At 71.5% G+C, this 57,671-nt stretch carries 50 protein-coding genes and 2 pseudogenes (1 of these 52 running past the window's edge); 31 read left to right on the top strand and 21 right to left on the bottom strand.

Going from position 1 to position 57,671, the window contains the following annotated elements:
- A pseudogene (locus LG634_RS00005) lies at nt 1-268 on the bottom strand (hypothetical protein); the annotation flags it as partial.
- A gap of 244 nt (nt 269-512) precedes the next feature.
- Here LG634_RS00005 and LG634_RS00010 point away from each other — a divergent pair.
- The 3 genes and pseudogenes from LG634_RS00010 to LG634_RS00020 all read left to right on the top strand — a co-directional run bounded on the left by LG634_RS00010 (nt 513) and on the right by LG634_RS00020 (nt 3,191).
- Nucleotides 513-1,352 (top strand): glycerophosphodiester phosphodiesterase, encoded by an 840-nt coding sequence (locus LG634_RS00010; protein ID WP_226731430.1) that lies wholly within the window; start codon nt 513-515, stop codon nt 1,350-1,352.
- A gap of 75 nt (nt 1,353-1,427) precedes the next feature.
- Nucleotides 1,428-2,068, top strand: a pseudogene (locus LG634_RS00015) (ATP-binding protein).
- Between the two features lie 133 nt (nt 2,069-2,201).
- Nucleotides 2,202-3,191, top strand: a complete 990-nt coding sequence (locus LG634_RS00020; RefSeq protein ID WP_226731431.1) for a DUF5926 family protein — start codon at nt 2,202-2,204, stop codon at nt 3,189-3,191.
- Between the two features lie 263 nt (nt 3,192-3,454).
- Here the strand turns inward: LG634_RS00020 and LG634_RS00025 are convergent, their stop codons facing one another.
- Nucleotides 3,455-4,099: a hypothetical protein gene (locus tag LG634_RS00025; RefSeq protein WP_226731432.1), complete on the bottom strand. Its 645-nt coding sequence runs from the start codon at nt 4,097-4,099 to the stop codon at nt 3,455-3,457.
- A gap of 133 nt (nt 4,100-4,232) precedes the next feature.
- The gene (locus LG634_RS00030) at nt 4,233-4,991 is read right to left on the bottom strand and encodes a bifunctional DNA primase/polymerase (protein WP_226731433.1); all 759 of its coding nucleotides are present in this window, start codon (nt 4,989-4,991) and stop codon (nt 4,233-4,235) included.
- A 480-nt stretch (nt 4,992-5,471) separates the two neighbouring features.
- On the opposite strand from LG634_RS00030, the gene LG634_RS00035 reads away from it, so the two are divergent.
- Both LG634_RS00035 and LG634_RS00040 read left to right on the top strand, forming a co-directional pair.
- Nucleotides 5,472-7,013: a PP2C family protein-serine/threonine phosphatase gene (locus LG634_RS00035; RefSeq protein ID WP_226731434.1), complete on the top strand. Its 1,542-nt coding sequence runs from the start codon at nt 5,472-5,474 to the stop codon at nt 7,011-7,013.
- Between the two features lie 171 nt (nt 7,014-7,184).
- Complete coding sequence (locus LG634_RS00040; protein WP_226731435.1) at nt 7,185-8,666, top strand: aminopeptidase P family protein; 1,482 nt, start codon at nt 7,185-7,187, stop codon at nt 8,664-8,666.
- Nucleotides 8,667-8,780: 114 nt separating this feature from the next.
- Here the strand turns inward: LG634_RS00040 and LG634_RS00045 are convergent, their stop codons facing one another.
- Nucleotides 8,781-9,245, bottom strand: a complete 465-nt coding sequence (locus LG634_RS00045) for an ATP-binding protein (protein WP_226731436.1) — start codon at nt 9,243-9,245, stop codon at nt 8,781-8,783.
- 221 nt (nt 9,246-9,466) lie between these two features.
- Here LG634_RS00045 and LG634_RS00050 point away from each other — a divergent pair, with 221 nt between their 5' ends.
- The 9 genes from LG634_RS00050 to LG634_RS00090 all read left to right on the top strand — a co-directional run bounded on the left by LG634_RS00050 (nt 9,467) and on the right by LG634_RS00090 (nt 19,297).
- The gene (locus LG634_RS00050; protein ID WP_226731437.1) at nt 9,467-10,219 is read left to right on the top strand and encodes a hypothetical protein; all 753 of its coding nucleotides are present in this window, start codon (nt 9,467-9,469) and stop codon (nt 10,217-10,219) included.
- 184 nt (nt 10,220-10,403) lie between these two features.
- A complete protein-coding gene (locus tag LG634_RS00055; RefSeq protein ID WP_226731438.1) occupies nt 10,404-11,129 on the top strand; it encodes a YcnI family copper-binding membrane protein in 726 nt (241 codons plus the stop codon).
- Nucleotides 11,130-11,164: 35 nt separating this feature from the next.
- Nucleotides 11,165-11,818: an SCO family protein gene (locus LG634_RS00060; RefSeq protein ID WP_226731439.1), complete on the top strand. Its 654-nt coding sequence runs from the start codon at nt 11,165-11,167 to the stop codon at nt 11,816-11,818.
- Nucleotides 11,815-12,279: a copper chaperone PCu(A)C gene (locus LG634_RS00065; protein WP_226731440.1), complete on the top strand. Its 465-nt coding sequence runs from the start codon at nt 11,815-11,817 to the stop codon at nt 12,277-12,279. The genes LG634_RS00060 and LG634_RS00065 overlap by 4 nt, the downstream gene beginning before the upstream one ends.
- An 80-nt stretch (nt 12,280-12,359) precedes the next feature.
- The gene (locus LG634_RS00070) at nt 12,360-14,366 is read left to right on the top strand and encodes a copper resistance protein CopC (RefSeq protein ID WP_226731441.1); all 2,007 of its coding nucleotides are present in this window, start codon (nt 12,360-12,362) and stop codon (nt 14,364-14,366) included.
- A 17-nt stretch (nt 14,367-14,383) separates the two neighbouring features.
- On the top strand, nt 14,384-15,646 hold the full coding sequence (gene efeB, locus LG634_RS00075; protein ID WP_226731690.1) for an iron uptake transporter deferrochelatase/peroxidase subunit: 1,263 nt from the start codon (nt 14,384-14,386) through the stop codon (nt 15,644-15,646).
- Nucleotides 15,647-15,688: 42 nt separating this feature from the next.
- Nucleotides 15,689-16,624: a prephenate dehydratase gene (gene pheA, locus LG634_RS00080; protein WP_226731442.1), complete on the top strand. Its 936-nt coding sequence runs from the start codon at nt 15,689-15,691 to the stop codon at nt 16,622-16,624.
- Between the two features lie 580 nt (nt 16,625-17,204).
- Nucleotides 17,205-18,494 (top strand): serine--tRNA ligase, encoded by a 1,290-nt coding sequence (gene serS / locus LG634_RS00085; RefSeq protein ID WP_226731443.1) that lies wholly within the window; start codon nt 17,205-17,207, stop codon nt 18,492-18,494.
- A complete protein-coding gene (locus tag LG634_RS00090; RefSeq protein WP_226731444.1) occupies nt 18,491-19,297 on the top strand; it encodes an HAD family hydrolase in 807 nt (268 codons plus the stop codon). The genes serS and LG634_RS00090 overlap by 4 nt, the downstream gene beginning before the upstream one ends.
- 219 nt (nt 19,298-19,516) lie before the next feature.
- Here LG634_RS00090 and LG634_RS00095 read toward each other — a convergent pair whose 3' ends face one another.
- The 5 genes from LG634_RS00095 to LG634_RS00115 all read right to left on the bottom strand — a co-directional run bounded on the left by LG634_RS00095 (nt 19,517) and on the right by LG634_RS00115 (nt 23,857).
- Nucleotides 19,517-20,158 carry a rhomboid-like protein gene (locus LG634_RS00095; RefSeq protein WP_226731445.1) on the bottom strand — a complete coding sequence of 214 codons (642 nt, stop codon included), beginning with the start codon at nt 20,156-20,158 and terminating at the stop codon, nt 19,517-19,519.
- 133 nt (nt 20,159-20,291) lie between these two features.
- On the bottom strand, nt 20,292-21,011 hold the full coding sequence (locus tag LG634_RS00100; protein WP_226731446.1) for an ABC transporter permease: 720 nt from the start codon (nt 21,009-21,011) through the stop codon (nt 20,292-20,294).
- Between the two features lie 14 nt (nt 21,012-21,025).
- On the bottom strand, nt 21,026-21,937 hold the full coding sequence (locus LG634_RS00105) for an ABC transporter ATP-binding protein (protein ID WP_226731447.1): 912 nt from the start codon (nt 21,935-21,937) through the stop codon (nt 21,026-21,028).
- Complete coding sequence (locus LG634_RS00110) at nt 21,934-22,818, bottom strand: ABC transporter permease (RefSeq protein WP_226731448.1); 885 nt, start codon at nt 22,816-22,818, stop codon at nt 21,934-21,936. The genes LG634_RS00105 and LG634_RS00110 overlap by 4 nt, the downstream gene beginning before the upstream one ends.
- A complete protein-coding gene (locus tag LG634_RS00115) occupies nt 22,811-23,857 on the bottom strand; it encodes an ABC transporter ATP-binding protein (RefSeq protein ID WP_226731449.1) in 1,047 nt (348 codons plus the stop codon). Before LG634_RS00115 ends, LG634_RS00110 begins: the two co-directional genes overlap by 8 nt.
- Nucleotides 23,858-24,135: 278 nt before the next feature.
- On the opposite strand from LG634_RS00115, the gene LG634_RS00120 reads away from it, so the two are divergent.
- The 3 genes from LG634_RS00120 to LG634_RS00130 all read left to right on the top strand — a co-directional run bounded on the left by LG634_RS00120 (nt 24,136) and on the right by LG634_RS00130 (nt 27,831).
- Complete coding sequence (locus tag LG634_RS00120; protein WP_226731450.1) at nt 24,136-24,993, top strand: M24 family metallopeptidase; 858 nt, start codon at nt 24,136-24,138, stop codon at nt 24,991-24,993.
- Nucleotides 24,994-24,998: 5 nt separating this feature from the next.
- On the top strand, nt 24,999-26,795 hold the full coding sequence (locus LG634_RS00125) for an SDR family oxidoreductase (protein ID WP_226731691.1): 1,797 nt from the start codon (nt 24,999-25,001) through the stop codon (nt 26,793-26,795).
- A 94-nt stretch (nt 26,796-26,889) separates the two neighbouring features.
- Nucleotides 26,890-27,831, top strand: coding sequence for a MerR family transcriptional regulator (locus LG634_RS00130; RefSeq protein WP_226731451.1), 942 nt, complete (start codon nt 26,890-26,892; stop codon nt 27,829-27,831).
- A 94-nt stretch (nt 27,832-27,925) separates the two neighbouring features.
- Here the strand turns inward: LG634_RS00130 and LG634_RS00135 are convergent, their stop codons facing one another.
- Nucleotides 27,926-28,663 carry an aquaporin gene (locus LG634_RS00135; RefSeq protein ID WP_226731452.1) on the bottom strand — a complete coding sequence of 246 codons (738 nt, stop codon included), beginning with the start codon at nt 28,661-28,663 and terminating at the stop codon, nt 27,926-27,928.
- 227 nt (nt 28,664-28,890) lie between these two features.
- Between LG634_RS00135 and LG634_RS00140 the strand changes: the two genes are divergently transcribed.
- The 8 genes from LG634_RS00140 (at nt 28,891) to LG634_RS00175 (ending at nt 36,521) form a co-directional block, all read left to right on the top strand.
- Nucleotides 28,891-29,430, top strand: coding sequence for an RNA 2'-phosphotransferase (locus LG634_RS00140; RefSeq protein ID WP_226731453.1), 540 nt, complete (start codon nt 28,891-28,893; stop codon nt 29,428-29,430).
- Nucleotides 29,431-29,604: 174 nt separating this feature from the next.
- Nucleotides 29,605-30,846, top strand: a complete 1,242-nt coding sequence (locus LG634_RS00145; protein ID WP_226731454.1) for an SH3 domain-containing protein — start codon at nt 29,605-29,607, stop codon at nt 30,844-30,846.
- Nucleotides 30,840-31,787, top strand: coding sequence for a hypothetical protein (locus LG634_RS00150; protein WP_226731455.1), 948 nt, complete (start codon nt 30,840-30,842; stop codon nt 31,785-31,787). Before LG634_RS00145 ends, LG634_RS00150 begins: the two co-directional genes overlap by 7 nt.
- Before the next feature lie 31 nt (nt 31,788-31,818).
- Nucleotides 31,819-32,304: a hypothetical protein gene (locus LG634_RS00155; protein ID WP_226731456.1), complete on the top strand. Its 486-nt coding sequence runs from the start codon at nt 31,819-31,821 to the stop codon at nt 32,302-32,304.
- A gap of 152 nt (nt 32,305-32,456) precedes the next feature.
- Nucleotides 32,457-33,215, top strand: coding sequence for an FHA domain-containing protein (locus tag LG634_RS00160; protein WP_226731457.1), 759 nt, complete (start codon nt 32,457-32,459; stop codon nt 33,213-33,215).
- Nucleotides 33,212-34,579: a serine/threonine-protein kinase gene (locus LG634_RS00165; RefSeq protein ID WP_226731458.1), complete on the top strand. Its 1,368-nt coding sequence runs from the start codon at nt 33,212-33,214 to the stop codon at nt 34,577-34,579. Before LG634_RS00160 ends, LG634_RS00165 begins: the two co-directional genes overlap by 4 nt.
- A 92-nt stretch (nt 34,580-34,671) precedes the next feature.
- Nucleotides 34,672-35,577, top strand: coding sequence for an LLM class flavin-dependent oxidoreductase (locus tag LG634_RS00170; protein ID WP_226731459.1), 906 nt, complete (start codon nt 34,672-34,674; stop codon nt 35,575-35,577).
- A gap of 89 nt (nt 35,578-35,666) precedes the next feature.
- Complete coding sequence (locus LG634_RS00175) at nt 35,667-36,521, top strand: Cof-type HAD-IIB family hydrolase (protein WP_226731460.1); 855 nt, start codon at nt 35,667-35,669, stop codon at nt 36,519-36,521.
- A gap of 69 nt (nt 36,522-36,590) precedes the next feature.
- Here LG634_RS00175 and LG634_RS00180 read toward each other — a convergent pair whose 3' ends face one another.
- From LG634_RS00180 to LG634_RS00195, 4 genes are all read right to left on the bottom strand, one after another.
- Nucleotides 36,591-38,342, bottom strand: a complete 1,752-nt coding sequence (locus LG634_RS00180) for a sensor histidine kinase (RefSeq protein ID WP_226731461.1) — start codon at nt 38,340-38,342, stop codon at nt 36,591-36,593.
- 48 nt (nt 38,343-38,390) lie between these two features.
- The gene (gene cydD, locus LG634_RS00185; RefSeq protein WP_226731462.1) at nt 38,391-41,939 is read right to left on the bottom strand and encodes a thiol reductant ABC exporter subunit CydD; all 3,549 of its coding nucleotides are present in this window, start codon (nt 41,937-41,939) and stop codon (nt 38,391-38,393) included.
- Nucleotides 41,940-42,020: 81 nt separating this feature from the next.
- Nucleotides 42,021-43,025, bottom strand: coding sequence for a cytochrome d ubiquinol oxidase subunit II (cydB, locus tag LG634_RS00190; protein WP_226731463.1), 1,005 nt, complete (start codon nt 43,023-43,025; stop codon nt 42,021-42,023).
- Between the two features lie 18 nt (nt 43,026-43,043).
- Nucleotides 43,044-44,549, bottom strand: a complete 1,506-nt coding sequence (locus LG634_RS00195; protein ID WP_226731464.1) for a cytochrome ubiquinol oxidase subunit I — start codon at nt 44,547-44,549, stop codon at nt 43,044-43,046.
- A 207-nt stretch (nt 44,550-44,756) separates the two neighbouring features.
- Between LG634_RS00195 and LG634_RS00200 the strand changes: the two genes are divergently transcribed.
- On the top strand, nt 44,757-45,125 hold the full coding sequence (locus LG634_RS00200) for a cyclophilin-like fold protein (protein WP_226731465.1): 369 nt from the start codon (nt 44,757-44,759) through the stop codon (nt 45,123-45,125).
- 28 nt (nt 45,126-45,153) lie between these two features.
- Here the strand turns inward: LG634_RS00200 and hisC are convergent, their stop codons facing one another.
- The gene (gene hisC / locus LG634_RS00205; protein ID WP_226731466.1) at nt 45,154-46,233 is read right to left on the bottom strand and encodes a histidinol-phosphate transaminase; all 1,080 of its coding nucleotides are present in this window, start codon (nt 46,231-46,233) and stop codon (nt 45,154-45,156) included.
- 351 nt (nt 46,234-46,584) lie between these two features.
- Between hisC and LG634_RS00210 the strand changes: the two genes are divergently transcribed.
- From LG634_RS00210 to LG634_RS00220, 3 genes are all read left to right on the top strand, one after another.
- Nucleotides 46,585-47,697, top strand: coding sequence for a LacI family DNA-binding transcriptional regulator (locus tag LG634_RS00210; RefSeq protein ID WP_226731467.1), 1,113 nt, complete (start codon nt 46,585-46,587; stop codon nt 47,695-47,697).
- A 169-nt stretch (nt 47,698-47,866) separates the two neighbouring features.
- On the top strand, nt 47,867-49,018 hold the full coding sequence (locus LG634_RS00215) for a metallophosphoesterase (protein ID WP_372482350.1): 1,152 nt from the start codon (nt 47,867-47,869) through the stop codon (nt 49,016-49,018).
- Between the two features lie 148 nt (nt 49,019-49,166).
- On the top strand, nt 49,167-50,009 hold the full coding sequence (locus tag LG634_RS00220; protein ID WP_226731469.1) for a hypothetical protein: 843 nt from the start codon (nt 49,167-49,169) through the stop codon (nt 50,007-50,009).
- A 73-nt stretch (nt 50,010-50,082) separates the two neighbouring features.
- Here LG634_RS00220 and LG634_RS00225 read toward each other — a convergent pair whose 3' ends face one another.
- Together LG634_RS00225 and thiC are read right to left on the bottom strand one after the other, a co-directional pair.
- Nucleotides 50,083-51,480: a VWA domain-containing protein gene (locus LG634_RS00225; protein ID WP_226731692.1), complete on the bottom strand. Its 1,398-nt coding sequence runs from the start codon at nt 51,478-51,480 to the stop codon at nt 50,083-50,085.
- A gap of 165 nt (nt 51,481-51,645) precedes the next feature.
- A complete protein-coding gene (gene thiC, locus LG634_RS00230; protein WP_226731470.1) occupies nt 51,646-53,433 on the bottom strand; it encodes a phosphomethylpyrimidine synthase ThiC in 1,788 nt (595 codons plus the stop codon).
- A 212-nt stretch (nt 53,434-53,645) separates the two neighbouring features.
- Between thiC and LG634_RS00235 the strand changes: the two genes are divergently transcribed.
- A complete protein-coding gene (locus LG634_RS00235; RefSeq protein WP_372482343.1) occupies nt 53,646-55,112 on the top strand; it encodes a YibE/F family protein in 1,467 nt (488 codons plus the stop codon).
- 83 nt (nt 55,113-55,195) lie between these two features.
- On the opposite strand, the gene LG634_RS00240 is transcribed toward LG634_RS00235, so the two are convergent.
- The 4 genes from LG634_RS00240 to LG634_RS00255 form a co-directional block, all read right to left on the bottom strand.
- Nucleotides 55,196-55,645 carry an SsgA family sporulation/cell division regulator gene (locus LG634_RS00240; RefSeq protein WP_226731472.1) on the bottom strand — a complete coding sequence of 150 codons (450 nt, stop codon included), beginning with the start codon at nt 55,643-55,645 and terminating at the stop codon, nt 55,196-55,198.
- A gap of 99 nt (nt 55,646-55,744) precedes the next feature.
- Entirely contained in the window at nt 55,745-56,515 is a 771-nt protein-coding gene (locus tag LG634_RS00245) for an IclR family transcriptional regulator (protein ID WP_226731473.1), read from the bottom strand.
- A gap of 276 nt (nt 56,516-56,791) precedes the next feature.
- The gene (locus tag LG634_RS00250; RefSeq protein ID WP_226731474.1) at nt 56,792-57,019 is read right to left on the bottom strand and encodes a DUF5326 family protein; all 228 of its coding nucleotides are present in this window, start codon (nt 57,017-57,019) and stop codon (nt 56,792-56,794) included.
- Between the two features lie 172 nt (nt 57,020-57,191).
- Nucleotides 57,192-57,512 carry a cupin domain-containing protein gene (locus tag LG634_RS00255; protein ID WP_226731693.1) on the bottom strand — a complete coding sequence of 107 codons (321 nt, stop codon included), beginning with the start codon at nt 57,510-57,512 and terminating at the stop codon, nt 57,192-57,194.
- A gap of 89 nt (nt 57,513-57,601) precedes the next feature.
- Between LG634_RS00255 and LG634_RS00260 the strand changes: the two genes are divergently transcribed.
- On the top strand, nt 57,602-57,671 hold the beginning of the coding sequence (locus LG634_RS00260) for a phage holin family protein (protein WP_226731475.1). The gene runs 311 nt beyond the window's last position; the window shows 70 of its 381 coding nt (coding positions 1-70); its start codon is at nt 57,602-57,604; its stop codon lies off the right edge, out of view.

Below are 57,671 nucleotides of genomic sequence, written 5' to 3' on the forward strand. Positions count from 1 at the left end.
GCGGGCGCTGCTGCTGGTGCGGGGGCGGCGGTGCGGGCTGCTCGAAACCGGGCCCGGTGGGCGGCAGCTGCTGGGTCGGGGCCTCGGCGGGCGCCGGCAGGGGCTGCGTACGCGGGTCCGCCGGGGCGGCCGCCGGAGCCTCCGGGGCCGGCGCGTCCGCCGGGGCGGCGGCAGCGGGCTCGGGGCTGGGAGCGGCCGGCTGCGCCGGGGGGGCGGACGGGGCCTGCGGGGGCGTCGGGGCCGCGGTGCCCTCGTTCTCGGTGCTCACAGCTCTCTCTCCTCGTCACGCACGGCTGCCTGGGTACCGGTCGGCCTGAACGTCCGGCCGGTCGTACAAGTTCCTGGGTCCAAGCGTTTCCCAGGATCCGTCAGAGCACTGTAAGCCGGAGCTGTGCATCCATGCGCCCATCCTTTATCCCAGGCATTTCGGGCGCATCTCCGGGCACCCGGATCCGGCCCGCCGCTTCCGGCCGACGGCCCGCGGCACCCGCCGCGGATGACACCATTGCGGCGTGACCCACGCACGTGAGCAGACCGGCCTCCACCGCCCGCAGACCATCCAGGTCGTCGCCCACCGGGGCGCCTCGGAGGACGCCCCCGAGCACACCCTGGCCGCGTACCGGAAAGCCATCGAAGACGGTGCCGACGCCCTCGAATGCGACGTCCGGCTGACGGCCGACGGGCATCTCGTCCTGGTCCACGACCGTCGCGTCAACCGGACCTCGAACGGCCGCGGCGCCGTCTCCGCCCTGGAGCTGTCCGAGCTCGCCGCCCTCGATTTCGGCTCGTGGAAGGACCGCGAGGAGTCCCCGGACTGGGACGCCGGGGAGGCCGGCGAACCCGATCCCGAGCGGACCTCCGTCCTCACCCTGGAGCGGCTCCTCGAACTCGTCGCCGACGCCGGCCGCCCGGTCGACCTCGCGATCGAGACCAAGCACCCGACCCGCTGGGCCGGGCAGGTCGAGGAGCGGCTCCTCTTCCTCCTCAAGCGCTTCGGCCTGGACGCACCGCCCGCCGACGGCCCCTCGCCAGTGCGGATCATGAGCTTCTCGGCGCGTTCCCTGCACCGGGTGCGGGCCGCGGCGCCGGCCATCCCCACCGTGTACCTGATGCAGTTCGTCTCCCCTCGGATGCGCGACGGGCGGCTGCCGGCCGGCGTGCGGATCGCGGGCCCGGGCATGCGGATCGTGCGGAACCACCCCGGTTTCATCCGGAAGCTCCAGAAAGCCGGCCACTCCGTGCACGTATGGACAGTGAACGATCCCGAAGACGTTCAGCTCTGCGCGGATCTGGGTGTGGAAGCGATCATTACCAATCGGCCACGCCAAGTTCTGTCCCAACTGGGCCGCTGATCACACCAGTTGCACCTCTCCCGGCAGTTCCGGGGCGCGCCCCGGCGCATCCGGTGCGTGTACCGGTGGTCATGAATGCGTCATCGGGGCCCGCTCCGGCGGTTTCCGGTCCAGGCCATTGGGGCATCCAGACCATGCGTGGGGCTAAGGAGGTTCCGGGGGTGGCGTTGGTGATGGCACAGAAGGTGCCCACGTCGTCGTGCATGGCCGTACCCCATGGTCCTGCGGGCGTGGGGCAGGCGAGACACCGGATGCGCGAGCAGTTGCGCACCAGCGGGGTGTCCGAAACGGTCGTGGACGATGCCGTTCTGATCCTTTCCGAACTGCTCAGCAATGCCTGCCGGCACGGCCGGCCGCTGGGCAGCCGGGAGGTGGGCGAGGGCGACATCCAGTGCGCGTGGCAGGTCGACAAGGCCGGCCGGCTGACCGTGGAAGTGACGGACGGCGGCGGTCCCACCCGCCCGGTTCCGGCCACTCCGTCCGTGACCGCGCACGGCGGCCGCGGGCTGAACATCATCAGCGCGCTCGCCCAGGAGTGGGGCGTACGGGACGGCGCGGCGGGCGAGGTCACGGTGTGGGTCCTCGTGGCCTCCGGACACCGGCTCGACGATTTCGCTACGCGCGTTGCGCCACCGCTCCTCGACTTCATGACGGCCTTCGACGATCTCGAATCCTGCCCTCTGGGCGGGCCTGACGACGGTCTCGGCGGGCTCTGACCCACCGGCGGCCCCCACCCGGGGCGGGCGGGGGCCGGGCCGGACGACGCCCGCGGGCGGGAAGCCGGGCCGGACGGGGTACAGCGGATAGGCTCGCGCCGTCAGCACGAGCTTCAACCGGGAGACACCCACCATGGCCAAGAAGCGCCCCCAGCCCAAGGGACAGCAGCCCAAGGGCGCCCAGCCGCAGGTCAGCGACGGCGAGATCCCGGTGGTGGGAGCGCGCGAGCCGTGCCCGTGCGGCTCCGGCCGCCGCTACAAGGCCTGCCACGGCCGGACTGCGGCGCACGCCGTGACCGAGCTGGTGCAGCGCCCGTTCGCCGGTCTGCCCGGCGAGTGCGACTGGGTGGCGCTGCGCGAGCTGGTGCCCGCCGCGACCGTGCCGCTCACCCTCAAGGACGGCCTGCCCGAGGGCGTGCCCTCCGTGACGCTGGCGACCGTTCTGCCGATGGCGTGGCCGGCGCTGCGACGCGAGGACGGATCGATCCTGCTCGGCCTGCAGAACGAGACGTCGACCGGCGACATCAGCCGCGACCTCGGCGACACCCTGCTGCGCGCCCTGGAGGCCGAGCCCGGCACCCCGGTCCCGCCGCGCCGCGTCGAGGCCGACGGCCCGCGGCTCCAGGACCTGCTGGACGCGAACGGCGTTTTCGAGCCGGTTGTGCACAGCGGATTCGAATTCTGGATTCCGGAAAGCGACAACACCTCGGCCGCCGCGCCCGAGATCGCGGCCTCTCTGGAACGCGCCAACGCCGCCGCCATCCCGACCGTGAAACTCGCCGGAGTCGACGCCGCGTACTGGTGCGAGACCCCCGAGAAGAACCACCTCCGCTGGGTCATGCCGCACCCCGAGGAGAAGCTGCTCGACGCCCTCGCCCGGCTGCACGCCAGCGGCGAGTCCTCGCTCGGCGAAGGCACCCGTCTGGTCGGCTCCTTCCGCGCCCACGGCCTGATGGTCCCGGTGTGGGACCTGCCCACCGGGGTCTCCGCGGACGACGTCGAGAAGCCCGCCGCGCAGCTGGCCGAGCGCCTCGCCACCGCCCTGGCCTCGGACGCTCCGCTCACCGCCGAAGAGCGCCGCGCCCGCGGCGGCCTCACCAACCGTCAGATCACGCTGAGCTGACACCGCACACACCGGTGCTCCGGACCCCCGGCCGCGACCCGGCACGGGGGCCGGAGCACCTGCGCGTTCCGGCCGACGATCCGGAATGAGCCATTCAATACAACGGGCAGGCCGGGTGACCGGAGTCACAACTCCCGCTAATCATCGGCAAATCGGTGTCCGAATATCCGAGATCGAATTTGCGAACACGCGATCTCTTGTTACCGTTCTTGTAGCCCGGTCGCTGGTGCATCCCCCGTCGCCAGCGACCGGGCCCTTCCATTTCAACCGTCAACCGGTTCCCCGGAGTTGCTCCCGGCACGCAGCAGGAGCGGTCCCTCGCCGTCCGGCGCCCCGTATTCCGCGACCGCCGTCCATCCGCCCGGCGCTCCGCCCCACGGCTCCTTCGGCGTCTCGCACACGTCCGGCTCGTCGCCCGCCGCCACCGAGCAGTGGATCTGCACGGTCCGCCCGGCCGGGCCCATCAGTGACAGCACCGCCCCGAGCGGCCGTCCGCTGGTGTTCCGGTAGTAGCTCCGCGCCCAGGTCCGGCCCTCGCCGGTGAGCACACAGGTCTGCGCCTCGACCCCATCGGGCGAGGAGAGTTCGGGGCCGCAGCGGGCGTCCGTACGCGGCTCCGGAGCCGGCTGCGGCTCCCCGCCCGGCTCTGCACCGCCGGGTCCGGCCGGGGGCTGCACACCGTCCGCGGGCCCACGGCCTCCGGGGGCACCGGGGTTCTTCGCGCCGTCGGGAGCGCCCGGATCCGGTCGTGCGTCCGGAGACGCCGCCGGACCGGACTCCGGGCCGGCGAGGCCCAGCGACGACATCAGGCCCCCCGCCTCGGACCGCAGCCCGCCCGCCGGGCCGGCGAGCGCGCCCGCGAGCGGGACCGACAGGATGATCAGCACACCGGCACCGATACCGGCCATCCGGAGATTCATTCGCCGAAGATAGCGACGCGGGAAAGGGCCGCGACGGGCCGCGCGCCCAATTCCCGTGCAACTCGGCCCCGGTCACACCCGTTCGAGTGAAGGACCGGGACCGCACACCCCTGCGCGCCCGTCAGTAGGCGAGCCGGCTGCTGCCGCCGGACGCTCCCGTGCTCGCCTCGACGAGCGCGTCCACGACCGCCTCGACGTCGGGCAGCCAGGGCCGCTCCGGACCGGCCTGCGGGGCCCGTTCCCAGCGCACCCGGCCGCCGCCGATCCGCGAGGGCGGCAGCACCAGGTAGCCGCCCTCGCCGTGGAAGCGCAGCGACGAGGGCACGCAGTCCTTCGCGTAGAGCAGCTCGCCGAGCCGCTCCAGCGAGTACGGCGACACGAGGATCGCCATCCGGGTCGGGGTGGCCAGCACCGGGCCGAGCCGTACGCCCATGGCGTCGAGCCGCTGCAGCGCCCGCGCCCCGGCCGCCGCGGGCAGGCTGACCGCGCAGGGCGCGCGGCCGCCGGTCGCCAGGATCACCGGCGCGTCCGGACGGCCGGTCCACCACCAGCGGACCATCCGTGCGTCGGTGGTTGCTGCGAGCAGTCCGGGGTCGAACGGGTGGGCGCCGGGGACCACGCAGCCGGGGTCCGGGCAGGCGCAGCGGCCCGGCCCGCCGGCCGTCGGCGCGGTCCCGTCGCCGGGACGGCCGGAGCGCCGCCCGGCCGGCTCCGCCGCCAGTCCGACGCCGGGGAGTACGGGCCACTGCCAGGCGGTGGCGCAGGTCAGGGCCGCGTCGAGGAGGGCGGACGGGCGGCCGTCGCGCCGGGAATTCCCTTTTGCTCCGTCCGGGGACACCCCCAGGAGCCGCCGGAGACGCCTTCCGAGGATCTCGCGCATGAGCGCTCGTTCCTTTCCGTTGAACGCCGAGGGCCACATCACACCATGTATGAGGTGTTTCACCACACGTACACGTTTCGCGTCGACTTATCCGCTTGCTGAGGTTTCGCGCGGTTCGTGCAGTTCTTACCGGTTCATGAAACGCCTGGCGGGGCCGGCGCGCGACTGGCGCCGGCGGGGTCACGGTGGAACGAATCCGTGGGCCCCGGTGAACACGGTCCCGCCGATCGGGGATGAGGCGCGGCCTCCGGCGACAAGGACGTACGAGCCTCGCCGGGCGGTTCCCGCCAGGATGCCGGGGCACTGTCAACCGACCCCGGCCATCACCGATTACGTACCCATCACGCACGATATGACGCTCTGCTGGGCACGTTCAGTCGACCGCAAAAGAGGTCCGCTCCCAGCATTTTTCGGCCAAGTTTGAGCCTTGGCCATACGGGGAGTTGTCGTCCCCTGGACACCAGGATTCCCACCTGGGCAATGCTGGACATCGCTCCACCTGTGCGTGTAGATGTGGACCCCTTGCAGGCGGTGCAGATTGGTCTGGGGGTTTGCGATGTTTTATGGCGAATCACACCAGGTGGAAAGGCGGAAGCCATGAGCGCCCCGCATCTGCCGAAAGTGGCTGGAATCGATCCGGCAGTTCCGACACCCCCGCACACTGCCGCGCCCACCCGCACGGCTCCCGCGGCACCGGCCGGCGCCCACCCCCCGCCTCCTCCCCCGGGAACGGTCCTCCAGGACCGCCTCGCCGGCTGGGTCTCCGACCTCACCACCCTGCACGAACTCACCGAGCGCCTCGCCCGTACGACCGGCCTCGACGAGTCCCTCCAGGAACTCCTGAAAGCCGGCGCCGCCCTGGTCGGCGCCCGCCGCGGCCTCGCCGTCCTCGAACCCGCCGACGGCCTCGGCCCCGCCAGCACCGTCGGTCTCGGCCTCGGCCACGCCGAACTCGGCACCATCGAGACCGTCCCCCGCAGCGCCACCTCCTACGGCCGCATCCTCGACGGACTGCCCGACGCCGCGGGCGGAAGCGAACAGCTCCCCGAGCCCGAGGCAGCCGCCGGCAGCGGCGGACACACCGCCCCCGTCGACCCCCGCTACCGCGAGGTCGCCGCCCGCCTCGGCTACGCCGCCAGCTACGCCCTGCCCCTCGCCACCGAGACCGCCGGCCGCCTCGGCGCCGCCGTCTGGCTCTACGACGAGCACGCCGAACCCACCGAACGCCAGCGCCACCTCGCCGGCCTCTACTGCCGCTACGCCACCGAGCACCTGGCCCGCGTCCTCGAAGCCGAGCGGGCCCGCACCCGGCTCGCCACCCTCGCCGAAGAGCTCCTCCCCAGCCGGCTCCCCCGGGTCTCCGGCGTCCGGCTGGCCGCCCGCCACCGCACCGGGCCGCTCGGCGGCGGCGACTGGTACGACGCCCTCCCGCTCCCCGAAGGCGCCCTCGGCCTCGCCGTCGGCTCCGTCACCGGCTCCGGCCCCAGTGCCGTCGCCGCCATGGGGCGGCTCCGCGCCTCCCTGCGCGCGTACGCCGTGATGGAGGGCGAGGACCCCGTCGCCGTCCTCTCCGACCTCGAACTGCTGCTCCGGCTCACCGAACCGGCCCGCTCCGCCACCGCCCTGTTCGCCTACTGCGAGCCCGCCCGCCGCAAGATCCTCCTCGCCGGCGCCGGACACACCCCGCCGCTCCTCATCGGCGAGCGCCGCACCGAATACGTGGAGACCTCGCTCTCCGCCCCGCTCGGCATGCTCTCCTGCTGGGAAGCGCCCAGCGTCGAGGTCGAACCCGCACCCGGAGAAACGGTGCTGCTGTACACCGACGGGCTCCTCCAGCGCACCGGCGACCCCATGGACCGCGCCTTCGCCCGGCTGCACGCCGCCGCCGCGAGCGTCCCGAAGGCCGCCCGCCAAGACCCCGCCGCGCTCTGCGACCACGTACTGCGCACCGTGCTGCCGGGCGGCAAGGACGCCGTGGCCTCCGATGAGGACATCGTGCTGCTCGCCGCCCGCTTCGACTAGGAGGTGTCCGGGATCCGGGCGTAGCCAGGCCCTGGGTCCCGTGCCGTCCCTGCTCCGGCGACCGGCGTCCCGGACCGCAGATGTCGGTAATGGGTCTTCCGGCCCTGGGCCCCCTTCCGCACGACCGTACGATGGAAGCGGTTCAGTGTCGTACCAGGAGGAGACGGACCCGTGGCCGAAGAGCTCAACCCGGAGACGCCGGAGAACCCGGAAACCCCGGACGAGGCGCAGCCCAAGAAGAAGATCAAGCAGCGGAAGAACGGCCTGTACCCCGCCGTCAGCGACGAGCTCGCCGAGAGCATGCGCTCCGGCTGGGCCGACACCGAGCTGCACGGGCTGGAGCCGATCGCCCAGGCCGCGCACACCGCCGCCCGCCGCGCCGCGCTGTCCGCCCGGTTCCCCGGCGAGCGCCTGGTCATCCCCGCTGGCCGGCTGAAGACCCGCTCCAACGACACCGAGTACCCGTTCCGCGCCTCGACGGAGTACGCGTACCTCACCGGCGACCAGACCGAGAACGGCGTCCTGGTCCTGGAGCCCGGCACCGAGGGCCACACCGCCACGATCTACCTGCTGCCGCGCTCCAACCGCGAGAACGGCGAGTTCTGGCTCTCCGGCAGCGGCGAGCTGTGGGTCGGCCGCCGCCACTCCCTCGCCGAGGCCGCCCAGCTGCTGGGCCTGCCCGCCGAGGACGTCCGCGAGCTGCCGGAGACCCTCAAGGAGGCCACCGGCCCGGTCCGCGTGGTCCGCGGCCACGACTCCGTCATCGAGGCGGCCCTGGCCGACAAGGTCACCGCCGAGACCGACGCAGAGCTGCGCGTCTACCTGTCCGAGGCCCGCCTGGTCAAGGACGACTTCGAGATCGGCGAGCTGCAGAAGGCCGTCGACTCCACCGTCCGCGGCTTCGAGGACGTCGTGAAGGTCCTCGACAAGGCCGAGGCGACGAGCGAGCGCTACATCGAGGGCACCTTCTTCCTCCGTGCCCGCGTCGAGGGCAACGACATCGGCTACGGCTCGATCTGCGCCGCAGGCGCCCACGCCTGCACCCTGCACTGGGTCCGCAACGACGGCGACGTCCGCTCCGGCGACCTGCTGCTCCTCGACGCCGGCGTCGAGACCCACTCGCTCTACACCGCAGATGTCACCCGCACGCTGCCGATCAACGGCACGTACACCGACATCCAGCGGAAGATCTACGACGCGGTCTACGAGTCCCAGGAAGCCGGCATCGCAGCCGTCAAGCCCGGCGGCAAGTTCCGCGACTTCCACGACGCCTCGCAGCACGTCCTGGCCGAGAAGCTCGTCGAGTGGGGCCTTCTGGAGGGCCCGGTCGAGCGCGTCCTGGAGCTCGGGCTCCAGCGCCGCTGGACCCTCCACGGCACCGGCCACATGCTCGGCATGGACGTCCACGACTGCGCCGCCGCGCGCACCGAGGCGTACGTCGACGGCACGCTGGAGCCGGGCATGTGCCTTACGGTCGAGCCCGGTCTGTACTTCCAGGCCGACGACCTGACCGTGCCGGAGGAGTACCGCGGCATCGGCGTCCGCATCGAGGACGACATCCTCGTGACCGAGGACGGCAACCGGAACCTCTCCGAGGGCCTGCCGCGCCGCTCCGACGAGGTCGAGGCCTGGATGGCCCGCCTCAAGGGCTGACGTTCCGTACGGCACACCGCCGGGCGGGGACCCTTCACGGGGTTCCCGCCCGGCGGTGTTTCACGTGAAACGGCCGGTGTTTCACGTGAAACACCGGCCTGCGGACTTCCCGGGTCAGGACACCTTGAGCAGCGCGCCCTCTCGCCATTTGAGGATCTTGTCGAAGCTGACCACCGCACCCTGGCCGGGCCGGTTGCGGAACCGGACGTGATCGGCCAGCTCCTCGATCAGACAGAGCCCGCGCCCGTGCTCGCGCATGCCCTCCGAAGGCCCGGACCGGGCACCCACATGGGCCGGGAAACCCGGTCCTGAATCCGCCACCTCGATCCGGCAGCAGTCCCCGTCCAGATAGGCGGTGACGTGGTACCCCTCCGTGCCGTCCGGCACCCTGCCCGTCGCCGGTCCGTCCGCACCACCGTGCTCCACGGCATTGGCACAGGCCTCGGTGAGCGCCACCGACAGCTCGTAGGAGATGTCCGGGTCCACCCCCGCGGTCTCCATCGCCCCCAGCAGCAGCCGCCTCGCGAGCGGAACGCTCGCCGCCTCACGCCGCAAGTGGAGAGACCACCAGATGCTCATACCGCTACCTATTGCCGCCCGCAGCGGCCGGTAAGCCCCACCAGGGCGGCGCAGCCCTCGAATGGCCGATGCGCACCGCTCGGCCACCGGTGTATGCACCCCGGATACACCCCTGCGGCCCCGGCCGATCGGCCGCGTGGGGGAAGTGCCGAACGGGACGCATGGGATCTTACGGACCTGCCGTAAGGACACCATGAGCGCAGTGCGATGATGACCCGGCCATGCCTTATGCCCGCCTGATGCGCGCCGGAGCCGGACCACGGCTCCTGAGGGCCGCGGTGTTCACCGCGGTCTGCGTCGCGCTGTCCGGAGTGGGCCACGCGGTGGCCTCGTGCGCAACCGTCCCGCCGTGGGCGCTCCTTGCCGGCTTCCTCGGCGTCTTCGCCTGCGCAGCACCCCTTGCAGGCCGTCGGCACTCGCTGCCCCGCATCACCGCAGCCCTCGTCGGCGGGCAACTGGCACTCCACTCGCTCTTCGGACTCGGCCAGCACACGGCCCGGCCGGCCGGCACCGACGGCAGCATCACCGACCTGGCCGCGCGGCTCCTGTGCAACGGCTCCGCTCCGCTGAGTCCCGCCCGGGCCCGGGAAGTCCTGGCCGCCGCCGGCATCGACCCCGCCACGGCACTCGCCCAGGCACACGCCCACCAGGCCGCCGAACCAGCCACCGGGCTGTTCTCCCTGCCCATGCTGCTCGGCCACCTGCTGGCCGCACTGGCCGCGGGCTGGCTCCTCGGCCGCGGTGACCTCGCCCTCGAGCGGCTCCTGCAGCTGTCCGCGGGCACCCGGGTCCGGCCGTTGCGCGCCGCCCTGGCCCTCGCCCGCGCCCTGCGCGCAGGCCTCACCGGCCCGCAGGCCTCCGCCCCGCGCCGGCCCCGCCGCGAGCGGTCGCCCGCCGGCACCCCCGGCCGGGAATCCCTCCAGCACACGGTGATCCGGCGCGGCCCGCCCGCGGCCCTCGTCCTCGCAGCCTGACACGGCACCGACTTCCCGGGAACCAGCCGCTGATCCCATCCGACGGATCAACCGGCACCACCAGACCGACCGGACGACCGGATCCTCCGGACGCCTGGAACGGCCCGCGAGGGAGCGGCGGTGCCGTGAGCCCGCGTGCAACCGCACGCGGTCCACCGTTCCTGCTTCCCGTGGAGTTTTCGCCATGAAGATCTCTCGCGTACCTGCCGCCGCGGCCCTCGCCACCGGCTCCGTCATCCTGCTCGCCGGCCCCGCCTTCGCGCACGTCAGCGTGCAGCCGGGCCAGGCCGAAAAGGGCGGCTACGCCACCATCAGCTTCAAGGTCCCCAACGAGAGCGACAAGGCCTCGACCACCAAACTGGAAGTCAGCTTCCCCACCGACCAGCCGCTCGCCTCGGTCATGGCCCAGGACGTCCCCGGCTGGAAGGTCGAGATCACCAAGGCCAAGCTGGCCAAGCCCCTCACTCTCCACGGCAAGCAGATCACCGAGGCCGTCAGCAAGGTGACCTGGACCGGCGGCAAGATCGAGCCGGGCAAGTTCCAGCAGTTCCCGCTGTCCGTGGGCCGGCTCCCCGAGGACGCCGACCGGATGGTCTTCAAGGCGGTCCAGACGTACGACGACAACCAGGTCGTCCGCTGGATCGAGGAGCCCAAGGACGGCGCCGCCGAACCCCAGAACCCGGCGCCCGTCCTCAAGCTGACCGCGGCCACCGGCGGCGACCACCACGGTGGCAGCCCGGCCGAGGACCCCGCGAAGAACGAGGCCGCGAAGGACGACCACCACGAGGACGAGCAGGCTTCGGCCTCCTCCGGCTCCGACACGACCGCCCGCACGCTCGGCATCGCCGGCATCGTCATCGGTGCCGCCGGCGTCGCCTTCGGCGCGTCCGCCCGCCGCCGCTCCTCCTGACCCCCGCACACCCCTCTCCCCAGGGACGAATCACCATGCGCACCACACGTGCGACAGCCGCCGCCCTCGCGGTGGCGGCTGCGCTCACCCTGTCCGCCTGCGGCGGCAGCGAACCCGCCAAGAGCCCAGCGGTCACCGACGTGAGCAGCTCGGCGAAGAAGCAGGCGGGCACCGTCATCGACCGGCCCTTCCAGAAGCCGGACCTGGTCCTGACGGACACCCAGGGCAAGAAGTACGACCTGCGCGCGCAGACCAAGGGCAAGCCGACGCTCATCTACTTCGGCTACACCCACTGCCCCGACGTCTGCCCGCTGACGATGAGCAACATCGCCCAGGCGAAGAAGGCACTCCCGAAGGCCGACCAGGACAACCTCCGGGTCGTGTTCGTCACCACCGACCCGGAACGGGACACCCCCGCCTCCCTCGGTGAGTGGCTCACGTCCCAGGACCCGTCGTTCATCGGCCTCACCGGCGACTTCAAGGCGATCCAGGCCGGCGCCCGCACCATGGGCATCGGCATCGACCCGCCGAAGAAGGAAGCCGACGGAACCGTCGTCTCCATGCACGGAGCCCAGGTCATCGCGTTCTCGCCGAAGACCGACGACGGATACGTCCTCTACGGCGACGACACCACCGCCGAGGACTACACCAAGGACCTGCCGAAGATCGTCAAGGGAGAGAACCCGTGAACCGCCGCACCACCACCGTCCTCGCCGCCGCTCTCTCGCTGACCGCCGCGCTGGCCATATCCGGCTGCTCCTCGGATTCCGGCAAGGACTCCGCGCCGAAGCTCTCCGTCAGCGGCGCCTTCATGCCCGAACCCGTCAACGGCGACATGGCCGGCGGTTTCCTCACCGTCAAGAACGAGGGCGGCGCGGACAAGTTGACCTCGGTGACCAGCGCCCTCTCCGGCGACGTGCAGATCCACGAGACCAAGAACCAGAAGATGCAGCAGGTCACGTCCATGGACGTACCGGCCGACGGCGAACTGAAGCTCAAGCGCGGCGGCAACCACATCATGTTCATGGGTCTCAAGAACACGCCGAAGATCGGCGACAAGGTCGCGATCGAGCTCCACTTCGAGAAGGCCGGCACCGTCAAGGCCGAACTGGACGTGCGGGAGCGGACGTACAACCCCAAGAGCGACTGACGTACGACCCGGACGGCACCCAGACCGTCCGCACCACCCCTGACGGTACGACCACCGACGGAACGAGGGACTGACTCGCCATGACGGCCACCGCCCCCGCGCCTGCGGCACCGCTCCTGCGGCTGCTGCTGGTCCTTGCCGCTCTGCTCGGCACGCTGCTCGCCACGGCCACCCCGGCCTCGGCACACGCCGCGCTGACCGCGAGCGACCCCAAGGACGGGGCGGTGGTCGCCACGGCCCCCGCCCAGGTCACCCTCACCTTCTCGGAACAGGTCGCCATCGGGGACGACTCGATCCGGGTCCTGGACCCCGCCGGCAAGCGCGTCGACACCGGCGAACAGCGCAACCTGTGCGACGGATCGATCATCAAGCACGGGGTGGTGCTCCACTCCGGCCTGCCCAACGGCACCTACACGGTGGCCTGGCAGGCCGTCTCGGCCGACAGCCACCCCATCTCCGGCGCCTTCACCTTCTCCGTCGGCGCCCCCTCGAAGACCTCGGTCACCCTGCCCGACCAGGCCGCCGGCAGCGGGCCCGTCGGTACTGCCTACGGCATCGCCCGCTACCTCTCGTACGCCGGCTTCATCCTGCTCGTCGGCGGCGCCGCCTTCGTGCTCGTTTGCTGGCGACGCGGCGCCGGAATCCGCGCGGTGCAGCGGGTGGTGGTCTACGGGTGGGCCACGATCACCGCCGCCACCCTCACCATGCTGGTCCTGCGCAACCCCTACACCGGCTCCGGGAAGTTCGCTGACGCCTTCGACCTCGCCGGCCTCAAGGCCGTCCTGGAGACCAAGACCGGCGCCTCCCTCGTCTCCCGGCTCCTGCTCCTCGGCGCGGCCGCCCTCTTCGTCGCCGTGCTCTTCGGCATGTACGCCAAGCGGCAGCCGACGGACGGCACCGAGCAGGAGGCCGGCACCGACCCGGCGAAGGACAAGGACACCAGCGACCTCACCTTCGGCCTGGCCATCGGCGGAACAGTGGTCGCCGGCGGCATCGCCGCGACCTGGGCGCTCTCCGAACACGCCTCGACCGGCGTCCAGACCGCCATCGCCATGCCCGTCGACATCCTCCACCTGCTCGCCGTGGCCGCCTGGCTGGGCGGACTGGCCACCCTGCTCGTGGCCCTGTACCGGGTGCCGGACCTGGAGCGGACGGCGGTCCTGCGGTTCTCCAAGGTCGCCTTCGCCAGCGTGCTCGTCCTCGTCGCCACCGGCATCTACCAGTCCTGGCGCCAGCTCGGCAGTTGGAGTGCCCTGACCGGCACCGACTACGGCAAGCTCCTCATCATCAAGATCGGTGTGGTCGCCGTCCTCATCGGCCTCGCCTATGTCTCCCGGACGTGGACCGCCCGGCTGGGCACCGCCGCACCCGGCACCCCCGAGATCGTCACGCAGCGTGTTTCACGTGAAACAACGGCCGACGCGGAGACCGAGGCAGCGACCGGATCCGCCCGGGACCCGGAGCCGGAGCCCGAGCCCGAGCCCGTCACTGTGCCCGAGACCCCGGCGGACCCTGCCCGCGCCGCGCAGCTGGCCCGGCAGCAGGCCGCCCGCACGACCGCGCAGAAGAAGAAGGTCCGCGACGCCGACCCCGACCGTGCCGGACTGCGCCGGTCCGTGCTCGCCGAAGCCTGCGTTGCCGTCGTCCTGCTCGCCGTCGCCAGCAGCCTCACCAGCACCGAGCCCGGCCGCGCCGCCGAGCAGGAGACCGGCCGGGCCGGCACCGCCGCACCCGCCGTACCCAACCGGCCCGTGAAGATCACGCTGCCCTTCGACACCGGCGGCGAGGACGGCAAGGGCACCGTCCGCCTGGAGCTGGACCCCGGCCGGACCGGCGCCAACACCCTCCACCTCTTCCTCGACCGGCCCAACGGCCGGCCGCTGGACGCCCCCGAAGTGAAGGTCTCCTTCACCCTGCCCGCCAAGGACATCGGCCCGCTGCCGCTCGTCCCCGACCACGCGGGCACCGGACACTGGACGGCCTCAGGAGTGCAGTTGCCGCTCGCCGGCACCTGGCGCATCGACGTGACCGTCCGGACCTCCGACATCGACCAGACCACCGTGAACAAGAACGTGAAGATCGGCTGACACGCGTGACCGAGCAAGTGACCGACATCGAGATCTCCCGGCGACGGCTGCTCGGCACCGTCGGCGCGGCCGGCGCCACCGGGCTGGCCCTCGGCGCCGCCGGCGGGGCCCTGGTGCACGCCGCCGTGACCGACACCGCCGACGGTGCATCCGGAGCCGGCGGCCCCGGCAGCGCGCTCGGCACCGCCGAAATCGCCTTCCACGGCGACCACCAGGCCGGCATCACCGACCCGCTCCAGCTCAAGGGCCACGTCCTTGCCTTCGACCTGGCACCCGGCGCCGGCCGCAAGGAAGCCGCCGCCCTCATGCGCCGCTGGTCCGAGACCGCCCGACGGCTCATGGCCGGCGAACCCGCAGGCACCCCGGACACCGGCATCGCCCTCGACGCCGGCCCCTGCTCGCTGACCGTCACCTTCGGCTTCGGCCGCACCTTCTTCGACCGCACCGGACTCACATCCCGACGCCCGGCAGCACTCGATCCGCTCCCGGACTTCTCCGCCGACCGGCTCGATCCCCAGCGCAGCAACGGCGACCTCTGGGTGCAGATCGGCGCCAACGACTCCCTCGTCGCCTTCCACGCGCTCCGCGCCCTGCAGAAGGACGCCGGGGACGCCGCACGGGTCCGCTGGCAGATGAACGGATTCAACCGCTCGCCCGGCGCCACCCGCACCCCGATGACCGCCCGCAACCTGATGGGCCAGATCGACGGCACCGGAAACCCCAAGCCGGAAGAGCCCGACTTCGACCGGCGGATCTTCGTCCCCGCAGCCGGCCCCGGCCCCGCCGGACACGCCTGGATGGCCGGCGGCTCGTACGCCGTCGTACGCCGGATCCGGATGCTGCTCGACGACTGGGAGCGCCTCCCGCTCGGCAGGCAGGAGCAGGTCATCGGCCGCAGGAAGGCCGACGGCGCGCCGCTCACCGGAGGCACCGAGACCACCGAGATGGACCTCGACAAGTTCGGTCCCGACGGCAAGCCCGTCATCCCCTCCAACGCACACGCCCGGATCTCCGCCCCCGAACAGAACGGCGGAGCGGCCATGCTGCGCCGCCCCTTCTCGTACCACGACGGGATCGCACCGGACGGCACCCCCGACGCCGGACTGCTGTTCATCTGCTGGCAGGCCGACCCGCAGCGCGGCTTCGTGCCCGTCCAGCGCAAGCTCGACCGCGGGGACGCCCTGTCACCGTTCCTCCGGCACGAGGCCAGCGGCCTGTACGCGGTCCCCGGCGGCCCCCGCGCCGGCGAGTACGTGGGCCAGCGGCTTCTCGAAGCGTGAACGGCCCCCGGGTCCGGCCCCGGAGCGCACTAGGCTGATCACATGTCCGCGACTCGTTTCACGTATCTCGGCCCTGAGGGCACCTTCACCGAGGCCGCGCTGCGCACGCTGCCCGAGGCGGCCACCCGCGAGCTGGTCCCGATGGTGTCGGTGCCGGCCGCACTGGACGCGGTGCGCAACGGCGAGGCGGCCGCGGCGCTCGTGCCCATCGAGAACTCGGTGGAGGGCGGGGTCACCGCGACCCTCGACGAACTCGCCTCCGGCGAGCCGCTGATGATCTACCGCGAGGTGCGGCTGCGGATCGCGTTCGCACTGCTGGTGCGGCCGGGCACCAAGCTCACCGACATCAAGACCGTCACCGGGCACCCGGTGGCCCAGCCGCAGGTGCGCAACTGGCTGCGGGCCAACCTGCCGGACGCCCTGTGGGAGTCGGCCGCGTCCAACGCCGACGGGGCCCGGTTGGTGCAGGAGGGCCGGTTCGACGCGGCGTTCGCCGGCGAGTTCGCCGCGGCCACCTACGGCCTCGAAGCACTGGTCACCGAGATCCACGACGCGGAGAACGCGGAGACCCGGTTCGTGCTGGTGGGCCGGCCGGCCCGGCCGGCGGCCCCGACCGGCGCCGACAAGACCTCCGTGGTGATCTGGATGGGCGAGGACCACCCGGGCGCCCTGCTGGAACTGCTCCAGGAGTTCGCCGTCCGCGGGGTCAACCTGATGCTGATCCAGTCCCGGCCGACCGGCGCGGGCATCGGCAACTACTGCTTCGCCGTCGACGCCGAGGGCCACATCTCCGACCGTCGGGTCAGTGAGGCGCTGATGGGCCTCAAGCGGACCTGCCCCAACGTGCGCTTCCTCGGGTCGTACCCGCGGGCCGGGGTCGGTCTCGCCGAGGTGCGCGCTCCTCGGCCTGGCACGTCGGACAGCGACTTCACGGCCGCGTCCGACTGGCTGACCCGCTGCCTCGACGGGCGCGCCTGAGCGAGTTCCGGCCGAGGTCCGGCTCTGTGAACAACTCCACAAGTTATCCACAGGGCAGGTTCTCGACCTGGGGACAAGTCGACACGGGATTCCGGCATGGTCGACATATCGGTGGACGGGGTCGGTGAACGCTCGGGTCACTCCGGACGAACGGCGTCACCCGTCTGACGTTGATCAACTCGATGGGGCGAGGCATTCCCACCCGAATGAGTGTCTGAGCCAGGTTTGAACGAGGAATCCCCCTCGCCCCCACAGCGCCGGACTGATCAATTCCGATGTCCACAGCCAGCCCCCACAGCCTGTGGACAAGTCGCCGCCGTCCCACAATTCCTGTGGACAACTCGGTGGACCAACCCCCGGCATCCCCAAGGCGTCCACATGTCGGACGGTCCACTCCGCGGCTCGATTCTGCCCCCATTCGGGGAATGTCCGTGCTTTATTGCCATTCCTGCGACGGAACCGCGGCGGGCCGCATCCGGCCACGGAAGACCCAGTTTTCCATTTACGGCAATCAGGACATAGCGACACGCAGCGTGATATCGATGTGAGGCTGTGAAGCCCCGGCCGGTAGCCTGGAGGGGTGATTGACCTCCGGCTGCTCCGTGAAGACCCCGACCGTGTCCGCGCCTCCCAGCGTGCTCGTGGAGAGGACGTCGAGCTCGTCGACGCACTCCTCTCCGCCGACGAGCGTCGCAGGTCTTCCGGCGTGCGCTTCGACGAACTGCGCAACGAGCAGAAGTCGCTCGGCAAGCTCATCCCCAAGGCCTCTCCGGAGGAGCGGGCCGAGCTGCTCAAGCGCGCCGAGCAGCTGAAGACGGACGTGAAGGCCGCCGAGGCCGAGCAGAACGAGGCCGACGAGGCCGCCAAGTCGCTGCTGCTGAAGCTCGGCAACCTGGTCCACCCGGACGTGCCGGTCGGCGGCGAAGAGGACTTCACCGTCCTGGAGACCCACGGCACCATCCGCGACTTCGCGGCCGAGGGCTTCGAGCCCAAGGACCACCTGGAGCTCGGCGAGGCCCTCGGCGCGATCGACGTCGAGCGCGGCGCCAAGGTCTCCGGCTCGCGCTTCTACTACCTCACCGGCGTCGGCGCGCTCCTGGAGCTCGCCCTCGTCAACGCGGCGATCGCCCAGGCCACCGAGGCCGGCTTCATCCCGATGCTGACTCCGGCCCTGGTCCGCCCGCGCGCCATGGAGGGCACCGGCTTCCTCGGCCAGGCCGCGGAGAACGTGTACCACCTGGAGAAGGACGACTACTACCTGGTCGGCACCTCCGAGGTCCCGCTCGCCGCGTACCACATGGACGAGATCGTCGAGGCCGACAAGCTGCCCCTGCGGTACGCCGGCTTCTCCCCCTGCTTCCGCCGCGAGGCGGGCACGTACGGCAAGGACACCCGCGGCATCTTCCGCGTCCACCAGTTCGACAAGGTGGAGATGTTCTCGTACGTGGCTCCCGAGGACGCCGAGGCCGAGCATCAGCGCCTGCTCGCCTGGGAGAAGCAGTGGCTGAACTCCCTGGAGCTGCCGTTCCAGGTGATCGACGTCGCCACCGGCGACCTCGGCGCCTCCGCCTCCCGCAAGTTCGACTGCGAGGCGTGGATCCCCACCCAGGGCAAGTACCGCGAGCTGACCTCCGCGTCGAACTGCGACAGCTTCCAGGCCCGCCGCCTGTCGGTGCGCATGCGCGAGAACGCCAACGGCAAGAGCACCGTCCAGCCCCTGGCCACCCTCAACGGCACCCTCTGCGCCGTGCCCCGCACCATCGTGGCCATCCTGGAGAACCACCAGCAGGCCGACGGCTCGGTCCGGGTGCCCGCGGCACTCCGCCCCTACCTGGGCGGCCGCGAGCTGCTGGAGCCGATCTCCAAGTGACCTTCCCGTACCGCCTCGTCGCCACGGACCTCGACGGCACGCTGCTGCGTGGCGACGACACGGTCTCGGAACGCACCCGTGAGGCGCTCGCCGCGGCCACCGCGGCGGGTGCCGCACACATCGTCGTCACCGGCCGCGCCGTGCCCTGGACCCGCCACATCCTCGACGACCTCGGCTACCGGGGACTCGCGGTGTGCGGGCAGGGCGCCCAGCTCTACGACGCGGGTGCGCACAGGCTGCTCACGTCGGTGACGCTGGACCGGCAACTGGCCGGTCTGGCACTGGCCAAGATCGAGAGCGAGCTCGGGCCGGTGGCGATGGCCGCCAGCCGCGACGGACTGGACGGCGGGGTCCTGGTGGGTCCCGGCTACCAGGTGCAGGAGGGCCCGCTTCCATACGTGTTCCTCAAGGACACCACGGAGATGTGGTCGGCCCCGCTCAACAAGCTCTACATCCAGCACCCGGAGCTGGACGACGACGCGCTCGCGGACGCCGCCCGGCAGGTCGTCGGCAGTCTCGTCGACATCGTCATGGCCGGGCCGGGTGTGGTGGAGATCCTGCCCCTGGGCCTCACCAAGGCCACCGGGCTCTCGCTGGCCGCGCGGCGGCTGAAGGTGAAGGCGGCGGAGACGATCGCCTTCGGCGACATGCCCAACGACATCCCCATGTTCGCGTGGGCCGCGCACGGCGTGGCCATGGCCAACGCCCACCGCGGACTCAAGGCCGTCGCCGACGAGGTCACCATGTCGAACGAGGAGGACGGCATCGCCGTGGTCCTCGAACGGCTCCTCGGCTCGGCCTGACGGTTCGCGCCCCGGCACAGTCCGACGAGGGAGGTCCGGAACCGCCCGTGCCGTACGGCACGCTCGAAGCGGCGGTCCCGGACCTTTGTCGCTCCCCGCACCACCCACTCTGCCCGGGTCACACGGGGCCCACCAGCGAATTTCCCGGCCGCAGGGCAGCCTGCCCCGGCGGCTGCACGCGGTTGTGTTTCACGTGAAACACAACCGCGTGAGAGAGCGTCATGTTTCACGTGAAACAGGCTGCGGGTGCCAGGTGAGCGGCCACGCCAGCAGCCCGATGGCCAGCGCGATCGCATGGCCCAAGTCCGTGAACGTGCCGCCGGTCAGCAGCGGTACGCCGAAGAAGGCGACGGCGCCCGCGAGGTAGAGCCAGCGCCAAGGCCCGGGAAGCCGGTAGGTGAGCACCCCCACGGCTGCGGCGAGCCCGTAGCTCACGCCGATGTCGACGACGTGCGCCATGCTCCGGGGCGCCCGGTGATCCCGGATGGCCATCAGGACCACGTTCTGGCTGATGAGGGTGGCCACGACATGGGCACTGCCCACGATGGCCAGCCAGCGCACGGTGCCGAGCCAGCGTTCCACCGGGGCGTGGAACAGCTCGAACAGGACGGCGTACAGGGCCAGTGATGCCGGGTTCTCGATCCAGAACGCGCTGGCCACCAAGGCCCGGACGGGGTGGTTGACCAGCTCGTGGATGTTGCTGCTGTTGCGGTGCAGCAGGACGTGGTCGAGGTGGTCCGGGGACAGCGCCACGACGACACTGGTGAGCGCGATGACCAGCAGCCACACATGCGTACCGGGCGAGGAACGCACCCACGAGCGCAGCGGCCGGGACGGCTCGGGCTCGGCGTGCAGACTCATGCACCGATCATGACCCGCCCTGCGGCCCCCCGCACAACGATCCCGGTACGGCGATGCCCCGCCCGATGGGACCGGGCGGGGCATGCAGTGGAGCGCCGTGCGAGCGGACTGCGCAGGCAGCGGGGCGGGAGGACTACTCCTCGCCCGCCAGGGTCAGGCGCCGCAGCTTCTGGCCCGCGTATGCGGTGGCCGCGACCGTGACCACGGCCAGGAGGATGCCCGCCGTGGGCAGCGAGACCGCCGAGCTGACCGTGTCCTCGCCGCTGATCTTCTCGGCCAGGGCCAGCGCCCACTGCTGGACGCTCAGCGTCTTGGCGCCCTCGACCAGGCTGCCGAACAGGGACTCCCACACCAGGGCGTAGACCAGGCCGAAGACCACGGCGTGCCGGCTGACGGTGCCGAGCAGCAGGAACAGCGCGCTGTAGGCGATCGAGGCGACGAGCGCCGCGACCGTGTACGCGATGGCGATCTGCTGTCCGTTGCCGTTGAGGATGAAGCCCGCGATGAGGGTCGGGACGGCGGAGAAGACCATCGTCACGGCGATCGCGACGATCAGCTTGGTCATGATGATCGTCGGCCGCTTCACCGGCTTGGACAGGAGGTAGACGATCGAGCCGTCGTCGATTTCCGGACCGATCGCGCCGGTGCCGGCGATGACGCCGATGAGCGGCACCATCGTGGCGAGCGCGAAGCCGCCGAGCAGGTCGGCCGCGACCTTGTCGTCGACGCCGGTGAGGGCGCGGACCGCGACGGCGATGAGGACGAGCAGGGCCGGGAGTGCGAACAGGATGAGCGCGCGGCGCCGGCCGAGCAGGGCCCGGTAGGTGAGCCGGGCGACGGTGGGGTTGTACATCGGTGCCAGCTCCTTCAGGCCGCTACGAGGTAGGAGAAGACCGACTCCAGGGACTCGTCCGAAGGCGAGACCGTGAGGAGCCGGATGCCGTGCGACCGGGCCACCTGCGGCAGCAGCTCGGTGAACCGGCCGAAGTCGACGGCCTGGATGCGCAGCGCGCCTTCGGCCCGGTCGACCTCGATGCCCGCGGTCGACGGGTCCGCGATGAGGGCAGCCGCGAGGGCTCGGTCGTCGGAGGAGCGGACCAGGTAGCGGTGCGGGCGGTCCGTCATCAGGCGTCGGATCTTGCGGTAGTCGCCGGAGGCGGCGTGCCGGCCGGCGACGATCACCTCGATGTGGGAGGCGAGCTGCTCGACCTCTTCCAGGATGTGCGAGGAGAACAGGACGGTGCGGCCTTCGTCGCCCATCCGCCGCAGCAGGTCCATCAGCTGCATCCGCTGGCGCGGGTCCATACCGTTGAACGGCTCGTCGAGGAGCAGCACGGACGGGTCGTGCACCAGGGCGGAGGCCATCTTGACGCGCTGCCGCATGCCCTTGGAGTAGGTGGCGATCTTGCGGTCCTGGGCGTACTCCATCTCGACGGTGGCCAGGGCGCGCTGGGCGGCCCGCTCGTCGAGCCCGTGGAGTTCGGCGTTGGCGACGACGAACTCGCGGCCGGTGAGGAAGTCGTACATCGACTCGCGCTCGGGCACGACGCCGATCTTCGTGTAGACCTGCTCGTTGCGCCAGATCGGGGCGCCGTCGAGGGTGACGCTTCCGGTGGAGGGGGCGAGGAAGCCGCCCATCATGTTGATCAGGGTGGACTTGCCGGCGCCGTTCGGGCCGAGCAGGCCGGTGACGCCGGGGCCGATCCGCATGGTCACGTCGTTGACGGCGACGACGTTCCCGAACCAGCGGGAGGTGTGGTCGATGTCGATGATGCTCACAGTCCGGCCTTCCGGTAACGGCTCATCAGGGCGGCGTACGAGCCGGCGATGAGGGCGAACACGACCAGCAGGTAGACCACTCCGGTGCCGGCCGAGGGCCCGTACCCGCCGGGGAAGGCGGAGGTGGCACCGAGGAAGGCGGTCTGCACCCCGTCGATCAGGGTGATCGGGGAGAAGAGGCCCATCCACTCGATGGCGCCCGTGTTGTCCGTCCCGTACGCGACGCCCTGGACGGCTGTGACGGCGCCGTACGGGATCACGAGGAGGGCGATGACGGCGGCGACGCCGAAGCCGCGCCGGGGCGTGAGGGCGGCCATGACCAGGCCGATCCCACCGAAGAGGAGCGAGAGCAGGAGCACCGAGACCATTCCCTGGGCGAACCCCTTGGTCTGGTCCGCGAAGTCGAACTTGGCCAGCAGCGCGCCGATGTACATCACGAGCAGGGGCGCCGCGGTGAGGATGAAGAGGGCGGAGACCATGGCCGCGTACTTGGCGACGACGTAGTCCACGCGCTCGATCGGCCGCGAGAAGTACAGCGGCACGGTCTTGAAGCGCAGGTCGCGGGAGACCGACTGGGGGGCCTGCGAGGCCAGGTAGAGGCCGATCACCATCTGCAGGTAGAGGGCGTACGACGTGTACTTGAGCGGCAGGTCCTTCGAGCCGGGCACCGCGATGGCGACAGCCACGATGATCGCCGCGGGCAGGCACATGACCGCGAAGAGCAGCATGGGCAGGACCTTGGACTTGGCCGAGCGGCCCAGTCCGTAGGCGCCGCGCAGGGACTGCGAGTACAGGGAGCGGCGGGCGTAGGCGCGGCCGAGGCGGCTGCCCTCGTACGACCGGTAGCCGATGTTGTGGATCCGGGTGGAGGTCTCAGCCATCGGTGCCGGCTCCCTTCTGTGCTGCGTGTGCGGTGGCCGCGGTGTTCGCCGCCCAGGCGGCGGCGCGCCGGGCTGCCTCCGGGTCCTGGTGACCCTGCTGCTGGTCGTCGCGGAAGACCTCCGCGATGTGGTGGCGGCGCTGCTCCATGCGGACCAGGCCGAGGCCGAGGCCGGCGACGGTGTCGCGGACGATGTCGTACGTCTCCTCGCCCGTGGCCTCGACGAGGAGGATGTGGCCGGCGCCGGGCAGGCCCTGTTCCTCGCCGGGGTGCAGGGCGACGCCGGCGGTGACGAGCGCCTCGCGCAGCGCGCGGGTGCCGTCGGGGTGGGTGTCGGAGTCGGTGACCTCGACGGCCAGGGTGGCCGTGATCTGGGTGAAGTCACTGGTGGAGCTGGACCGCAGCAGTTTGCCGCCGTCGACGACCACGACGTGGTCGCAGGTGCGTTCCAGTTCGCCGAGCAGGTGCGAGGTGACCAGGACGGAGATGCCGAAGTCGGTGTAGACGCGGCGGATCAGGCCGAGCATCTCGTCGCGGCCGACCGGGTCGAGGCCGTTGGTCGGCTCGTCGAGCAGCACCAGCTGCGGGTCGTGGACGAGTGCCTGGGCCAGCTTGACGCGCTGCTTCATGCCGGTGGAGTAGCCGCCGATGGGGCGGTACCGCTCCTCGTAGAGGCCGACGTGGCGCAGGGTGTCCGCCGTGCGTTCCCGGGCGGCGGTCGGGGGAAGGCCCGACATCCTCGCCATGTGCACGACGAACTCGGTGGCCGAGACGTCGGGCGGCAGGCAGTCGTGTTCGGGCATGTAGCCGACCCGTTCGCGGATGGCGCTGCCATGCGTGGCGACGTCCAGTCCGAGCACGGCGGCACGGCCCTCGGTGGCGGGGGACAGTCCCAGCAGGATCTTGATCAGCGTGGACTTGCCGGCTCCGTTGGCGCCCACCAGGCCGGTCACGCCGGGCCCGATGTCGAGGGAGAGCCGGTCGAGGGCGGTCACCTTGGTGTACCGCTTGCTCAGGCTTTCGGTCGCGATGACAGTCACGTTTCGAAGGTAGTGGCGCGGTCCGTGCCGGTCGTCAGACCTGGAGTCCGGAACGTGTCAGCCTTCAGGCGTACACGACCCTGAGCGGGCGGTACGGGAGACGGAGGGCGGACGGCGGGCGGACGGCGGGCGGACGGGGGGACGCGGGCAGTCCGGAAACCCGCGGGAAAAAAGTTATCCACAGGTGTGTGCAGGGGCCTTGACGCGATCTCCAGGCATTGTCACATTCATCAGTGTCAAGTTACGGGTGCGTACGGCGACACGGACGGACGGGTGGCATGGCCGGTAGGACGTCGGCGGTCGGGGAGCGGCTCTCCCCGGACCTGCAGGGATTCAAGGAAGTGCAGCGGCTCGCGTACGAGTGCGCGGAAGTGGTCGCGGCCCGGCTGAAGCCGGGGGTCACCGAGCGCGAGGCCGCCCGGATGCAGCGCGACTGGCTGACCGAGCGCGGCGTGCGGGACTGGTTCCACCTGCCGTTCGCCTGGTTCGGCGACCGGACGGCCTTCGCCGGCTTCCGGATACCGCTGCAGTTCTTCCCCACCAACCGGCGGCTGGAGCCGGGGATGCCCTTCATCCTCGACATGGCCCCCATCCACCGCGGCTTCGCCGCCGACATCGGCTACTCGGGCAGTCTGGGCCTCAACCCCGTGCAGGACCGGCTCATGGACGACCTGCAGGAGCACCGGGCGCTGATCCTCGCCGGGGTCCGCGAGCGCCGGCCGCTGCGGACCGTCTACGAGGACGTCGAGCGGCTCATGGTCCGCCAGGGGTACACCAACCGGCACCGCGCCTACCCGTTCGGCGTGATCGCGCACAAGGTGGGCAGGGTCCGGGAGCGCCGCTGGTCGCCTACGGTGTTCGGATTCGGAACCCAGTCCCTCAAGGGGCTGGCGAGCGACGCGCTGCACGGGCACCGCGAGGGCTGGTCCCCGCTGTGGAGTCCGTACACGTTCTCCGACCACCCGCCGCAGCCCGGCTTGTGGGCGGTCGAACCGCACCTCGGGTTCCGGGGCACCGGCGCCAAGTTCGAGGAACTCCTCGTGGTCACCGACTCCCGGGACCCGCAGGAGAGCGCATTCTGGCTGGACGACGACCTGCCGCACGTGCGGCGCTGGGCAGAGGGGAAGGCGGCGTGAGCACGATGGGTCTGAAGGATGCACGGCTGCGCAGGGTTGCCACGGGCGGGGTGGAGCTGTGCATCGCAGAGCTCGGCGACGCGGCACGGCCGACGGTCCTGCTGGTGCACGGCTACCCCGACAGCAAGGAGGTCTGGTCGGGCGTCGCCGAGCGCCTCGCCGACCGGTTCCACGTCGTGCTCTACGACGTCCGCGGCCACGGCGCGTCCAGCGCCCCGCAGCCACTGCGGGGCGGCTTCACCCTGGAGAAGCTGACCGACGACTTCCTCGCCGTCGCGGACGCCGTCAGCCCGGACCGGCCGGTGCACCTGGTCGGGCACGACTGGGGCTCCGTACAAGGCTGGGAGTTCGCGACCGTACGGCGCACCGAGGGCCGGATCGCCTCCTTCACCTCGATGTCCGGGCCGTCGCTCGACCACTTCGGCCACTGGATCAAGAAGCGGATGACGCGGCCCACCCCGCGCCGGGCCGCCCAGCTCCTCGGGCAGGGCGCCAAGTCCTGGTACGTCTACATGCTGCACACGCCGGTCCTGCCGGAGCTGGCCTGGCGCGGCCCGCTCGGCAAGCAGTGGCCCGGCATGCTGCAGCGCCTCGAAAGGCTGCCCGCGGACGGATACCCGACGGCCTCGCTGCCCTCGGACGCGGCCCACGGCGCCTGGCTCTACCGGGACAACGTACGGATCCGGCTGCGCAGGCCGCGGCCGGACGCGTACGCCCACGCGCCGGTGCAGCTGATCACGCCGACCGGTGACTCCTTCCTGTCAGAGCGCCTCTACGACGACCTCGAACAGTGGGCGCCGCAGCTGCGCCGCCGGACCCTGGACGCCAAGCACTGGATCCCCCGCACCCGGCCCGACCAGCTGGCCTCGTGGATCGGCGAGTTCGTCGACGCCCACGAGGACCGCGCCGGCAGGGCGCCCGGTGCGGTCGCACCGGCCCGAGCGGCCGCCCGCCCGGACAGCGTCGCCGGCCGCCACGCGGAGCGGTTCGGCGGCCGACTGGTCCTGGTGACCGGCGCGGCGAGCGGCATCGGGCGGGCCACCGCGTTCGCGTTCGCCGAGGCGGGCGCCCGGGTGGTCGCCGTCGACCGCGATGCCGAAGGGGCCGCCCGCACGGCGGAGATGGCGCGGCTGCTCGGTGCCCCGGAGGCGTGGGGGGAGACCGCCGACGTCGGCGACGAGCAGGCCATGGAGAAGCTCGCCGCGAAGGTGGCCGCCGAGTACGGCGTCGTGGACGTCCTGGTCAACAACGCCGGGATCGGGCTGTCCGGGTCGTTCTTCGACACGACGACCGAGGACTGGAAGAAGGTCCTCGACGTCAACCTGTGGGGCGTCATCCACGGCTGCCGGACCTTCGGCCGTCAGATGGCCGAGCGCGGGCAGGGCGGGCACATCGTGAACACGGCGTCCGCGGCGGCCTGGCTGCCGTCCCGGTCGCTGCCCGCGTACAGCACCTCCAAGGCCGCGGTGCTGATGCTCAGCGAGTGCCTGCGCGCCGAGCTCGCCGACAAGTCGATCGGGGTCTCGGCGATATGCCCGGGCATCGTGAACACCAACATCACGGCCACCACCCGGTTCGCGGGCAGTGATGCGGCCGAGGAGCGTCGCAAGCAGGAGCGTTCCTCGCGGCTCTACGGGATGCGCAACTTCCCTCCGGAGAAGGTCGCCGAGGCGGTCCTGGAGGCGGTCGTCCACAACACGGCGGTGGTCCCGGTGACGCCGGAGGCGCACGCCACCCGCTGGATGGCCCGGTTCACACCGCGCGCGCTGCGTGCGGTGGCCCGCCGGGAGCCGCGGTTGTGACCAGGGCCGGCACGGCCATACCCCGCTCCTGCCCGCGGCCGTACCATCCCTCGCAGGAGGGCTCGCAGGGCAGGGCCGTCGGTAGGGAGCGGGTGTGGCCGATCAGGCGGTAGCGGAGTACCGGATCGAGGATCTGGCGCATCACAGCGGTGCGACGGTGCGGACGATCCGGGCGTACCAGGACCGTGGCCTGCTGCCGCGGCCCGAGCGCCGGGGACGTTCCAACGTGTACGGCGACACCCATCTGGCGCGGCTGCGGCAGATCGCCGATCTGCTGGACCGGGGCTACACGCTGGCGTCCATCAAGGAGCTGCTGGAGGCCTGGGACGCCGGCCGCGGGCTGGGCGGGGTCCTCGGACTGGTGGCCGAGGTGCACGGGCCGTGGACCGACGAGGAGGCGGCCCGGCTCAGCAGGGACGAGCTGGACGACCTCTTCGGCGGCACCCCCGACGACCGGGCCGTCGAGGAGGCGGTGGAGCTGGGGGTGCTGGAGCGCATGCCCGGACGGGTGGACGAGTTCCTCGTCCCCAGTCCGACGGAGCTGGCCGTGGCCGCGGAGCTGCACGCGGCCGGGGTCCCGCTGGACGCCATCACGGGGCACCTCCGGGAGCTGCGCGGTCAGGTCGAGAACATCGCCTCCCGGTTCCTGGAGTTCACCACCGAGCACGTCTTCGCCCGCTATCTCGGTCCCGTCGAGGAGGGCTGTGCGGAGGAGACCCCGCTGACGGAGGCGGCGGCGACCGAGGCGGCCGCGATGGTGCGGCGGCTGCGGCCCTTGGCCCAGCAGACGGTGGACGCCGAGCTGGCGCGGGCCATGCGGCTGTTCGCGACCCGGCACCTCCAGCAGCACCTGGGGGCGCCGGGCCGGCCACCGGCGCCCGCGGGCCCGGCCCCGGTGGCACTGCCTGCGGAAACGGTCCGCGCGGTGCAGGAGCTGGTCGGCCCCGACCACGTCGCGGCCTTTGTCCGGGCGGCGACGGAGCGGGAGCTGCAGGCCCGCACGATGAACGAGCTGGCCCGGCGCCGGCACCCCTGACGACTTACCCACAGCCCTCCCCCGAAGCGGTCGCACATTCGCCGACAATCCCCGGCAAATCGGCTGTGGACAAGGTGCTACGGCTGTGGATGAATCAACTGACGGCCTTGTATGTGCTGTTGAGCGGTGCCACTTCCACGGCCGGCGTCCGCTCCCGTCCGTACAGCACGGCGGAGAGGGCGAGGCCGAGGACTCCGCCGGCGAGCTGCGCGAGTACGAAGCCGGGCAGGGAGCCGGGAGCGATGCCGGTGAAGGAGTCGCTGAAGGCCCGGCCGACGGTGCCTGCCGGGTTGGCGAAGGAGCCGGACGAGGTGAACCAGATCGCGGCGGCGATGTAGCCGGCGACGGCCGCCGGGACCAGGCGCGGGCGGCCGACCCGGCCGAGGCCCTGGATGACGAGCACGAGTCCGGCGGTGGCGACGACTTCACCGATCAGCAGGTGGCCGCCGTCGCGGGCCTGGGTGGCGAGGGCGCCGGGGCTGCGGTCGAACATGGCCTCGGCGAGCAGTGCTCCGGCGATGGCGCCGGCCGTCTGGGCAGCGGCGTACGCGACGGCTTCGCGGCCGGTCAGCCGCCCGGCGGCGGTGCGGCGCGGCCACCACGCGGTGAGGGTGACGACCGGGTTGAGGTGCGCGCCGGACAGCGGACCGAACAGGGTGATGATCAGGCCGAGGCCGATGGCGGAGGCGGCCGAATTGGCGAGCAGGGCCACCGCGGGGTCGCGCGTGAGCGCGGCCGCCTGGATTCCGGATCCGACCACGATCACGAGGAGGGCCGCGGTGCCGATGAATTCGGCGGCGGCCCGGCGCTTGAGCGAGGCGCGTGCAGGCATGGGTGTCCCCCTTCGAGGTGTTCGGTGCAGGCGGTGCGGTGCAGGTGGTGCGGTGCAGGTGGTGCGGTGCCGGCAGTACGGGACCGGCAGCGCGGACCGACGCTCCGGGGCCGCACGCATCAATGGAAAATATATTCCGCATCTTGGAAGCGTGGTAGAGGGGTGTCCCGCCCCGAACCGCCGAAAAACCGTGGTGGAGAGAACCACCAGCCGGGCACGCTGGCCCCATGGACGAAAGACGCACCGTCAAGGTGTCGAAATATGTCTCGAAGCACCTGCGCCACCAGCCGGAACGCATCGGACTGGCGCTCGATTCACAGGGCTGGGTGGAGATCGACGCACTGATCGCCGCGGCGGCGGCCCACGGCTTCGCCTTCAGCCGGGCCGAACTCGACCACGTCGTCGCCACCAACGACAAGAAGCGGTTCGCCGTCGAGGGCACCAGGATCCGGGCCAGCCAGGGCCACACCGTCGCCGTCGACCTCGGCCTGCCCCAGGCCGAACCGCCCGCGTACCTCTACCACGGCACCGTCGCGAGCGCCCTCGCCCCGATCCGCACCGAGGGCCTGCTCCCGATGCGGCGCCACCACGTCCACCTGTCGCCCGACCGGGAGACCGCCACCCGCGTCGGCGCCCGGCGCGGCCGCCCGGTCGTGCTGAGCGTCGACGCCGGGGCCATGCACCGGGACGGCCACGTGTTCCGCCTCAGCGCGAACGGCGTGTGGCTGGTGGACGCCGTCCCGCCGGAGTACCTGCGCCTGCCCTGACGGGAGGCGCAGGGCCGTCGGCCCGCGCGCAGGAACGCGCTGGTCGAGACCCGCCCGACCATCTTCGGCGCCGCCCCCTGCCGGGGCTACCTACCGGCTCACAGGTTCTGGTTCGGTGAGCGGCACGCTTTCCTCACTCCTGTCGGTTTGACGCCTTCGGGAAGGGGGCCTCCCATGCGGAGGAGATGGCCGCTGGCCGTGATGCTCGCCTGCGCGGGACTGTTGGGGAACAGCACCGTGGCCGCACACGCGAACGAGAGGGCTCAGGACGGACGCACGGTTCAGTGGCGGGTGGATCTGGACGCGCCCGCCGCCGAGCAGAGCAACGTGGCCCACACCGGCAGCGGGCTGACCCTGGCAAGCGGTGTCCCGGTGACGCGGCGGCTCACCCGGCCGGCTGCCCCTCGCGGGACCTACACCGCGCCGGAGACAAAGGTCGACCGGTGGGTGTCGGCGGTACGGATCGAAGCCCGCACCCGGGCACCGCGCGGCACCACCGCCCTGGTGGAGGTACGCGGCCGGGACGCGGCGGGGGCGTGGACGCAGTGGCGGGAGGCCGGCTCGGACGGGCGGACCCGGCTGCCGCGGCCGGTGGCGTCCCTGCAGACGCGCGTGAGCCTGGAGGGCCGGGCTGACGGCACGGCGCCCAGCGTCTCGGGAGTGACCTTGGCCCCCTGGGACAGTCCTGCCGAGGTGGCGACGGCATCCCCGGCCACCGCGTCCGCGACGTACCGACTGTTCGCCACCCGTGAGGGGCTGGTGGGAGGAACCACCGCCAACGGGCATGTGATCAAACCCCGCGACCACTTCGTCGCGTTGCCGTCACGGCGGATGCTCGCCTCCGACGGCGGCCGCGAATACACCGTCCGCGTCTGTAACGGCACCCGGTGCGAGACGGCGCCCGTCTGGGACGTGGGTCCCTGGAACACCAGGGACGATTACTGGAGTCCGCCGTCGGTCCGGCAGTCGTGGAACGACCTGCCGCAGGGGAAGCCGGAAGCACAGGCCGCGTACGAGAACGGCTACAACGGGGGCCGTGACGAGTTCGGCCGGCAGGTGGCCAACCCGGCAGGCATCGACCTGGCCGACGGCACCTTCTGGGACGGCCTCGGCATGACAGACAACGGCTGGGTGAACGTCACCTTCCAGCCGAGCGGTGACACCGGAACCACCGTCACCGCCTGGGCAGACGCCAACGTCCGCTCGTGCGCCTGGCGCTCCTGCGGCATCGTCAGCAAGGTCTACGCCAACTCTTCCTATCCCGCTGAGTGCTGGATCAAGGGTGAGCAGGTCACGGCGGAGGGTGTCACCAACGACAAGTGGGTACGCCTCCCGCTCGCCACCGGCGGGACCGGGTACGTCAGCGGGATCTACCTCAAGGGTGACGCGACGGGTGGAGTGACCACCCCATGCTGATCGGCACCCGACGGACCCGGGTGATCGCGGGCTCCTTCGCGGCTTCCACCGTCCTGCTCGTCTCGGCGGCGTGGGCGGAGCTCGCAGGAGGAGACGCCCGGATGGAGCATCCGGTGCGCGAGATCACCACCGCCGAGCGGGAACTGCTGCAGACCGCTGAACAAATGCTGGTGCAGTCCTGCATGCAGCAGCAGGGATTCCGTTATTGGCCCGTCGACCGTCATCCAATCCCCGAGTACCGGGAATTCCCCTACGTCGTCGACGACGTGAACTGGGCGCGGACATACGGCTACGGTGCGGAACTGGAGCGCCGCATGAAGGAAATGGATGCGTCGAGTCCCAACAAGAAGTACGTCGCCGCACTCACCCCTGACCGCCGACGGCAATGGCTGCAGACCTACCACGGCAGCGGTTCCGGGTGGCTGAAGGCGAAACTGCCCCGGGGAGGGGTCCTGAGCCACAGTGACGCCGGCTGTGCCTCGAAGGCCCAACGCCTTCTGTACCAAGATCTGCAGGGCTGGTACCAAGCAAGAGAATCAGCCATCGATCGCAAGGGCCTGAAGCAGGACCGGGTCGTTGCCGACGACCGGTTCGCGGCATCCACCGAGCAGTGGGCCCGGTGCATGCGGCGCTCAGGCCATGCCTACACGTCTCCGGCCGACATACGTGAGGCGCTGGAGAAGACGAGCCTGCGGACAGAGCCGAAGCAGCAGGTCACGCTCGCCGTCGCCGAGGCCGTCTGCGCCGAGGAAAGCGGACTGGCCCGGACCAGCCGGAAATTGGACCGCCACTATGCCGAGGTGCTTGCCGGCCAGTACCGGGCTGACACCGACCTCAAGCTGAGGCTTGAGCGCGAAGCGCTTCCTCGGGCCCAGGAAATGGTGCGTCAGGCCACAGATTCCGGCCTGTCACCAGAAAGATCGCCCTCGTCATCTCCGTGACTTGGGCATCACTTCACAGAAGGAGTTCAGCATGGGCAAATTCCGAATCGTCCTGACCGGCGCCGTCGCCGCGGGAATGATCAGTGTGACCCCTGTGGTCGCCCAGGCGGATACAGCCACTCGGCCTTCCGCCGTGGAAGCTCCGCAGCCCTTCAGCGCCCTCGCCGACGGCTTCCTCTATGCCTCCGCCGAGCCTTACGGGCAGGGGGCGTACTGCAGGTGGCTGAACAATTCCGAGGACTGGGGCGTGTGCACGGACGCAGCAGGCAACTCGCGCAACATGAAGAACGAAGCCTCCCAGATGTGGAACAACGGCGTCCCCGGCCCGTACGACGACGTAAAGGTGTTCTGGGATACCTCACACGCGGGAGCCTGGCGGTGCCTGACGAACGGTTCCCACTGGGACAACCTCCCGCTGGGACGTGAGACATTCAACGGCGGCGGTTCATCCGCCCGGGGCTACGGCCAGTCACTCAACAACAACGTCGCATCCCACATGTGGGTCGACAACTGCTGAGAGCCCTCTCGCACTCAGCCGTGATCCCTTCGGCACATTGACCGCAGTGGCGCACCGGCACAAACCGGTGCGCCACTGGCGAGTTTCCCCATCCTGCTCGCGTGCCAACACGTGTTAGCGTGCGCCCGTTAGTCGGGGGCATGGGGGATGACGTGACGATCGTTGTGCATGTGCCGGCAGGCAGTGGAGCCGCGCAGATCACCACCGAGATCGGGCCGGGGGACGCGCTGCGTTTTGGCCGGGGGGCGCCGGACACCCCCGTGGACCTCGTCCTCGACGATCCGGCCGTTCCGCGACTGGCCGGAGAGATCCGGGCGACCGAGGACCACTGGAAGCTGAGCAACTTCAGCGCAACGCAGAGCTACCTGGTCGAGAACCCGGAGGGCGCGGGCGAGTACGTACGCGTCGCCCCCCGTCGGCTCGGCGCACCCGTGCCGTTCGAGTTCTCCCGGATCGTGCTGCCGACGCGCACCGGGCCGCCTGTGTCCGTCCAGGTCTTCGCCCCCTCGCACAGCTACGGCGAGGCAGCCGACTTCGCCCGGCTCGGCGGAGCGGCCACCCTGGTGGCCTTCTCCCTGGACGAGTCCGCCACCTACTTCCTGGTGCTGGTCGCCCTGTGCGAACCCCGCCTGCGCGATCTGTCGACAGCTGCCGTCCCCACCACACCCCAGATCACCGCGAGACTGCGCCGGCATCCCGCGTGCCGGGACCTGACCGAACAGGCCGTCAGTTTCCATGTCGACTACCTGGCGCGGAACAAGCTGCGCGTCAAGAACAACGACGACGCCCCCGGGCGACGCATGGACGGGCGCCGCGAGGCGCTGGTCTCGCTCGCGCTCCGCTTCGGACTGGTGCGCGAAGAGCACCTGGCCCTCCTCCCGGCCCGTACGGCCGGCGCGGGTGTGTCATGAGCCTTGCCCATGCGATGGAGGTGCCCGTCGGCTACCTGGTGGGCGACTGGGAGGTGACGGAACCGATAGCGGCGGGCAGTTGGGGCAGCGTGTACGCGGCCCGCCACCGCGGACCGGCCGGCGGGGGAAGCCCTGCCGAGGCGGCTCTGAAGTTCCTCTCCACGGCGGGGCTCGCGCCGCGCCAGGCCCGGCAACTGGCCGAGAGCGCACAGCGCGAGGTCGCCTTCAGCCAGGAGGCCTCCCACCCCCATCTGATCCGCGTGTACGAGACGATCGAGGTCCGCGACAGCGACCGTGAGGAGCTCGACGGCGCCGTCGTCCTGGTCATGGAGCGGGCCGAGCGCAGCCTGCTCGACCTCCTCCACGACGCCGGCGGACCGACGGCCGGCCCCGTACCGGACGCCGGTCCGCTGCTGACGCAGATCTGCGAGGCCCTCGTCCATCTGCACGACTCCGGATGGGTGCACGGTGATCTCAAGCCGGGCAACGTCCTCCTGATGCCGGATGGTTCGGTACGTCTCGCGGACTTCGGGCTCGCCACCCGGATCGAAGGCACCCACGGCTACGGTCCGCCGATGGGCTCGCCCGACTATCTCCCGCCCGAGCGCAATACGGAGCCGCTCAGCGAGCGAGGTGTCGCCGTCCGGCCGAGCCTCGATGTCTGGGCCCTGGGTGTGACCGCCCATCAGCTTCTCTCCGGCGGTCGACTGCCCTTCCCCGGCGCCACGGCCGCTGCCCGAGCCGCCGCGCTCCACGAGTACAGCACCGGCCGCGCGGAACTACGGCTCAGCCCCGAGCTCCCGGACTGCTGGCGCGCGATCATCGAGGACTGCCTCGCTGCGGAAACGGAGCGCAAGCCCCGCCCCACCGTCCAGGACCTGCTGCCGCGTTTCAAGGCGGCCGTCGCCGCCCACCCGCGGGCCAGGGCGCGGCGGCACAGACGACGGATGCTCGTCACCCTGGTGGGTACGGGCACGGCGACCGCCGCGGTGTGCGGCTACGTGTTCGCCCTGCCGCACTTCTCCGGCACCGCCGGCGCCTCGGGCGTCGACATCCGCGTGTACAACGTGGAGAAGGGATGCCTCGGCAACACCGAACGGCTCACCAACTGCCGCCTGGGGCTCGCTCGGGATCCCGGCAAGCCCTACGAGGTGAGCAACGTGCTTGACCAGCGCGTCTGGCACGGGGACACCCTCGTCGCGGACTGCGTCGTCTACGGCGCCACACGCATCGCGGACGAGTACGGCGTGGGTTCCACGAACTGGTACCGCGTGAAGGTCCCCGGCGGCGAGGGCTACGGCTGGCTGTCGGCCGTACGCACCCGCGACGTGCCTGCCGTCCCGGAGTGCGAGCGCCCTGCCTGAGAGGTCCAGCGGCCGATCGGGTACGAGGCCGCAGTGACGCCGGGTGCGCCTGACTCGGCGGAGTCCCTCGGGCCTCGTTCTAAGCTCGGGGCATGAGCCTGCGCCTGAGCACCGTGATCCTTCCCGTCGACCGCTGGCATGAGGGAGGCCGGGCAACGTGGCGGCGCGCCGAGGATCTCGGCTTCCACGCCGCGTACACCTACGACCACCTGTCCTGGCGCACCTTCCGGGACGGCCCGTGGTTCGGCGCCCTGCCGACGCTCGCCGCCGCCGCGACCGCCACGGACCGGCTGCGCCTGGGCACCCTGGTCACCTCTCCGAACTTCCGGCACCCGGTGACCCTCGCCAAGGAGCTGATCTCCCTCGACGACATCTCGGACGGCCGCATCACCCTCGGCATCGGGGCCGGCGGCAACGGGTTCGACGCCACCGCCCTGGGCCAGGAGGCCTGGACCCCGCGCGAGCGCGCCGACCGGTTCGCCGAGTTCGTGCCGCTGCTGGACCGGCTGCTGACCGAGGGCGCGGTCAGCCACCGCGGCACGTTCTACTCGGCCGACGAGGCCCGGAACGTACCCGGTTGCGTGCAGCGCCCCCGGCTGCCCTTCGCAGTGGCCGCCACCGGCCCGCGCGGGCTGAAGCTCGCCGCCGCCCACGGCCAGGCCTGGGTCACCACCGGTGACCCCAAGCTGTACGAGGAGGGCACGCCGGAGCAGTCCGTGGCGGCGCTCCGCGGACAGGTGGAGAAGCTGGAGAAGGCCTGCTCCGACCTCGGCCGCGACGCCGCCGAGCTGGGCAAGGTCCTGCTGACCGGCTTCACCCCGGACCGCAGCCGCCCGCTGGAGTCCGTCGACGCCTTCGTGGACTTCGCCGGCCGCCACGCCGAGCTGGGCTTCACGGAACTGGTCCTCCACTGGCCGATCCCGGACTCCGACTTCGCCGCCGACCAGCAGGTCTTCGAGCGGATCGCGACCGAAGGCCTGGCACAGCTCGGCCAGTGAGCAACGCGGTTTCCGCCGGAACCGGCCCCGACGCCCCTGAACAGGGGTCTTGGGGTCCGGTCCGGCGTCCGCATGGGTGAAGATGGGGTGTGACCGCAGCTCCCCAGCACCGCCCCGCCCCCCGCCTGATCGCCACGGACCTCGACGGCACTCTGCTGCGCGACGACAAATCGGTGTCGGACCGTACCGTGGCCGCGCTCGCCGCCGCCGAGCAGGCCGGCATCGAGGTCTTCTTCGTGACGGGGCGGCCGGCCCGCTGGATGGACGTGGTCAGCGACCACGTCCACGGCCACGGCCTGGCGATCTGCGCCAACGGCGCCGCCGTCGTCGACCTGCACGACGGCCGGAAGTTCATCGAGGTCCACGCCCTGCCGCGGCCCGTCGCCCTGGACGTCGTCCGCGCCCTGCGGGCCGCCGCCCCCGGCACCTCCTTCGCCGTCGAGCTGACCAGCGGGATCACCTACGAGCCGGCCTACCCGCCGTTCTACCTCGACCCCGGCGCCGTGGTGGCCGTCGCCGAGGAACTGCTGGCCGAGGAGACGCCCGGCACTGCCGCGCCGGTGCTCAAGCTGCTCGCCCACCACCCGGAGCTGTCGCCCGACGCGTTCCTCGACCTGGCTCGCTCTGCAGCCGGCGAGCACGCCTCGATCACCCGCTCCAGCCCCACCTCCCTGCTGGAGATCAGCGGGCTCGGCGTCTCCAAGGCGAGCACCCTCGCCCTGTGCTGCGCCGAGCGGGGCATCTCCGCCGCCGAGGTCGTCGCCTTCGGCGACATGCCCAACGACGTCGAGATGCTCACCTGGGCCGGCACCTCGTACGCCATGGGCAACGCACACCCCGACGTGATCGCCGCAGCCTCGGGCCGCACGGTCGCCAACAACGAGGACGGCGTCGCGGTGGTCATCGAGCAGATCCTCGCCGAACGGGCCGCCGCACAGGCCTGACCGGCCCGCGAACCGGAACGCCCTCGCCGCAACCCGCGCGCAGGAACACACGCACCGGACCGCAAGGCCCTACAGCGGCGCCTCCCACACCAGGGTCGTGCCGCCGCCGTCGTCGCCGAGCCCCGGGCCGTACCAGCTGGCGCCGCCCAGGGACTCGGCCCGCCGCCGCAGGTTGCGCAGCCCGCTGCGCCGTCCGCCCTCCGGGATGCCGACCCCGTCGTCCGCGACCTCCAGCCGGACCGCGGGCCGGCCGTCCGTCAGCTTCGCCGTGGCATCGACCACCACCTCGATGCGCGAGGCCTCGGCATGCCGGAACGCGTTGGACAGGGCCTCCCGCAGCGCCGCGATGAGGTTCTTCCCGACGAGCTCGCCCACCACGGAATCCACCGCGCCCAGGAACCGGTGCGCCGGCTTGAACCCCAGCGGCACCGCCGCCATGTTGATCTCCCGCAGCACCCGGGTCCGCAGCCCCGACGGGGCCTCCGCCGGGCCCTGCTGCAACGCGAAGATCGCCGTGCGGATCTCCTGGATCGTCACGTCCAGCTCGTCCACGGCCTTCCCGACGCCCTCCCTGACCTCCGGCACGATGGAGCGGCGCTGCGCACCCTCCAGCATCATCCCGGTGGCGAACAGCCGCTGGATGACCAGGTCGTGCAGGTCCCGCGCGATCCGGTCGCGGTCCTCGAACACCGCGAGCCGCTCCCGGTCCCGCTGCGCCTCGGCCATCATCAGAGCGAGCGCCGCCTGCGAGGCGAACTGGGTGGCCAGGGTCCGCTCGGCCTCGCTGAACGGGCGCTGCCCGCGCGCCCGCGGGGTCACCAGCGCACCCAGCACCCGGCCCCCGCTCTGCAGCGGCAGCATCATGCACGGTCCGTACTGGCTGGTCAGCCGGCTGATCATGCGCGGATCACCGGCTGCGTCGTCCACGAACACCGGCTCGCCGCCCATCAGGCGCACCACGATCGGGCTCTCCGCCGGGATCAGCACCCCCAGCGAGGTCGCCGGATTGTCGGAGGACACGGCCACGATCTCCATCGCGCCCTCCTCCGTCGGCAGCATCACGATCCCGGCAGCCGAATCCGCCAGATGGCGGGCCTGTTCGGCGACCACCGCCAGCGCGTCGTCGGCGTCCCCGCCCGACAACAGCGCCGTGGTCACGGCCACCGACCCGTCGATCCACCGCTCGCGCTGCGTCGCCGCCTCGTACAGCCGGGCGTTGCCGATGGCGATGCCCGCCTCGGTCGCCAGCACCCGGACCATGTGCAGGTCGTAGTCGTTGAACTCGCCGCCGCCGCGCTTCTCCGCCAGGTAGAGGTTGCCGAAGATCTCGCCCTGGACCCGGATCGGAACGCCCAGGAACGTCTTCATCGGCGGATGGTGCGGCGGGAACCCGGCCGACCGGGGATCGGTCGTCAGATCCGCAAGGCACACCGGCTCCGGATCGCGGATCAGTGCCCCGAGCAGCCCCCGGTGGCCGTCCGGCCGGTGCCCGATCAGCCTCGCCTGCTCCTGCCCGATGCCGTACGTGACGAAGTCGGACAGGCCGCGGCCCTCCGTGTCGACCACCCCGATCGCCGCGTACCGGGCGTCGGCCAGCTCGGCGGCCGTCTCGCAGATCCGGTCCAGCGTGGAGTGCAGCTCCAGCCCGGTGCCCACCGACCGCATCGCCTCCAGCAGCTGCGGCACCCGGGCCGTCAGCTCGGTGGACAGGCCCTGCAGACTCCGCGTCGCCTGGGTGGCGGCTTCCAGCGGATCCGGTTCCGACGAACCGGGTTCCGGCGGATCCGACGACTCGTGTGCGTGCGACTCCTGCAACGACATGCCCTTGAGCCTAGTTAGTCCCTTTTACTCGGGAAAGTCGGCCGCCGGTCACCGGACCGGCCCGCCCGCCACGGCGAGCCCCGCGGACACCGGGACCCCGCTCTCCCGCTCCCGCGCCAGCATCCGCCGCAGCGGCCCCTCCGCCGCGGCCAGCTCCCCGTACGGGCCGCGCTGGACGACCCGGCCGGCCTCCAGCACCACCACCTCGTCGACTCCCTCCAGCCCCGCCAGCCGGTGCGTGATCAGCACGGTGGCCCGGCCCTCGGTCGCCGCGAGCAGGTCCGCAGTCAGCGCGTCCGCCGTCGCCGCGTCCAGGTGCTCGGCCGGCTCGTCGAGCACGAGCACGGGGAAGCCCGCCAGCAGCGCCCGGGCCAGCGCCAGCCGCTGCCGCTGCCCGCCCGAGATCCGCTCGCCGTGCTCCCCGACCAGCGTGTCCAGCCCGTCGGGCAGCCCGTCCGCCCACTCCAGCAGCCGCGCCGCGGCCAGCGCCTCGCGCAGCTCGGCCTCGGTCGCGTCCGGCCGGGCCAGCCGCAGGTTCTCCCGCACCGAGCTGTCGAACAGGTGCGCGTCCTGGGCGCACAGCCCGACCATGCGGCGTACGTCGTCCCCGTCCAGCGCGTCCGCGGCCACACCGGCCGGTCCCAGCCGGTACGTGCCGGCCGACGGGTCGAGGAAGCGCAGCAGCACCTGGGCGAGGGTGGTCTTCCCGGAGCCGGACGGGCCGACGACGGCGATCCGGCGGCCGGCGTCGAGCGTGAGGTCCAGCCCCTCCAGGGCCGCCCGTTCCTGGCCCGGATGCCGGGCTGCGATTCCGCTCAGCCGCAGCGGGAACGGGCCCGCCGGCGGCGCGGCCGGCGCCGGCGGCTCGGCCACCGGCAGCGGCGCGTCGAGCACCTCGTACACCCGCTCGGCGCTGCGCAGCACCCGCTGGCGGTACTGGACGGCGAGAGGCAGCCCGGCCACGGCCTCGAACGCCGCCAGCGGCGTGAGGACCACGACGGCCAGGGTCACCCCGCCGAGCCGGCCGTCGGCCACCGCGGCCACTCCGACCAGTGCGGCCAGCACCACGGTCAGCCCGCACACCAGCGCCGACAGGCCGCTGCCGAGTCCGGCCGCCGCCGCCCCGCGGGATGCGATCCGGGTCAGCTCCCGGTCCGCGTCCGCGGCCCGGCGCTGCCTGTCCCCGAGCGCCCCGGCGACCGTCAGCTCCGCAGTGCCGGCCAGCAGGTCGGCCGCCCGGACCGCCAGCTCGCCCCGCGCGGGGGCCAGCCGCCGCTCCGCCTGCCGGGCCACCGCCGCGATCAGCGCGGGCACCCCGACCCCGGCGAGCAGCAGCCCGGCCGCGAGGACCGCGCCCGCCTCCGGCAGCAGCCAGGCGGTGAAGCCGACGGCCCCCGCGGACACCAGCACTCCGGTACCCACCGGCAGCAGCCACCGCAGCCAGTAGTCCTGGAGGGCGTCCACATCGGCGACGAGCCGCGATAGCAGGTCCCCGCGCCGGGTGTGCCGCAGCCCGGCCGGGGCGATCCGCTCCAGCCGCCGGTAGACCGAGACCCTCAGGTCGGCGAGCATCCGCAGTACGGCGTCGTGGGACACGAGCCGCTCCGCGTACCGGAACACCGCCCGTCCCAGCCCGAAGGCCCGGGTGGCCGTGACCGCCATCATCAGGTAGAGCACCGGAGGCTGCTGGGAGGCCCGCGAGATCAGCCAGCCGGAGACCGCCATAAGCCCCACGCTGCTGCCGACCGCCAGGGCGCCGAGCAGCAGCGCCAGCCCGAACCGGCCGCGCCGCGCACCGGCCGCGGCCCGCACCCGCGCCGCCAGGGACCGGCCCCGGGCCGGCTCGACCGCGGGGGAGTCCGCCGCGGGCTCGGCCCCCCCGTCGAAATCGCCCCCGCGCACCCCGCCGCCAAAGGCGGCAGCAAGGCCCGGAACACCGGCCGCTGCCACCCGGGCAGGCCCCTCCTCCAGCGCCACGATCCGGTCCGCGACCGCCAGCAGCGCCGGCCGGTGCACGACAAGCAGGACGGTCCGGCCGGCCGACAGCCGCCGGACCGCCTCGACGATCCCCGCCTCGGTCTCGCCGTCCAGCGCGGCCGTCGGCTCGTCCAGCAGCAGCACCGGCCGGTCCGCCAGGAAGGCCCGGGCCAGCGCGAGCCGCTGCCGCTGCCCCGCCGACAGCCCCGCGCCGCCCTCACCGAGCAGGGTCTGCGCGCCCCGCGGCAGCCCGGCCACGAACTCCTCGGCGCCCGCGTCCCGCAGGGCGGCGGCCACCTCGGCCTCCGACGCGCCGGGCCGGGCCAGCCGTACGTTCTCGTCGATCGTCCCCGCGAACAGGTACGGCCGCTGCGGGACCCAGGCGATCTGCTCGCGCCAGGCCTCCGGAGCCAGTCCCGCCAGGTCGGCCCCGCCGACCGTCACCCGCCCGGCGGTCGGCGGGGTGAAGCCCAGCAGCACCTGGAGCAGGGTCGACTTGCCCGCCCCGCTCGGCCCGGTGAGGGCCACGCACTCGCCGGGTTCGAGCACCAGGGAGACCGGGGCGAGCGCATCTGCCGTCCGGCCCGGATAGCGGACCGCGACCCCGTCGACGGCGATCCGCAGCGGGCCGTCCGGCAGCCGCTCGGTGCCCGCGGCCGCCGTGCCGGGGGTCTCCAGCACCTCGAAGATCTCCTCCGCGGCCGCCAGTCCCTCCGCAGCCGCGTGGTACTGCGCCCCGACCTGCCGCAGCGGCAGGTACGCCTCGGGAGCGAGGATCAGGATGACCAGGCCCGTATAGAGGTCGAGGTCTCCGTGGACCAGCCGCATGCCGATCGTCACGGCCACCAGCGCCACCGAGAGGGTCGCCAGCAGCTCCAGGGCGAACGAGGACAGGAAGGCGATCCGCAGCGTGCGCAGGGTGGCCCGCCGGTACTCCGAGGTGATCGCCCGGATCGACTCGGCCTGCGCCTTGGCCCGCCCGAACACCTTCAGGGTCGGCAGGCCGGCCACAACGTCGAGGAAGTGTCCGGAGAGCCGCGACAGCATCCGCCACTGGCGGTCCATCCGGCTCTGCGTGGCCCACCCGATGAGCACCATGAACAGCGGAATCAGCGGCAGCGTCACCACGATGATGGCCGCCGACACCCAGTCCTCGGTGACGATCCTGGCCAGCACCGCCACCGGGACCACCACCGCGAGCCCCAGCTGGGGAAGGTAGCGGGAGAAGTAGTCGTCGAGGGCGTCCACACCCCGGGTGGCCAGCGCCACCAGAGACCCGGTCCGCTGCCCGCTCAGCCAGCCCGGCCCCAGCTCGGCTGCCCGGGCCAGCAACCGCCCCCGCAACTCCGACTTCACGGCCGCGCCGGCCCGGTGGGCAGCCAGCTCGGTCAGCCAGGACACCAGTGCGCGCCCCAGCGCCACCGCCGCGAGCAACAGCAGGGGAGTGCGGAGCGCGCTGCCGTCCAGGCCCCTCTGAAAGGCCCCCACCACGATCTCCGCGACGAGCATGGCCTGGCCGACGACCAGCCCCGCCCCGGCCAGGCCGAGGGCCACCACCGCCGCCAGGAATCCGCGGGTGGAGCGGGCGTACCGGAGCAGGCGCGGGTCGATCGGTTTCACGTGAAACATCCCCCTCGGAAGGGCGGGTGGGGATGTTTCACGTGAAACACCCCCGGGGCAGGGCGTGCAGGACCAGCCGGATCAGTGGGCGGGCTCGGCGATGTGCTGCGTGCCGATCCGCTTGCGGAACACCCAGTAGGTCCAGCCCTGATAGAGCAGCACCACCGGGGTGGCGATGGCCGCGCACCAGGTCATGATCTTCAGCGTGTACGGGCTGGACGAGGCGTTGGTGACCGTCAGGTGCCAGGCATCGTTCAGCGAGGACGGCATCACGTTCGGGAAGAGCGTGAGGAAGAGCATGGCCACAGCAGCCGCGATGGTGACGCCCGACAGGGCGAAGGCCCAGCCTTCCCGGCCCTTCACGACGAACCCGAGTGCCGCCAGCAGGGCGAGGACCGCGACCGCCATCGCCACCAGGCTCTTGCCGTCACCGCGCGAGACCTGCGTCCAGAGCAGGAAGGCGAGCGCGAGGACGGCGGTGGCCAGGCCCAGCCGCAGAGCCAGCCGGCGCGACCGCTCCCGGATCTCACCGACCGTCTTCAGCGAGGTGAAGACCGCGCCGTGGAAGGTGAACAAGGTGAGGGTGACCAGCCCGCCGAGGATCGAGTAGACGTTGAGCAGGTCCCAGACGGTGCCGACGTACTCCATGTCCGCGTCGATCTTCACACCGCGGACGATGTTGGCGAAGGCCACGCCCCACAGGAACGCGGGGATCAGCGAGGTCCAGAAGATCGCCCGCTCCCAGTTGGTCTGCCACTTCTCCTCAGGCCGCTTGGCCCGGTACTCGAAGGCGACACCCCGGACGATCAGGCAGATCAGGATGACCAGCAGCGGCAGGTAGAAGCCGGAGAAGAGAGTGGCGTACCACTCGGGGAAGGCGGCGAAGGTCGCTCCGCCCGCGGTGAGCAGCCACACCTCGTTGCCGTCCCAGACAGGACCGATGGTGTTGATGAGGACCCGCTTCTCGCGGCGGTCCCGGGCCAGCAGCCGGGTGAGCACTCCGACCCCGAAGTCGAAGCCCTCCAGGAAGAAGTAGCCGATCCAGAGGACCGCGATCAGCACGAACCAGACGTCGTGGAGTTCCATGTCTCGCTCTCCTCAGCCTCAGTACGAGAAGGCCATCGGACGGTCGGCGTCCTTGTCGTCGCCGCCGATCTTGGTGGGCGGGTTGAGGTCGGCTTCGGTCAGCTCGGGCGGTCCGGCCTTGATGTACTTGACCAGCAGCTTGACCTCGATGACCGCGAGCACGGCGTACAGGAGGGTGAACCCGATCATCGAGATGAGCACCTCGGCGGTGGAGACGCCCGGCGAGACCGCGTCCCGCGTGCGCAGGACGCCGTAGACCACCCAGGGCTGCCGGCCCATCTCGGTGAAGATCCAGCCCCAGGAGTTGGCGATCAGCGGGAAGGCGATCGTCCACAGGGCGACGAGCCAGTACCACTTGGTCAGCCGCGGGCTGAGGGCCTGCTTGAAGAGCACCAGGTGCGGCACCTCGTCCTCGCCGGTCCGCAGACCGGCCGGCAGCAGGAACTTCCGCCGCGTCAGCCACAGGCCGATGGCGCCCACGGTCAGCGAGGCCATGCCGAAGCCGATCATCCAGCGGAAGCCCCAGTAGGCGACCGGGATGTTGGGCCGGTAGTCGCCGGGCCCGAACTTCTCCTGCTCGGCTTTGTTGACGTCGTTGATGCCGGGGACGAACGAGTCGAAATCGTCGTTGGCCAGGAAGGACAGCAGGCCCGGGATCTCGATGGCCACCTTGTTGTGGCCCTTGTCCACGTCGCCGTAGGCGAACACCGAGAAGGGCGCGGGCGCCTCGCCGTCCCACAGCGCCTCGGCAGCGGCCATCTTCATCGGCTGCTGCTTGAACATGACCTTGCCGAGCAGGTCGCCGCTGACGGCCGTCATCAGACCGGCGATCACCAGGGTGACCAGGCCCAGCCGCAGCGAGGTCCGCATGACCGGCACGTGCTTCTTGCGTGCCAGGTGGAAGGCGGAGATGCCGACCAGGAACGCACCGCCGACGAGGAAGGCGGCGCTGATGGTGTGGAAGAACTGGGTGAGGGCGGTGTTCTGGGTGAGCACCAGCCAGAAGTCGGTGAGTTCCGCCCGGCCGCGTTCCTCGTTGATGCGGTAGCCGACCGGGTGCTGCATCCACGAGTTCGCGGCGAGGATGAAGTACGCCGAGAGGACGGTGCCGATCGAGACCATCCAGATGCAGGCCAGGTGGATCTTCTTCGGCAGCTTGTCCCAGCCGAAGATCCAGAGGCCGATGAACGTGGACTCGAAGAAGAAGGCGATCAGCGCCTCGAAGGCGAGGGGCGCTCCGAAGATGTCGCCGACGAACCGCGAGTAGTCCGACCAGTTCATGCCGAACTGGAACTCCTGCACGATGCCGGTGACGACGCCCATCGCGATGTTGATCAGGAAGAGCTTGCCCCAGAACTTCGTGGCCTTGAGGTACTTCTCCTTGCCGGTCCGTACCCAGGCGGTCTGCAGGCCGGCGGTGAGCGCGGCGAGCGAGATCGTCAGAGGCACGAAGAGGAAGTGGTAGACGGTGGTGATGCCGAACTGCCATCGCGCCAGGGTCTCCGGCGCCAAAGCCAGGTCCACGTCCGCTTCTCCTTCACTTCGCCGTGGTGACATCGGCAGCGCGCCTGCCCGGGCCCCATGGAAAGCGGAGGAAACACGGAGGAACCAGGCACGCTTGTGAACGCGTTCACATTCACAAGCATTATGTCGTACTGGTGTGGCGATCTTTGAACCGGGGGCCCCCTTCGCCCCCTGGTCAAGAAATTCAACATCTTGTTGAATTCAGTCATGCAGATACGACTCTCCTGGCCCGCCGGTCAGCTCACCGCCACCCTCGACGACACCCCGACCGCCAAGGCCCTGGCCGCGGCCCTCCCGCTCGTCGCCACCGCGAACACCTGGGGCGAGGAGGTGTACTTCGACACCGGGGTCTCCGTGGCCCTGGAGGACGACGCCCGCCAGGTGGTCGACCCCGGCACGGTCGCCTTCTGGACCGACGGCGACGCGCTCGCCCTCCCCTACGGCCCCACCCCGATATCGCGAGGAGGCGAGAGTCGCCTGGCGAGCCCGTGCAATGTGCTCGGCTCGCTCGACGGCGACCCCCGCCTCCTGGCCACCGTCCGCGACGGCGACCCGATCCGGGTGGAAGCGGCCTGACCCCCCCGGGGCCGGCCGCACTCGGCCCCTACAGCTCCTTGCGGAACGCCTCCGCCGTGTGCAGGAACAGGTCGTTCGCCTCGGGCTCGCCGATCGTGACCCGCAGGCCCTCACCGGCGAAGGGCCGGACCACCACACCGGCCTTCTCACAGGCCGCCGCGAAGTCGAGGGTCCGCTCCCCCAGCCGCAGCCACACGAAGTTCGCCTGGGTGTCCGGGACCGTCCAGCCCTGCTTGACCAGGCCCTCGTAGACCCGGGTCCGCTCGCACACCAGCGTGCCGACCCGGCCCAGCAGCTCGTCCTCGGCGCGCAGCGAGGCCACCGCCGCGTCCTGCGCCAGCTGGCTGACGCCGAACGGCACCGCCGTCTTGCGCAGCGCCGCCGCCACAGGCTCGTGCGCGATCGCGAAGCCGACCCGCAGGCCGGCCAGGCCGTACGCCTTCGAGAAGGTGCGGAGCACGGCCACGTTCGGGCGGCTGCGGTAGAGCTCGATGCCGTCCGGGATGTCGGTGTCGCGGACGAACTCGCGGTACGCCTCGTCCAGCACCACGAGGACGTCCGAGGGCACCCGGTCGAGGAAGCGCTCCAGCTCGGCCCGGCGCACGGCCGTGCCGGTGGGGTTGTTCGGGTTGCAGACGAAGATCAGCCGGGTCCGGTCGGTGATCGCTTCGGCCATGGCGTCCAGGTCGTGCACGTCGCCGTCGGTCAGCGGGACCTGCACGGACGTGGCGCCGGAGATCTGCGTGATGATCGGGTACGCCTCGAAGGAGCGCCAGGCGTACATGACCTCGTCGCCCGGGCCGGCCGTGGACTGGATCAGGGACTGGGCCACGCCCACCGAGCCGGTGCCGGTGGCGACGTGCTCGACCGGCACGCCGAAGCGCTCGGCCAGCTCGTTCACCAGGCCGGTGCAGGCCATGTCGGGGTAGCGGTTGAAGTTCCCGGCCGCCGCGACGGCGCTCTCCAGCACCCCCGGCAGCGGCGGGTACGGGTTCTCGTTCGAGGACAGCTTGAACGCGACGGCACCCCCGGCCGCGGCGGGCTTCCCCGGCTTGTACGTGGGGATTCCATCCAGCTCGGCGCGCAGCTTCGGGCTCTTCTCGCTCACCGCAGGTCCTCCTCGACCGTCCCTTGAGACTTCAATACTGCTCACCTTATGAGGATTCCGCCGTCCCGAGAATGGCTGGCGGCAGGAAACCGGGGGGCGCATGCATATATGCATGCGCCGGTGGCTCGCGCCGTGGCGCGCGTCACCCGTGAAGGTGAGTTGAGACCACTTCGAAACATGCCCACCTTGGCATGCTCGTACCGATCGACAAGCGGCCCAGCGACCGAAAACCCCAGAACGCCCTCTGTTTGCAAGGTCATTGGGGGTGGCGAACCATGCAGAAACGTGCCTGTCAACGACTGCATATGCATCCAGACCGTGAGGGCATGAGCGCCCTACTATCGGCTCGCCATGACAGCAGCAGGGAAGCATCAGGTGAGCCGGACGGAGACCCCCCGGCGGGCCGGCCGGCAAGGACGGGCGGGCATCAGGGACGTGGCGGCAGCGGCCGGCGTCTCGATCACAACCGTGTCGGACGCGCTCAATGGCAAGGGGAGGCTGCCGGACGCCACCCGTCGCCACGTCCGCGAGGTGGCCGACCGGCTGGGTTACCGCCCCTCCGCCGCGGCCAGGACCCTTCGTACCGGCAAGTCGGGTCTCATCGGCCTGACCGTCACGACGTACGGGGATGAACCTTTCACCTTCACCGAATTCGCGTACTTCGCCGAGATGGCGCGGGCCGCCACCTCCGCGGCACTCGCCCGCGGCTACGCCCTCGTCATCCTGCCCGCCACCTCCCGCCACGACGTCTGGTCCAATGTCGCGCTCGACGGGACCGTCGTCATCGACCCCTCCGACCACGACCCCGTCGTCACCGAGCTGGTCCGCCAGGGCCTGCCCGTCGTCTCGGACGGCCGACCGGCGGGCGCCCTGCCCGTCACCGCCTGGGTCGACAACGACCACGAGGCCGCCGTCCTCGACCTCCTCGACCACCTGGCCGCGGCCGGCGCCCGCCGGATCGGCCTCCTCACCGGAACCACCACCGACACCTACACCCGGCTCTCCACCACCGCGTACCTCAACTGGTGCAACCGCGTCGGCCAGGACCCCGTCTACGAGTCCTACCCGGCCCACGACCCGTGTGCCGGAGCGGTCGCCGCCGACCGACTGCTCGCCCGCCCCGACCGCCCGGACGCCGTCTACGGCCTCTTCGACCCCAACGGCACCGACCTGCTCGCCGCCGCCCGCCGCTACGGGCTGCGTGTCCCGGACGACCTGCTGCTGGTCTGCTGCAGCGAGTCCACCGTCTACGCCAACACCGAACCCCCCATCACCACCCTCTCGCTCAAGCCCCGCCGGATCGGCACCGCCGTGGTCCAACTGCTCATCGACGCCATCGAAGGGGTGGACACCGGGCGGCCGGTCGAGCAGGTGATACCGACCGAACTGATCGTCCGGACCTCCTCGCAGCGCCGGCAGCCCCGCACCACGGTGAGCCCGCCACGCTCGCCGGCGAAGGACTGAGACCGAACAATTCGGGAGAAAAGGCCGAACACGGGTCTGCGCGACACGTTCCGTCGAGGATTCACCACCCCTGGTGCGTCACAGAGCGCGAGCCGCATTCCTATGATGGGCGCACGACATCACGGACCCTCCGGCCAGGGAGGGTCCGCGGATGTGCGGCAGCGCGACGGTGGTGGAGGGGTCGATGAGCCAGGGGGCCGGTCAGGGACCCGTGATGCGGACGGAGACGCTGCGGGATTTCCGCGTCCCCGGAACCGCGCCCGAGCCGTACCAGGCCCCCGAGCCGTATCCGGCCGCGGCGCCGTACGGCGAGCCCCCGCACATCCCCCTCCAGCCGCAGGCCCGCGCGGACGTGCCGCCGTACCCGGAGCACGCCCCGCCCTACGAGGACGACCCGGACGGCTACACGCCCACCCAGCGGGACCTCCCCGTCATAGGAGCCCGGGCCGGTGACACCGTGCAGGTCACGTACGTGCCCGAGGAACGGCCGGGCTCCGGCCTCGGCCCCCTCTACGTCGTCGGCGACGTGCACGGCTACCTCGACGAGCTGGTCGCCGAACTGAGGGCCCAGGGGCTGATCGACGCCGACGGCTGCTGGTCCGCCGGCAACGCCCGGCTCTGGTTCCTCGGCGACTTCACCGACCGCGGCCCCGACGGCATCGGCGTGATCGACCTCGTGATGCGGCTGTCCGCCGAGGCGGCCGCTTCCGGCGGCTACTGCAAGGCCCTGATGGGCAACCACGAGCTGCTGCTCATCGGCGCCAAGCGGTTCGGCGACACCCCCGTCGCCTCCGGCGCCGGCACCGCCACCTTCCAGGCCGCCTGGCTCCTCAACGGCGGCCAGCGCACCGACATGGAGCGCCTCCAGGACGTCCACCTCCAGTGGATGTCCCGGCTGGACGCGGCGGCCCTGGAGGACGGCCACCTGCTGCTGCACTCCGACACCACCGCCTACCTCGACTACGGCAGCTCCATCGAGGACGTCAACGACAAGATCCACGAGCTGCTCAACCTCAACGACGCGAACGAGACCTGGGACCTGTTCCGCAAGTTCACCCGGCGGTTCGCCTTCCGCGACGAGGAGACCGGCCCCGAGGCCGTCCGCGAGCTGCTCGGGACCTACGGCGGCAGCCGCGTCGTCCACGGCCACAGCCCCATCCCGTACCTGCTCGGCGAGGTGGGCGCCGAGGACTCCGACGGCGAGGGCGGACCGGTCGTCGAGGGCCCCCACGTGTACGCCGGCGGACTGGCCATCGCGATGGACGGCGGGGTGACCATGGCCGGAAAGCTGCTGGTCGTGCAACTTCCGCTGAGCGACTGAGCGTTCACCGTCCGGGGTATTTCACGAAAGCCCCTGTCACCGTATGGCGTGGGCGCTCTACCATCGCACTGTCCGTAGCAGGCTCTCCTCCGTTTCCGCCGCTTGTCCGGGTCTACGCGGGCAAACCGGCCCGACGGAGTATCGGGGGATGCACATGACCAGCGCTCCGCACCTGCTGAACGAGGACCGGCCGGAGTTCGGACGCCTTCTCGACGAGGCGTTGCGCACCGCGCACGAGCGACCGGAACTGTCCACGGTCGGCGAACGGCTCAACGCGGAACAGCTGCGCACGATGGCACTGAACGCCAGCGCGCTGCTGACGGCCGCAGCAGCAGCCGAGTACGAGCACTATGTGAAAGTACGAGCGGATGTGCGCGACGAGGTCGCGACCACGCCCGTGGGCCGGGAACCCGAGGACGCGACCGGGGGCGCCGGTGCCAGCGCCGTCGTCGCCGTCCTCGCCCCGATGCTGGCCGGCACCGCCATGGTGATCTTCCTCCTGGTGGGCTACCTGCTCAAACTGCTCGATCCGGAACCGGCGTTCGCACGCACCATGCTCACCGTCGGCTGGTTCTTCGGTGCCCTCACCGCAGCCGCCATCCTGTGCGCGGCGATCGGCCTGCTGGTGACGGCCGTCCGCAACAGCCCCACCGAGGTGGCCTCCGACGCGGCCGAGGCGATACCCGACGAGGTGTCGCGGGCCCGCGAGGCGTGGCGGCACGCCCTGCTGGAGCGCGGCATCATGCCGTTCCTCCAGGACGCGCTCGCCGACCCCAGCGCCGACCCCGCAGCCCCCGCCCCGCGGCTGCCCCGCAGCCGCATCCCCCGGCTGGGCTACGACTCGCCGGACTTCACCAGCCCCGGCAGCGCGGGCGCCACCGCCGGCAGCAGCCGGCCCGGCTACAGCAGCCCGGACTTCACCAGCCCCGACTTCGGAGGGCCCGAGAGCCGGCCCGCGGGACCGGGGACGGCCGACGGGGACCGCGGCTGAGCGGGACCGCTCCCGCCGGCGCCGGCCCACCGTGCGGCAGCCGTCGTCGTCATGGTCGTCATTGTTGTCGTCGTCAGAGGATCCCCACCCGGCGGGCGTCCCGGATCCAGGACGGAAACTCCGAGAGGAGCCGGTCGTACAGCTCCGGGTCCGGCACCGTGCCGATGTCGTCGACGGCGAAGAACCCCACGTTGTCCACGCGCCGCCCCGGCATGGTGTCGAAGCGCTCCAGCACCCCGTAGTTCGACCGTCCCAGGCCCACGAACTGCCAGAACACCGGCTCTTCGACGGCGTCCCGCAGCTCCCGTTCGATCTCCGCGTTCCGGTAGACCCCGCCGTCGGAGAAGAACAGCACGAGGGTCGGATCGGCCGCCGGGGTGGCCCGTACGAAGTCCCGCACCTCGCGGATGACCTTCTGCTCCTCGTTCTGGATGCCCACGGCGCGCATGTCCACCTGGCCCGGCTGCAGGCCGCGCGGTGGTTTCCGGCGGCCGAAGACGGCCAGCTGGCCGACCCGCACGTGCAGCCGGAGCCACTCGGGCAGCTCGCCCAGCCGCAGGTCGGGCAGGCGCGCCGGGTTCGACGCGAAGGTCCACGCCTGCATCTCGCCGTCGTCGTCGAGCTGCGCGGCGACCGCCGCCATCCGCTCGACCACGTCCGCCACGACGCCCTTCGCGTACAGCATCGACATCGACCCGGAGGCGTCGAGGACGAGGACCACCCGGGCCCGTACGCCGGCCGCCCCGTGCTTCTGCAGGCTGACCGCCACCTGCTCCTTGCGCAGCGACAGCCGCTTGCGCATGTCCACGGGCAGCCGCTCCTCGCCCTTGACCAGGCGCGGGGCGGGGGCGGCGGGACGTACGGGGGCCTGCGGAGGTACGGGGGCTTGCGGAGGCACGGGCGCGGGCGGAGCCGGTACGGGCACGGCCGCGGGTACGGGTGCCGGCGGCGGGGCGTCGTCCACCGTTATGCCGAAGTCCGTGGCCAGGCCGGCCAGCCCGGCGGCGTACCCCTGCCCGACCGCCCGGAACTTCCACTGCCCCGCCCGCCGGTACAGCTCTCCGCCGATCATCGCGGTCTCCGTCCCGGCCGCCATGGCGAAGCGGGCCAGTTCGGCGCCGGTGCCCGCGTCGAGCAGCCGCAGCACCAGCCCGGGCAGCTGCCCGAAGGTGCCGCCGTCGGCCGACGCGCAGAGCAGGACCCGTTCGACGGCCGGCTCCACCCGGTCCAGCCGTACCTCGACGGTGTCCGTCCAGCCGTCCGGGCCGCGCTGCTTGCCCAGGTGCCGGACCGCGCCGGAGGCGTGCTCGGGCTGGTTGTAGAAGACGAAGTCGGCGTCCCCGCGGACCCGGCCGGTCCCGGTCAGCAGCAGTGCGGACGCGTCGGAGTCGGGCGCTCCGGGCCGGTCCGCCCACCCCAGCTCGGCGCGCACGGCGACGGCGGCCACGGGCATATTGGCGCCTTTGGACATGGAATTCGCAGTCACGGAGCCCAGTCTGCCGAGGCGTCAGCCCGCCGGGCCAGGGGTCTGCAGGACAAGACGGCGGGGGCGCCACCCGGAACATGATGGTCCGGGTGACGCCCCCGCTCCCCCGCGGTTCCCCCCTCGGGCCCCCCCTCGGGCCGCGTCCGCAGGTCAGTCGGCCAACGGCAGGTAGACGCGGTTGCCGGCGGCCGCGAACTCCGCCGACTTCTCCGCCATGCCGGCCTGGATCTCCTCGGCCTTGAGGTCACCGCCGTGCTCCCGGCGGATGTCCTGCGAGATCTTCATCGAGCAGAACTTCGGGCCGCACATGGAGCAGAAGTGCGCCGTCTTGGCCGGCTCGGCGGGCAGCGTCTCGTCGTGGAACTCGCGCGCCGTGTCGGGGTCGAGGGCCAGGTTGAACTGGTCCTCCCAACGGAACTCGAACCGCGCGTCCGACAGCGCGTCGTCCCACTCCTGCACCCCCGGGTGGCCCTTGGCCAGGTCCGCCGCGTGCGCCGCGATCTTGTACGTGATGACACCGGTCTTCACGTCGTCGCGGTTGGGCAGGCCCAGGTGCTCCTTGGGCGTCACGTAGCAGAGCATCGCGGTGCCCCACCAGGCGATCATCGCGGCGCCGATGCCCGAGGTGATGTGGTCGTACGCCGGGGCGACGTCCGTGGTCAGCGGGCCGAGCGTGTAGAACGGCGCCTCCTCGCAGATCTCCTGCTGGAGGTCGATGTTCTCCTTGATCTTGTGCATCGGGACGTGGCCCGGGCCCTCGATCATGGTCTGCACGTTGTGCCGCTTGGCGATCGTGTTCAGCTCGCCCAGCGTCTTCAGCTCGGCGAACTGCGCGGCGTCGTTGGCGTCCGCGATGGAGCCCGGCCGCAGGCCGTCGCCCAGCGAGTACGTGACGTCGTACGTCGCGAGGATCTCGCAGAGCTCCTCGAAGTTCGTGTAGAGGAAGTTCTCCTTGTGGTGCGCGAGGCACCACGCGGCCATGATCGAGCCTCCGCGGGAGACGATGCCGGTCTTGCGGCGCGCGGTCAGCGGGACGTACGGCAGCAGCACGCCGGCGTGCACCGTCATGTAGTCGACGCCCTGCTCGGCCTGCTCGATGACCGTGTCCTTGTAGATCTCCCAGGTCAGGTCCTCGGCCCGGCCGTCGACCTTCTCCAGCGCCTGGTAGAGCGGCACGGTGCCGATCGGGACGGGGGAGTTGCGCAGCACCCACTCGCGGGTGGTGTGGATGTTGCGGCCGGTGGAGAGGTCCATGACCGTGTCGGCGCCCCAGCGGGTGGCCCAGGTCATCTTCTCCACCTCCTCCTCGATGGAGGAGGTGACCGCGGAGTTGCCGATGTTGGCGTTGACCTTCACCAGGAACTTCTTGCCGATGATCATCGGCTCGATCTCCGGGTGGTTCACGTTCGCCGGGAGCACCGCCCGGCCGGCGGCGATCTCCTCGCGGACCACCTCGGGGGAGACGTTCTCGCGGATCGCGACGTACTCCATCTCCGGGGTGATCTCACCGCGGCGGGCGTACGCGAGCTGGGTGACGGCCTTGCCGTCCCGGCCGCGGCGCGGCAGCCGGGGGCGGCCCGGGAAGACGGCGTCGAGGTTCTTGAGGCCACCGCCGCGGGGCGAGGTGTGCTTGATGCCGTCGTCCTCGGGACGCACCGGCCGGCCGGCGTACTCCTCGGTGTCCCCGCGGCCGATGATCCAGTTCTCCCGCAGCGGCGCGAGGCCGCGGCGGACGTCGGTCTCGATCTGCGGGTCCGTGTACGGGCCGGACGTGTCGTACAGCGTGACGTCCTGGCCGTTGGTGAGGTGGACCTGACGGACCGGCACCCGGATGTCGGGGCGGGAGCCCTCGACATAGCCCTTGTGCCAGCCCGGCTTGCGCTCTTCGCCGTCGCTGTTCTGGCTGACGGCAGGCGTGCGTGCGTCCTGAATGGTCATGAGACCCATCTCCCTACGCCGGCATTACCCGGTAACAGGTTCGGCGGTCGGCGCAGCCTCCTCCCGCAGCCGTCTCTCGACGCGCGTACGGTGATCAGCGCCCTCTCAGCCCGGTGCTCCGAGCTCCCGCGTTGTGCAAAGGTGCCCCCACGCTAGCGTCATCTGTGGCGTGCTGAACAGTGGGCCCCCTCATCTCTTGCGATGATCGGTTGGTGACGACCTCGCCGCAGCCCCCAACAGAGCCCCCCGGCCACGGCCATGACCCCGCGTACCCGGGCGGTACGCACGTCCCACATGGCGGACACGGAGCCACGCACGGACACGGCGGACAGGGCGGACAGGGGCAAGGCCACGGGCACGGCGGGCACGGCGGAGGCGGGCACGGCGGAGGCGGCGGCCACGGGCACTCGCACAGCCACGGCCCCGCGGCCCCCGTCTCGAAGCACCTCCGCAAGGTCATCGCCGCGGTGCTGATCCCGTTCGCGACCGCCGTCCTCGTCGGGCTGGCGGTCCTGTGGCCCGGCGGCGCGCCCGGCCACGAGCGCACCGGCGTCGGCTTCGACCGGCAGACCCGGGAGGGCCGGGTCACCGCCCTGGTGCTGGTCGACTGCAAGGAGGTCAACGCAGCCCAGGAGCCGCGGGGCGACCGGACCGGCGGCCAGGACGGCACCGGCGGGACGACCGACAAGTGCGGCAAGGCCACCGTCGAGGTGACGAGCGGCCCCGACAGCGGCCGCACCTTCACGGAGATCGTCCAGCCCGGGGCGCCCCGGCAGCTGAAGAAGGACCAGGAGGTCGTCGTCGCGTACGCGCCCGACGCCCCGCGCGACCTCCAGTACTCGGTCGTCGACCTGAACCGCAGGCTCCCGCTGACCCTGCTCGCCGGGATCTTCGCCCTCGCCGTGGTCCTGGTCGGCCGGATGCGCGGCCTGTTCGCGCTGGTCGCGCTCGCGGTGAGCTTCGCGGTGCTCACCCTGTTCATCCTGCCCGCCATCCTCCAGGGATCGAACCCCCTGGTCGTGGCGGTCGTCGGGGCCAGCGCCATCATGCTGATCGCGCTCTACATGTGCCACGGCCTGTCCGCCCGTACCTCGGTGGCGGTGCTCGGCACGCTGGTGTCGCTGCTGCTCATCGGCGTGCTCGGATCGCTGTTCATCGACTGGGCGTTCCTCAGCGGCAACACCGACGACAACACCGGGCTGATCCACGGGCTGTACCCGGACATCGACATGAGCGGCCTGCTGCTCGCCGGCGTGATCATCGGATCGCTGGGTGTCCTCGACGACGTGACGGTCACCCAGACCTCGGCGGTGTGGGAGCTCCACCAGGCGGATCCTTCGATGGGACCGCGCGCCCTGTACCGGGCGGGCATCCGGATCGGCCGCGACCACATCGCCTCGGTGGTCAACACCCTGGTGCTGGCCTATGCGGGTGCGGCGCTGCCGCTGCTCCTGCTGTTCTCGATCGCCCAGAGCAGCGTGGGTGCGGTGGCCAACAGCGAGCTGGTCGCGGAGGAGATCGTACGGACCCTGATCGGTTCGATCGGCCTGGTGGCCTCGGTGCCGGTGACCACGGCGCTCGCCGCGCTGGTGGTCTCCGCCGACCGCCCGGGATCCCCCGGCGCCGGACGGGCCGGGGATCCCGGGCGCGGCGGCCGGGGCCGGCGCCGCAAGCGGTGAGGTGACCGCGGGTTCACCCTGGCCTGCTCGGGGGGCGGCCGGGTGTGCTGCGGACCGGTGGCGGGCCCGGAAGGGCCGTGCCGTCAGGCGCTGTTCTGCTCGTTCTGCCGGTTCTCGGTGAGGATCTTGTCGAGGGCGTCGTCGAGGTGCTGCTCGAAGTCGCCGAGGTTGCGCTCCTGACCGAGCGGTACGAGCCGGTCGGTGCGGTCGAGGAACGCGACGAGCGGCGCGGCGCCGGCCCGGAACAGCGCCCGGTCGCTGCCGACCTGGAGCCGGATGTGGACGTCGGAGAGGTCGTCGGGATCGGTGGGTGCGATGTGCACGTCGCCGTCGCCGCACGGCTTGTTGATGCCGTCGAGCAGCAGCTCCCGGCCGAACGCCCAGGTCACCGGGGCGTCTCCGGGAAGGTGGAAGGTCAGGCGGACTGCGTAGGGGTCACGTGCGTCGTACCGGAGCTCCACCGGGATCCGGAACGAGAGCTCCTCCGAAACGAGGAAGCTCATCATGACCTCTGCCTGTACCGACTCGCGCATTTGCCTACCCCGCTGTATGTGGAAGTGGCCAGGAACAACCCCCCAGGACCCCCTTGACAATCGTGGTGGAAGCGACCACATATCACAAGGAGTGAGTTTTCAGATACTGATAGAGAACGAGAGGGTACTCAACAGCGCGCCTACTTCACTCCGTAGTCGATCGACTGCATAGAGCAACCGGTCCTGTTGGTGCAGGGGGAGAGAAATGGCCATGGTCGCCGCGGCGTCGCCGGCCGTGATCGGGATGGCCGCGCAGACCGTTCCGAGGGCGTACTCCTGACGCTCGATCACCGGCTGCATCCGCTCCAGGGAGTTGATGCGCGCCTCCAGCGCCTGCATGTCGCGGACCGTGTACGGGGTGACGGCGTGCACGGGGTGGCGGTCGTAGTAGTCCCGCCGGGCCTTCTCGTCGAGCTGGCCGAGCAGGCACTGGCCGATGGCGTGGGCGTGGCCGGTCTGGCGGAAGTCCGCCCACTCCTCGACTGCGGGCGCGCCGGGGCTGTCGGAGACGCCGACCACCTCGATCTCCCCGTCGCGGTAGACCGCGAAGTAGACGGGGGCGCCGACCGCGTCACGAAAGTGGGCGAGCGAGTCGAGGATCATGCTGCGACGTTTCTGCGCCAAGCCGCCGCCCGCGAGCCGTCCGGCCGCGGCACCGAGCACGAACACCCCGCTCTCCCGGCGCAGATACCCCTCGTGGGTCAGCGTGCGCAGCAGGTGGTACGTGGTCGGCAGTGGCAGCCCAGCCTCCCGGGCCAGCTGTTTCGCCGGGGCCCCGTCGCCGTGGGCGCCGACTGCTTCGAGCAGCCTCAGCGCCCGCTGCACCGAACCGATCAGGGTCGGAACGGGCGCACTGTCAACTGATGGCACGACTTCACCCCCAGGCGTGGCGGCGGGCCATCGGGGTTGACCCGCCCGCGGGGTCCGCCCCCGCAGCTGCCGCGTTTCCTGGGGCCCCCTCGGGGCCGACGCCCGAGGATGCTGACAGAACCGCAGGTCAACGCAGCATTACCGGCCAGTGCGCCCAGGGATCGGCACAGATTGCCACTGTATCGGCCGATTACCGGCGTGCGGGTGGTTCAGGGGCTTTCGATCCCCCGAGCGGGTTAATCACCACTCCTGCCGACGGACCGTTACCCGAGGCTCCTAGAAGTCGGTCCGCGAGGTCTTCGGCTTCGCTCCGCCGAACATCTTCACGAGGTACACCAGTCCGCCGACGAGGGCCGCGAACAGCAGCACGTTGAAAGCGAATCCGATGAGGGTGCTCAGCAGTGAGGCGAGCATCCCGCCGAAGACGAACAGGGCGATCACGGGAATGCCGACCCACTTCACCCACCACGGCATGGATGCGAAAGTCTCTCGGAACCCGTCCATTTCCTTCTGCCTCTCCCAGTACGTTCCGCTTGCTTGTCCTGGCTTCGATGCTAGGAGCGGAAAAGGCCGGGCGGGCGGCCCGGGGCCCTTGGAGTCCCCTGATCCGCCCCCTAGGGGATGCCCGGCCGCCGTCCCGCGGGACGGCGGCCGGGCATCCGGGCGGAGCCGCAGGTCAGGAGCCTTCCGGCGGGGAGAAGACGACCAGTACCTTCAGGTCCTCGGAGATGTGGTGGAAGCGGTGGGGCACCCCCGCCGGCACATAGATCACACTGCCCCGCGCCACCATCGTCGTCTCCTCGCCGACCGTGATCGACGCCCGTCCGCTCACCACGAAGTACACCTCGTCCTCGCGGTGCGGCTGCTGGGGATCGGCCTGACCGGCGTCCAGCGCATAGAGCCCGACCGACATGTTCCGTTCCTTCAGGAACTGCAGGTATGCGCCCTCGTTCGCGGCACGCTCCGCATCCAGATCGTCCAGCCGGAAAACCTTCATCGCTGCGCTGCCCCTCGTATCCACCCGTGCTCCGGGTTCCGGCTTTCTGCCGATGTCACTCACGGATCTTCTCTGCCACGATCAGACACATGACGAATTTCGTAGTCAAGACGGTCGCCAACGCCGCGGCCCTGGCCGTCGCCATCGGGGTGGTCCCCA

Origin of the sequence: Streptomyces bambusae (genome assembly GCF_020532645.1) — a bacterium.
Classification (GTDB): Bacteria; Actinomycetota; Actinomycetes; order Streptomycetales; family Streptomycetaceae; genus Streptomyces; species Streptomyces bambusae.

Coding starts and splice junctions, on each gene's coding strand:
- LG634_RS00100 (WP_226731446.1), bottom strand. CDS start 21,011: ATGTACAACCCCACCGTCGCCCGGCTCACCTACCGGGCCCTGCTCGGC.
- LG634_RS00210 (WP_226731467.1), top strand. CDS start 46,585: ATGACAGCAGCAGGGAAGCATCAGGTGAGCCGGACGGAGACCCCCCGG.
- LG634_RS00135 (WP_226731452.1), bottom strand. CDS start 28,663: ATGCCTGCACGCGCCTCGCTCAAGCGCCGGGCCGCCGCCGAATTCATC.
- LG634_RS00070 (WP_226731441.1), top strand. CDS start 12,360: ATGACGGCCACCGCCCCCGCGCCTGCGGCACCGCTCCTGCGGCTGCTG.
- pheA (WP_226731442.1), top strand. CDS start 15,689: ATGTCCGCGACTCGTTTCACGTATCTCGGCCCTGAGGGCACCTTCACC.
- LG634_RS00120 (WP_226731450.1), top strand. CDS start 24,136: ATGGCCGGTAGGACGTCGGCGGTCGGGGAGCGGCTCTCCCCGGACCTG.
- LG634_RS00025 (WP_226731432.1), bottom strand. CDS start 4,099: ATGGCCGGTATCGGTGCCGGTGTGCTGATCATCCTGTCGGTCCCGCTC.
- LG634_RS00220 (WP_226731469.1), top strand. CDS start 49,167: ATGCACATGACCAGCGCTCCGCACCTGCTGAACGAGGACCGGCCGGAG.
- LG634_RS00020 (WP_226731431.1), top strand. CDS start 2,202: ATGGCCAAGAAGCGCCCCCAGCCCAAGGGACAGCAGCCCAAGGGCGCC.
- LG634_RS00250 (WP_226731474.1), bottom strand. CDS start 57,019: ATGGACGGGTTCCGAGAGACTTTCGCATCCATGCCGTGGTGGGTGAAG.
- LG634_RS00035 (WP_226731434.1), top strand. CDS start 5,472: ATGCTGGACATCGCTCCACCTGTGCGTGTAGATGTGGACCCCTTGCAG.
- LG634_RS00145 (WP_226731454.1), top strand. CDS start 29,605: ATGCGGAGGAGATGGCCGCTGGCCGTGATGCTCGCCTGCGCGGGACTG.
- LG634_RS00125 (WP_226731691.1), top strand. CDS start 24,999: ATGGGTCTGAAGGATGCACGGCTGCGCAGGGTTGCCACGGGCGGGGTG.
- LG634_RS00050 (WP_226731437.1), top strand. CDS start 9,467: ATGCCTTATGCCCGCCTGATGCGCGCCGGAGCCGGACCACGGCTCCTG.
- LG634_RS00150 (WP_226731455.1), top strand. CDS start 30,840: ATGCTGATCGGCACCCGACGGACCCGGGTGATCGCGGGCTCCTTCGCG.
- LG634_RS00155 (WP_226731456.1), top strand. CDS start 31,819: ATGGGCAAATTCCGAATCGTCCTGACCGGCGCCGTCGCCGCGGGAATG.
- LG634_RS00225 (WP_226731692.1), bottom strand. CDS start 51,480: ATGTCCAAAGGCGCCAATATGCCCGTGGCCGCCGTCGCCGTGCGCGCC.
- LG634_RS00055 (WP_226731438.1), top strand. CDS start 10,404: ATGAAGATCTCTCGCGTACCTGCCGCCGCGGCCCTCGCCACCGGCTCC.
- LG634_RS00110 (WP_226731448.1), bottom strand. CDS start 22,818: ATGGCTGAGACCTCCACCCGGATCCACAACATCGGCTACCGGTCGTAC.
- LG634_RS00060 (WP_226731439.1), top strand. CDS start 11,165: ATGCGCACCACACGTGCGACAGCCGCCGCCCTCGCGGTGGCGGCTGCG.
- LG634_RS00030 (WP_226731433.1), bottom strand. CDS start 4,991: ATGCGCGAGATCCTCGGAAGGCGTCTCCGGCGGCTCCTGGGGGTGTCC.
- LG634_RS00180 (WP_226731461.1), bottom strand. CDS start 38,342: ATGTCGTTGCAGGAGTCGCACGCACACGAGTCGTCGGATCCGCCGGAA.
- LG634_RS00170 (WP_226731459.1), top strand. CDS start 34,672: ATGAGCCTGCGCCTGAGCACCGTGATCCTTCCCGTCGACCGCTGGCAT.
- LG634_RS00045 (WP_226731436.1), bottom strand. CDS start 9,245: ATGAGCATCTGGTGGTCTCTCCACTTGCGGCGTGAGGCGGCGAGCGTT.
- LG634_RS00255 (WP_226731693.1), bottom strand. CDS start 57,512: ATGAAGGTTTTCCGGCTGGACGATCTGGATGCGGAGCGTGCCGCGAAC.
- LG634_RS00095 (WP_226731445.1), bottom strand. CDS start 20,158: ATGAGTCTGCACGCCGAGCCCGAGCCGTCCCGGCCGCTGCGCTCGTGG.
- thiC (WP_226731470.1), bottom strand. CDS start 53,433: ATGACCATTCAGGACGCACGCACGCCTGCCGTCAGCCAGAACAGCGAC.
- cydB (WP_226731463.1), bottom strand. CDS start 43,025: ATGGAACTCCACGACGTCTGGTTCGTGCTGATCGCGGTCCTCTGGATC.
- LG634_RS00200 (WP_226731465.1), top strand. CDS start 44,757: ATGCAGATACGACTCTCCTGGCCCGCCGGTCAGCTCACCGCCACCCTC.
- LG634_RS00140 (WP_226731453.1), top strand. CDS start 28,891: ATGGACGAAAGACGCACCGTCAAGGTGTCGAAATATGTCTCGAAGCAC.
- LG634_RS00165 (WP_226731458.1), top strand. CDS start 33,212: ATGAGCCTTGCCCATGCGATGGAGGTGCCCGTCGGCTACCTGGTGGGC.
- LG634_RS00240 (WP_226731472.1), bottom strand. CDS start 55,645: ATGCGCGAGTCGGTACAGGCAGAGGTCATGATGAGCTTCCTCGTTTCG.